General features: G+C 67.1%; 35 protein-coding genes. 9 read left to right on the forward strand and 26 right to left on the reverse strand.

Annotation, left to right across the window (positions count from 1 at the left end):
- The 3 genes from Q8O14_15055 to Q8O14_15065 form a co-directional block, all read left to right on the forward strand.
- The coding region (locus Q8O14_15055; protein ID MDP2362045.1) for a type II toxin-antitoxin system VapB family antitoxin at window positions 1-169 on the forward strand (169 nt) is incomplete at its 5' end.
- The gene (locus tag Q8O14_15060; protein MDP2362046.1) at window positions 166-522 is read left to right on the forward strand and encodes a PIN domain-containing protein; all 357 of its coding nucleotides are present in this window, start codon (window positions 166-168) and stop codon (window positions 520-522) included. The genes Q8O14_15055 and Q8O14_15060, both read left to right, overlap by 4 nt.
- A 184-nt stretch (window positions 523-706) precedes the next feature.
- A complete protein-coding gene (locus tag Q8O14_15065; protein ID MDP2362047.1) occupies window positions 707-1,297 on the forward strand; it encodes a hypothetical protein in 591 nt (196 codons plus the stop codon).
- A gap of 423 nt (window positions 1,298-1,720) precedes the next feature.
- Here Q8O14_15065 and pta read toward each other — a convergent pair whose 3' ends face one another.
- Genes pta through Q8O14_15085 form a run of 4 tightly spaced genes read right to left on the reverse strand, consistent with a single transcriptional unit; the run spans window position 1,721 to window position 5,008 of the window.
- Window positions 1,721-2,695, reverse strand: a complete 975-nt coding sequence (gene pta / locus Q8O14_15070; protein ID MDP2362048.1) for a phosphate acetyltransferase — start codon at window positions 2,693-2,695, stop codon at window positions 1,721-1,723.
- Window positions 2,692-3,177, reverse strand: a complete 486-nt coding sequence (gene coaD / locus Q8O14_15075; protein ID MDP2362049.1) for a pantetheine-phosphate adenylyltransferase — start codon at window positions 3,175-3,177, stop codon at window positions 2,692-2,694. Before coaD ends, pta begins: the two co-directional genes overlap by 4 nt.
- An 11-nt stretch (window positions 3,178-3,188) precedes the next feature.
- Window positions 3,189-4,673, reverse strand: a complete 1,485-nt coding sequence (locus Q8O14_15080; GenBank protein ID MDP2362050.1) for a SpoIIE family protein phosphatase — start codon at window positions 4,671-4,673, stop codon at window positions 3,189-3,191.
- Complete coding sequence (locus tag Q8O14_15085) at window positions 4,670-5,008, reverse strand: STAS domain-containing protein (protein MDP2362051.1); 339 nt, start codon at window positions 5,006-5,008, stop codon at window positions 4,670-4,672. Before Q8O14_15085 ends, Q8O14_15080 begins: the two co-directional genes overlap by 4 nt.
- Before the next feature lie 291 nt (window positions 5,009-5,299).
- Here Q8O14_15085 and Q8O14_15090 point away from each other — a divergent pair, with 291 nt between their 5' ends.
- The 4 genes from Q8O14_15090 to Q8O14_15105 all read left to right on the forward strand — a co-directional run bounded on the left by Q8O14_15090 (window position 5,300) and on the right by Q8O14_15105 (window position 8,562).
- On the forward strand, window positions 5,300-5,506 hold the full coding sequence (locus tag Q8O14_15090; GenBank protein MDP2362052.1) for an SAP domain-containing protein: 207 nt from the start codon (window positions 5,300-5,302) through the stop codon (window positions 5,504-5,506).
- A 9-nt stretch (window positions 5,507-5,515) separates the two neighbouring features.
- Window positions 5,516-6,550 (forward strand): DUF4931 domain-containing protein, encoded by a 1,035-nt coding sequence (locus Q8O14_15095; protein MDP2362053.1) that lies wholly within the window; start codon window positions 5,516-5,518, stop codon window positions 6,548-6,550.
- Window positions 6,547-8,043: a glycogen synthase GlgA gene (gene glgA / locus Q8O14_15100; GenBank protein ID MDP2362054.1), complete on the forward strand. Its 1,497-nt coding sequence runs from the start codon at window positions 6,547-6,549 to the stop codon at window positions 8,041-8,043. The genes Q8O14_15095 and glgA overlap by 4 nt, the downstream gene beginning before the upstream one ends.
- A 108-nt stretch (window positions 8,044-8,151) precedes the next feature.
- Window positions 8,152-8,562 (forward strand): bacteriohemerythrin, encoded by a 411-nt coding sequence (locus Q8O14_15105; GenBank protein MDP2362055.1) that lies wholly within the window; start codon window positions 8,152-8,154, stop codon window positions 8,560-8,562.
- 386 nt (window positions 8,563-8,948) lie between these two features.
- Here Q8O14_15105 and Q8O14_15110 read toward each other — a convergent pair whose 3' ends face one another.
- From Q8O14_15110 to Q8O14_15200, 19 genes are all read right to left on the reverse strand, one after another.
- Window positions 8,949-12,176 carry a PAS domain S-box protein gene (locus tag Q8O14_15110; GenBank protein ID MDP2362056.1) on the reverse strand — a complete coding sequence of 1,076 codons (3,228 nt, stop codon included), beginning with the start codon at window positions 12,174-12,176 and terminating at the stop codon, window positions 8,949-8,951.
- Window positions 12,177-12,559: 383 nt separating this feature from the next.
- The gene (locus Q8O14_15115) at window positions 12,560-13,765 is read right to left on the reverse strand and encodes a response regulator (protein MDP2362057.1); all 1,206 of its coding nucleotides are present in this window, start codon (window positions 13,763-13,765) and stop codon (window positions 12,560-12,562) included.
- Window positions 13,762-14,211 carry an ATP-binding protein gene (locus Q8O14_15120; protein MDP2362058.1) on the reverse strand — a complete coding sequence of 150 codons (450 nt, stop codon included), beginning with the start codon at window positions 14,209-14,211 and terminating at the stop codon, window positions 13,762-13,764. The genes Q8O14_15115 and Q8O14_15120 overlap by 4 nt, the downstream gene beginning before the upstream one ends.
- Window positions 14,212-14,486: 275 nt before the next feature.
- Window positions 14,487-15,407, reverse strand: coding sequence for an HDOD domain-containing protein (locus Q8O14_15125; GenBank protein ID MDP2362059.1), 921 nt, complete (start codon window positions 15,405-15,407; stop codon window positions 14,487-14,489).
- 2 nt (window positions 15,408-15,409) lie between these two features.
- Window positions 15,410-16,078, reverse strand: a complete 669-nt coding sequence (locus Q8O14_15130) for a response regulator (GenBank protein ID MDP2362060.1) — start codon at window positions 16,076-16,078, stop codon at window positions 15,410-15,412.
- A 245-nt stretch (window positions 16,079-16,323) separates the two neighbouring features.
- Window positions 16,324-17,352, reverse strand: coding sequence for an AmmeMemoRadiSam system radical SAM enzyme (gene amrS, locus Q8O14_15135; protein MDP2362061.1), 1,029 nt, complete (start codon window positions 17,350-17,352; stop codon window positions 16,324-16,326).
- A gap of 67 nt (window positions 17,353-17,419) precedes the next feature.
- Complete coding sequence (locus Q8O14_15140; protein MDP2362062.1) at window positions 17,420-17,890, reverse strand: hypothetical protein; 471 nt, start codon at window positions 17,888-17,890, stop codon at window positions 17,420-17,422.
- A 15-nt stretch (window positions 17,891-17,905) separates the two neighbouring features.
- Entirely contained in the window at window positions 17,906-18,757 is an 852-nt protein-coding gene (locus Q8O14_15145) for a hypothetical protein (protein MDP2362063.1), read from the reverse strand.
- A gap of 590 nt (window positions 18,758-19,347) precedes the next feature.
- On the reverse strand, window positions 19,348-20,373 hold the full coding sequence (locus Q8O14_15150) for an alpha/beta hydrolase-fold protein (protein ID MDP2362064.1): 1,026 nt from the start codon (window positions 20,371-20,373) through the stop codon (window positions 19,348-19,350).
- Entirely contained in the window at window positions 20,370-21,200 is an 831-nt protein-coding gene (locus Q8O14_15155; GenBank protein ID MDP2362065.1) for a sugar ABC transporter permease, read from the reverse strand. The genes Q8O14_15150 and Q8O14_15155 overlap by 4 nt, the downstream gene beginning before the upstream one ends.
- A 14-nt stretch (window positions 21,201-21,214) precedes the next feature.
- A complete protein-coding gene (locus Q8O14_15160) occupies window positions 21,215-23,467 on the reverse strand; it encodes an extracellular solute-binding protein (protein MDP2362066.1) in 2,253 nt (750 codons plus the stop codon).
- Between the two features lie 119 nt (window positions 23,468-23,586).
- A complete protein-coding gene (locus Q8O14_15165; protein ID MDP2362067.1) occupies window positions 23,587-24,408 on the reverse strand; it encodes a class I SAM-dependent methyltransferase in 822 nt (273 codons plus the stop codon).
- A gap of 343 nt (window positions 24,409-24,751) precedes the next feature.
- Entirely contained in the window at window positions 24,752-25,045 is a 294-nt protein-coding gene (locus tag Q8O14_15170) for a zinc ribbon domain-containing protein (protein MDP2362068.1), read from the reverse strand.
- 91 nt (window positions 25,046-25,136) lie between these two features.
- Window positions 25,137-26,093, reverse strand: a complete 957-nt coding sequence (locus Q8O14_15175; protein ID MDP2362069.1) for a hypothetical protein — start codon at window positions 26,091-26,093, stop codon at window positions 25,137-25,139.
- Entirely contained in the window at window positions 26,094-26,987 is an 894-nt protein-coding gene (locus tag Q8O14_15180; protein ID MDP2362070.1) for a 50S ribosomal protein L11 methyltransferase, read from the reverse strand. It abuts the gene before it with no gap.
- Between the two features lie 10 nt (window positions 26,988-26,997).
- Window positions 26,998-27,954, reverse strand: coding sequence for a M28 family peptidase (locus Q8O14_15185; GenBank protein ID MDP2362071.1), 957 nt, complete (start codon window positions 27,952-27,954; stop codon window positions 26,998-27,000).
- Window positions 27,951-34,925, reverse strand: coding sequence for a cell surface protein SprA (gene sprA, locus Q8O14_15190; GenBank protein MDP2362072.1), 6,975 nt, complete (start codon window positions 34,923-34,925; stop codon window positions 27,951-27,953). Before sprA ends, Q8O14_15185 begins: the two co-directional genes overlap by 4 nt.
- A 399-nt stretch (window positions 34,926-35,324) precedes the next feature.
- Window positions 35,325-36,509, reverse strand: coding sequence for a hypothetical protein (locus Q8O14_15195; GenBank protein ID MDP2362073.1), 1,185 nt, complete (start codon window positions 36,507-36,509; stop codon window positions 35,325-35,327).
- A 26-nt stretch (window positions 36,510-36,535) separates the two neighbouring features.
- Window positions 36,536-37,714, reverse strand: a complete 1,179-nt coding sequence (locus Q8O14_15200; protein ID MDP2362074.1) for a M24 family metallopeptidase — start codon at window positions 37,712-37,714, stop codon at window positions 36,536-36,538.
- A gap of 172 nt (window positions 37,715-37,886) precedes the next feature.
- Between Q8O14_15200 and Q8O14_15205 the strand changes: the two genes are divergently transcribed.
- On the forward strand, window positions 37,887-38,999 hold the full coding sequence (locus Q8O14_15205) for a cysteine desulfurase family protein (protein MDP2362075.1): 1,113 nt from the start codon (window positions 37,887-37,889) through the stop codon (window positions 38,997-38,999).
- A gap of 129 nt (window positions 39,000-39,128) precedes the next feature.
- Here Q8O14_15205 and Q8O14_15210 read toward each other — a convergent pair whose 3' ends face one another.
- The 3 genes from Q8O14_15210 to asnS all read right to left on the reverse strand — a co-directional run bounded on the left by Q8O14_15210 (window position 39,129) and on the right by asnS (window position 42,655).
- Complete coding sequence (locus Q8O14_15210) at window positions 39,129-40,040, reverse strand: Fic family protein (protein MDP2362076.1); 912 nt, start codon at window positions 40,038-40,040, stop codon at window positions 39,129-39,131.
- A gap of 180 nt (window positions 40,041-40,220) precedes the next feature.
- Window positions 40,221-41,177, reverse strand: a complete 957-nt coding sequence (locus Q8O14_15215) for a phosphoribosylaminoimidazolesuccinocarboxamide synthase (GenBank protein MDP2362077.1) — start codon at window positions 41,175-41,177, stop codon at window positions 40,221-40,223.
- Between the two features lie 83 nt (window positions 41,178-41,260).
- The gene (gene asnS / locus Q8O14_15220) at window positions 41,261-42,655 is read right to left on the reverse strand and encodes an asparagine--tRNA ligase (GenBank protein ID MDP2362078.1); all 1,395 of its coding nucleotides are present in this window, start codon (window positions 42,653-42,655) and stop codon (window positions 41,261-41,263) included.
- A gap of 140 nt (window positions 42,656-42,795) precedes the next feature.
- Between asnS and Q8O14_15225 the strand changes: the two genes are divergently transcribed.
- Entirely contained in the window at window positions 42,796-45,117 is a 2,322-nt protein-coding gene (locus tag Q8O14_15225) for an acetate--CoA ligase family protein (protein MDP2362079.1), read from the forward strand.
- The last annotated feature ends 200 nt before the right edge of the window (window positions 45,118-45,317 follow it).

Below are 45,317 nucleotides of genomic sequence, written 5' to 3' on the forward strand. Positions count from 1 at the left end.
TCTAAGCCAGGCCTCGAAGCTCACCGGCATTTCCGAAAAGACTTCGCTCATCAGGTTGGGTCTTGAAGCGCTCATCGCGCTTGAGAGCGCCCGTCGACTGGCCGTGCTTGGGGGATCTGAGAAGAATCTTCAGATCATTCCGCGCCGGCGCTCCGAAGCCGTTCAATGACGCTGGTCGATACATCTGTTTGGATTGATCACCTTCGTAGAGGGAATGATCAGCTTGTGCAGTTGCTCAATGCAGGGTTGGTTCTCCATCACCCTCTCGTCTTTGCTGAGCTTGCATGTGGCAACCTCAGCAATCGCTTAGAGATCCTGGGTCTTCTTTCCTCATTACCGCAGGCGCGCATTACTGAATACGATGAGACGATCCAGTTCATGGAATCAAGAAAGCTGTTTGGATTGAGGCTGGGATGGATCGACATCAATCTCCTTGCTTCAGCTCATTTGACAGGGTGTCGGCTGTGGACTTATGATAAAGCGCTTGTTCGCGCTGCTGAGGGTCTTGGATTAGTCAATTAATCGCTAAAGGCTTGCTAACTCCGCTTGCAGCCGACTTCGCGCCCGTCAAGGCGCATGCATTTTGAGTTCGAAAGCAAACGTCGGTAGGAGAAAGGCAAGCGCCGCGCCAGGCGCTCCGCGGCTGAAGCCAACGTTAAGCCAAGTTTTGTTGTGAGTAGCGAGGTATCCGATGAGTTCTAGTTTGATGAACATTTCAAAGTGCCTGATAATCGCATGGATTACCTTGCAAATCTTTCCGATTACCAGCAAGGCTGTAGAGATGGATGAGCTTACAGGTGCTTACGATACTGGCGTTCTTCCCCCCAATGATGGTGTGCAGACTAGAGGTGCATGGCTCAACATACCCTGGGAGGCAACTTACATCGAGAGTATTCAGCTAATTATCTCAGGGAGCTCGACGAGCGGCATTATGCGCCGATACAACATATATGATGGGAGTTATGAAGACATGCCCTTCATTGGCGAACTACTTCTTTGCTTGCAGGATGAAGATGAGGAGAGAATACTTTTCGTGGCAGATATCCTTCCTCCAGAAGGCGATTTCACGAACGTGGTTGCCAATTTTGTGCCATTTTCTTCGGGGTGGAATCCCGATTTTAGTCAGTTAATAGGTATAAATGTTTTAGCGACGCTAAATTTTCTTGCTCCCTACTGCATTGATGGTGAGCCGATTTTAGACGCGCTTGCGACCGTAACGTCTGTGCAAATCGTAATGACATATGGAAGTACTACGGTTAGAAAGACATGGGGAGACATCAAGGCGCAGTTCAAGTGATCTACCTGGTGGACTGATTCTCGTGAGATGACGGATGATGACGTGCATAGGCCGTCCAGCGCAGGGCGTCCGCGCCGCCGGCGCAGTGGGGCTGCGTCAAAGCGCGGCAACGCGGCGATGGGCGGCTTGGGCGCTTCCCGTAGGGTTTGCGAGGCTACCAAAGATCCATCCCCCATGCATTGTGTAGCAAACAGCATCCGGCAGATCACGGGAATTGGTCTACTAGCATGAGATCGCAGCCGTCGGCACCGACTGTCACGCCGCTTGCGCAGAGGACGCAAAGAGAAGACAAGGAAACACAGGCGAGCGCCACGTCTGGCGCGTCGCGGCTGACGACACCGAGACTGTGATTGATCCGTCCCGCACTAAGAGCGGGCGACGCTTGCGCCGCCCGCTGCCGTTTCATTCAGGATGGTGGATAAATCAGGCCATCAGCGCGGCAATGGCCGCCACGTTGGCGATGTCGCTCCAGGAGCAGCCCCGCGAGAGATCCATGAAGGGGGCGGCCAGTCCCTGCACCGTGGGGCCGATCGCCTCGGCGCCGGCCAGGCGCTGGGTCAGCTTGTAGCCGATGTTGCCGGCGTCCAGGTCGGGAAAGACCAGCACGTTGGCGCTCCCCGCCACCGGGCTGCCCGGGGCCTTCTTCTCCGCCACCTTGGGGACGATGGCCGCGTCCAGTTGCAGCTCCCCGTCCACCGAGAGTTCGGGATCCGCCTGGTGGATGAGGGCGAGCGCCGCCAGCACTTTGTCCACGTCGGCATGCTTGGCGCTGCCTTTGGTGGAGAAGCTGAGCATGGCCACGCGCGGCTCCGTCCCGGTCAGGGCGCGGTGGGTCTTGGCCGAGGCCAGGGCGATGCTGGCCAGCTGTTTGGCGTCCGGCTGCGGCACGATGGCGCAGTCGGCGAAGGTGAAGAGGCGGCCGTCGGGCATCACCATGAGGAAGCTGGAAGAGACCGTGTCGATGCCCGGGGCCATGCCCAGGGCGTGCAGGCCGGCGCGGATGACGTCGCCGGTGGTGTGGTTGGTGCCGCCCACGCTGGCGTCGGCGATCTTGCGCCGCACCATGAAGGCGGCGAAGTACATGACGGAGCGGGCGGCCTCCTGGGCCTGCTCGAGGGTCATGCCCTTGGCCTTGCGCAGGTTGAAGAGCTCATGGGCGAAGTCCGCCGTCCACTCGCTGGTGGCGGGATCCACGATTTCGCGGCTCATCAGCTGCAGGCCGTGCTCGGCGGCCAGGCTTTCCACCACGGCCCGCCGACCGAGCAGCGTGATCCGGCAAATCTCCTTTTCCTTCAAGAACTTCGCCGCCTGGATGGTGCGGACGTCCTCGCCCTCGGGGAGCACGACGTGCTTGCCGCGCTCTCGCGCCTTCTGCTGCAGGGTGTCCAGGATATTCATGGAGTGGTCCTTTGTATGTGGTCCATCGCCGCCCGCACCACCTCCGGCACGAAGCGGGAGTAGTCGCCGCCGAACCGCCACAGCTCCCGGACGATGGAGCTGTTGAGGTAGCTCCATTCCTCGCTGGGCATGAGGAAAACCGTCTCCACGCCGGGAGCCAGCTTCCGGTTGATGATGGCCATCTGGAACTCGTAATCGAAGTCGCTGATGGCCCGCAGGCCGCGCACAATGGCGGAGGCCCCGGTCCTTTGGGCGTACTCCGCCAGCAAGCCGTCGTGGCAGTCGACCCGCACGCCGGGCAGGCCGGCCGTGCAGGCCTTGACCAGGGCCAGGCGCTGCTCCAACGGGAAGAGCGGCGTCTTGTCGACGTTGACGGCCAGCAGCACCACCACCTCGTCGAAGGTCTGGCGGGCCCGGGCCACCATATCCAGATGGCCCAGGGTCATGGGATCGAAGGTGCCGGGATAGATGGCCGTGCGCATGGATCTCCCGCTCATTCCTGGTTCTCCTCGCGGCAGACCAGGGCCATCAAGGTCAGGTCGTCCTGGAAACGGACGGCCCGCTCCCCCGCCCCGGTGTGGCGGCGCAAGGAGGCCAGCTGGGCCTGGATCAGGCTGGCGGCGTCCAGCCAGCGGGACTCGCTCAGGGTGCGCCGCACATCGCCCATGCCGAATTCGTTGCCCTGCCGGTCCAGGGCCTCGTTGAGGCCGTCCGTGTAGAAGAGGAGTCGGTCGCCCGGCTCCAGATCGACAATGCCCATCTCATAGGTGACGCCGCGAAAGGCGCCCAGGATGAGGCCGCCGCTGTCCAGCGACTCGATGGCATGGCTGCGGGCGCGCATGAGCAAGGGCGGGTTGTGCCCGGCGTTGACGTAGCTGAGGCGCCGGCTGGGCCGATGATAGACGCCGTAGCAGACCGTGACGAAGCTGTCCGATTCCGTCACCTCGAGCAGGTGCTCGTTGAGGTGGCCCATGATGCCCGTCATGTCCAGGCGATGCTGGGCCAGGATGCGGATGCCCGTCCGCACGCTGGCCATGATCAGGCTGGCGGGGATGCCCTTGCCCGCCACGTCGGCGATGACGAGACCCACATCCTGGGGCGTGATCATGAAATGGTCGAAATAGTCGCCGCCCACCTCGGCGGAGGGCAGGTTGAGACCGGCCACCTCGATGTCATGGAGGAGCAGGCCCTGCTTGGGCAGAAGGGAGCGTTGGATGTTGCGCGCCACCTGAAGGTCGGCCACCACGCGGCGGCGCTCCAGCCGGTCGGCCCGCAGCAGCATGTATTCAACCGTTTGCGCCACCTGGCTGGCCAGCACCTCCATCAGGAGGCGCTCCTGCTCGCCATAGGTGCCCACCCGGTCGGATTCCAGATTGAAGAAGCCGATCATCCTGCCCTCGTGGAGGATGGGGACGACCAGCTCGCTCAAGGTGCGGTCGCGGGCATTGAAGTAGCGGGGATCCTCCCGCACGTCCGGCACGATGACCGACCGGCCGTGCTTGAGGATCCAGGCCATGATGCCGCGGTCCAGCTTCTGCCGGACGAGATGGAGTTTGTCCGTGTCGTAGCCGCGCAGGGATTCCCAGCGGATGGTGCCGTCCCGCGGATCCATGAAATAGATGCCGGCGGCGTCGAAATCCACCACCCCGCCCAGGGTGTCCATGATGAGCAGGGCGAGGCCTTCCGTGGACAGCTCCTGCCCCAACCGGCGGCCCACCTCCCGCAGGAGGCGGTTCTCACGCAGGGTGCGGGCCGGCTCGAGCAGGTCCCGCACGTTGCTGGTCTGGAGGGAAAGCTCTTCCAGGAGCGCTTTGACCTGCAGGTGCCAGGACTTGTCGGGCGCTGTGGCGGGGGCGTGCGGGGAAGAGATCAACCGCTCAAGGCGCTCCACCAGGACGCGCAAGGGGTCCAGGACATCTTCGCCGGAGTGGGCGCCCGGGATGGAGGAATGGACCGGTTCCGGTCCGGGGACGGTCATGCGAAGTCTCGGACCGCCTGTTCCACGTCGGGGAAGCTCTTGAAGACTTGATACAGCTTCGTGATCATGAAGAGGGAGTCGATCTTCTCCGTGACGCAGGCCAGGTGGAAGTCGCCACCCGCCTCCCGCACCGGCTTCAGGGCCTTGATGAGGATGCCCAGCCCCGAGGAGTTCATCAGCTTGACGTTGGACAGGTCCAGGACGAAGTTGCGGCTGCCCTGGTCCAGGTAGGACTTGACCTCGTTGTAGAAGGTGTCCGCGTCGGGCCCTCCCAACAGGTTTCCCTTGAGGGTGAGAACCACCACGCCGCCCTGCGTGGCTGCCGAGATCTTCATGGTATGCCTCCTTGGTCCGGTCGAATCTATCATTCACCCTGTGGGCAAACAATCAGGGGGGAGGGTGAAGCGCCCTCCCCGCCACATGCCAAGCTCACCGGCGGGCAGGGGCGATATGCTACTTTGACCATTGCGAGGGGGCAAGTGACTGTTGATCAACAGACTTGTCCCTGCATGGCCGACTTCGGACAGAATTCGTGTCCGCCACTGGCCGATAGTGGAAAGGCCAGGCTTCTTGCAGAGCCAAGCCCGGTGCGACAGGTGGGGTCCGTCGCAGGAAAGGAGAGACACTTGCCCAACTTCAATGAGATCCGGGCCATGGTGAAGGCCCGCGGGATCAAACAACCGCCGGGCGCCAGCCGCGTCGAACTGGTCCGGCTCCTGCAGCTTTCCGAAGGGAATTTCGACTGCTTCGCCACGGCCGTGGACGGGGTCTGCGATCAAATCGACTGCGTCTGGCGGGAGGACTGTTTCAAGTCCGTCGGCGTGCTCAAGTAGGAACGCTCCATGCCCGAACTGCGTCACGATCCCATCCAGCGCCGCTGGGTGATCATCGCCAAGGAGCGGGGCGCCCGTCCGCTTCAGTTCCGGGGGGAGCTGCGTTTTCCGCGAAACCCCGCCTGCCCCTTCTGCGAAGGGATGGAAGGCGCCACCCCGCCCGAGATCATGGCGGACGGACCGGCCGGCCGCCCGCCCAACACGCCGGGCTGGGAGCTGCGCGTGGTGCCCAACAAGTTCCCCGCCCTGCAGATCGAGGGGGAGCCCGACCGGCACGGCGTGGGCCTTTACGACGCCATGAACGGGATCGGCGCCCACGAGGTGCTCATCGAGACGCCCCGCCACATGCTCCACATGGCGGAGATGGGGACGGGGCAGATGGAGCGCATCTTCCTGGCCTACCAGGCTCGCCTGGTGGATCTCAAGAAGGATCCGCGCTTCAAGTATGTCATCATCTTCAAGAACTACGGCGCCGATGCGGGAGCCACCATCGCCCACCCGCACACCCAGATCATCGCCACGCCGATCACGCCGCGCACCGTCGCCAACGAGCTGGAAAGCGCCCGCGAGCATTTCCGCCTGAAGGAGCGCTGCCTCTTCTGCGACATCCTGGCCCAGGAGATGGACGTGGGCTCCCGCCTGGTGGCCCTCACCGACCACTTCGTGGCCATCTGTCCCTACGCCTCGCGCTTCCCCTACGAGGTGATGGTCCTGCCCCGGCGCCACTCCTACGATTTCGGCGTGGAGGCGCCGGAGCGGGTGGCCGAGCTGTCGCGCATCATGCACATCGTGCTCAAGCGGCTGCGCCTCGCCCTGGGCGATCCGCCCTTCAACTTCGTCTTCCACACCGCGCCCAACACGCACCACCACATGCGGCGGAGCAACTACTGGGACACCATTGTCCACGACTGGCACTGGCACGTGGAGATCCTCCCGCGCATGACCCAGCCGGCGGGCTTCGAGTGGGGCACGGGCTTCTACATCAATCCCGTGGCGCCGGAAGTGGCCGCCGACCAGTTGCGCAAGGCACAGGTGGAGGCATGAAGGCTCCCCGGCGGGGCGTGTTGCGCATCTTGTTCACCGGGGCGGAGGCGGTGCCCTGGATCAAAAGCGGCGGATTGGGGGATGTGCTGGGCGCCCTCCCCCGCGAGCTCTTCGCCCTGGGGCACGAAGTGGCCACCATCCTGCCGCTCTACGCCTCGGTGGAGCGCGAGGAGGCGGGGCTGGAGCACCTCGCCACCATCCAGGTGCGCTTCCAGGGAGTGGATTTCCCCACCCGCATCTACGCCGCCTCCTACCCGCGCAGCGAGTGCCGCGCCATCTTCATCGAGAACCAGTACTACTTCGAGCGCTCCGGCATCTACGACGATCCGGCGACGGGCCGGCCCTGGCCGGATGACGACGAGCGCTGGTTCTTCTTCCAGACGGCTGTGCTGGAGTTGATCCGGCAGACGGACATGCAGCCCGACCTGCTGGTCTGCGCGGACTGGCACACGGCCCTGCTGCCCGCCCTGCTGCGCATCCGGCACCAGGAGGACCGCCGCCTGCAGCACACCCGCAGCGTGCTCAGCCTCCACAACCTGGGCTACCAGGGCGTCTTCCCGGCCGAGTCCATCACCAAGCTGGGTCTGCCGCGGGAGCTGCTCTTCCCGCTCTCGCCCTTCGAATTCTACGGCCAACTCAATTGCCTGAAGGCCGGCATCTCCTTCGCCGACGAGGTGGTGACCGTGTCGCCCACCTACGCCCGGGAGATCTGCCAACCGGAGCTGGGACACGGCCTGGACGGCGTCCTGCGCCAGCATGGCGACCGTGTGCGCGGCATCCTCAACGGCATCGACATGGATAATTGGAATCCAGCCACCGACCCGCTGCTGGCCGAACCCTACGCCTCATCCCGCCTGACACGCAAGGCGGGCAACCGGCCGCGCCTGCTGCGCGAATTCGGGCTGGATCCGGACTACCGGGGCCCGGTCCTGGCCATGGTGACGCGGCTGACCGGGCAAAAGGGGATGAACATCCTGGCCGGCTGCCTGGACCGGCTGCTGGCCCGCGATCTGCGCCTGGTCATCCTGGGCACGGGCGAAGCCCAGTTCGAGCATTTCCTTTCCGATGTGGCGGCCGGGCACGCCGATCACATGGCCGTGCGCATCGGCTACAGCGAGGCCCTGGCGCACCAGATCTACGGCGGGGCTGATTTCTTCCTCATGCCCAGCCGCTACGAGCCCTGCGGGCTGAGCCAGATGTACGCCATGCGTTACGGCACCCTGCCCATCGTCCACGCCACGGGCGGACTGAAGGACACGGTGATCCCCTTCCTGGATGACGCCGATCACGGCACCGGCTTCTCCTTCACCGACTACAACGCCGAGGCCCTGCTCGAGGCGGTGGACACGGCCCTCAGCGCCTGGCGCAATCCGCGCGCCATGCGCCGGCTGCAGAAGAACGCCATGAAGCAGGACTTCTCCTGGGAGCAGAGCGCCCGCCTCTATGAAGAACTCTTCTTCCTGGTGCGCGAACGGTCGCGCTGGGGGGAATGACCACAAGGGACAAGCCGACGGATAGCCTGCCAACCCGCTCCCCCTCAAGTTGCCCATGCGCCCGGCCGATGCACGGAGCAATGGGTGATTCCCGGGAGGCGACGGCACATGGCCCAAGCGGGTTGGAAAGCAGAGTATGCGACCGGTATTCAGCAGATCGATGAACAGCACCAGCGCCTGTTCGAACTGCTGGAGCAGCTTTATGACGCCATCCACCAGGGCCAAGGCCGGGCTGAATCGCAGGAGAGGTCGGTGCTGGAGGCCCTCGTGCTTTACGCCCGCACCCATTTCCGCTGCGAGGAGGATCTCATGCGCCGTCATTTCTACCCCGGAGTGACGGCGCACGTGGAGGAGCATGGCAAGCTTGTGATCAGTCTGGCGGAGCAGGTGGACCTCTACAAGCGCGGCCGCCTGGCGCCCCTGAAGCTCGCCCTCTTCATCCGTGACTGGATCGTCAACCACATGCTGGATGATGATCAGCGGGCCGGCGCCCACCTTCGCTCCCGCGGCCTGCGCTGAATTCACCTCGCGCCTTGGCGCTTCCCCCTTCCCACAACCCGCGGATGGCCATGCCACTACAGAGGCAGGTCCACGGCGACAAGACCTGCCATCCCCCCTCTGGTCTGGACATGAGCCTAGTGGACCGAATCACGTAATCTGACGGATGCTGTTTGCTGAATCCATTGTACATCAATGAACTCAGTCCAAAACGCAAACCCTGCGGGAAGCGCCCACGTCACCCATTGCTGCGTTGCAGCCCCTTGACGTAGCACCGCTACGCCTGCGGGTCTGCGCCTTGCACTGGGCAACCTGGACGCGTCATCATCCGTCATTTCACGTGATTCGGTCCACTAACCCCCGGCAGGCGGGGCGGCAGGTGTCGCGGGCGGGGATGGGGCCGCCGATCAGGAATCCAGGATGGACCGGAGCTTCAAGGCCAGCTCCTTTCTCGTGAAGGGCTTGGCCAGGAAGTGCACGCCTTCCTCCAGGATGCCCCGGTGCGCGATGACGTTGCTGGTGTAGCCGGACATGTAGAGGCATTTCAATTCGCCCTGCTTCTCCCGCAGCGCGGCGTGAAGGTCGCGGCCGCTCATTTGCGGCATCACCACGTCCGTCAACAGCAAATGGATGGGGACCCCGCAGGACCGGGCCAACTCCAAGGCCCGCATGGGGCTGCCCGCGGCCAGGACCGTGTAGCCCATGCTTGTGAGCAGGTGCTCGGCAAAGCGCAACAGGGGCATCTCGTCCTCCACCAGCAGGATGGTCTCACTGCCTCCCCGCAGGGCCTTGCCCGCCTCCGCCACGTCCCGCACCACAACCCCGTCCGCTACCTCCGGCAAGTAGATGCGGAAGGTGGCGCCACGGCCCACTTCGCTGTAAACATTGATGTAGCCATTGTTCTGCTTCACGATGCCGTAGACCGTGGCCAGCCCCAAGCCCGTTCCTTTGCCCAGTTCCTTGGTCGTGAAGAAGGGCTCGAAGATCTTGACGCGGACCTCGTCGTCCATGCCGCACCCCGTGTCGCTCACCGCCAGCAGGACGTAGTTCCCGGGAATGGCCCCGTCATGATGGGCGCAATACTCGTCGTCGAAGACAGCCGCTGCCGTCTCGATGGTGACAGTGCCCGCCCCGTCAATGGCATCTCGGGAATTGACCACCAGGTTGACCAGGATCTGGTTGATTTGCTCCGGATCCATCAAGACCGGATGCAGGTCGTGGCCCGGGTGCCATTGGAGGTCGATGTCCTCGGTGATGAGGCGGCCCAGCAGTCTCAGCATGCCCACGATCGTGTCGTTGAGATTCAACACGCGCGGCTGGATGTTCTGCTTGCGGCTGAAGGCCAGAAGTTGCCGCGTGAGGGCCGCGGCGCGTTCGGCGCCATTGACGATCTCATCCACGAACTCGGCCTCCTCGCTGCCGGCCGGGAGGGTCGCCTGCAGCATGTTGCCATAGCCCAGCATGGCCTGCAGGATGTTGTTGAAATCGTGGGCCACGCCGCCGGCCAGGCGCCCCACCGCCTCCATTTTCTGGGATTGGCGCAGTTGTTGTTCCAGCTCGATCTCCAGCGTGATGTCCCGCTTCACGGACACGTAGTGCGTGACATCGCCCATGGGGCCGCGCACGGGCGCGATGGTCGCATGCTCTGTGAACAGGCTTCCATCCTTGCGTTTGTTGACCATTTGGCATTTGAAGACCTCGCCCCTGGTCAGGACCTCCCACATCTCCTGATAGAACTCGGGACCATGCCGACCGCTCTTCAGCATGCGCGGATTCCTTCCCAAGACCTCGTCTCGCGTGTAACCCGTGGTCTGTTCAAAGGCCGGATTCACGAATACGATGGTGGCGGCCGCGTCCGTCAGCAAGACGGTCTCGCCCACCTGCTCAACGGCGGACTGCAGCAGAAGGCGCCGGGACTCCTCCGCCTTGCGTCGTGTGATGTCTTGCAGGACGGAGAAGAAGTAGGCCGGGGTGCCGTCCTCGCTGCGCACCAGGGAGACGGTCACCTCGACCCACAAAAGACTGCCGTCCTTGCGCACCAGACGCTTCTCGCGCGTGTAGGAGGACTCGGAGCCGGTCAGGAGCCTGCCGCGCGTGGCCAGATCCTCGGCCAGCTCCTCCGGATGGCTGACCTGCTGATAGGTCATGGCGGCCAGCTCCGCGAAACTGTAGCCCAGCATGTGGCAGGCCGCCTGGTTCACCCGCAGGACGCGACCCTCCGGATCGGTGTGCGCCATGCCCACGGCCGCCTGTTCGAAGGTGGCGCGGAAGCGGGCCTCGCTCTCGGTCAGGATCCGTTGCGCTGCGCGCTCTCCAGTCTGGTCCCTGAAAACCAGCACCACGCCGGACAAGGAGCCGTCGTCCTCTTCGATGGGTGCTCCGCTGTCGGCGATGGGGTGCCCCGCACCCGAGCGTGTCACCAACTTGGTGTGGTTGGCCAGGCCCACCACCTTGCGCTCGCGGATGACCTTGGTCACCGGGCTTTCAACAACCTTGCCCGTATCCTCGTTGACAATGTGGAAGACCTCCTCCAGTGGCCGGCCCCGCGCCTCGGACAAGGTCCAGCCGGTCTGCCACTCCGCCTCGGGATTCATCAGCTCCACCCGGCCCTGGGCGTCGGTGGAAATCACCGCATCGCCGATGGAATGCAGAACAACCTGGTGGCGGCGGGCCGCGCGGCCCAGCTCCCACTCCTTCTCCAATTGGTCCTGCAGGTGGCGTCGTGCTTCGCGCTGGCGCAGCAAGGCGAGGGTGCCGCCGGCCGCCAACAGCAGGGCGGCGATCATCAGGAGGATAAGGGTTGATTCGTGCCGCATGACGGACATGGCCTCGGCCGCGTCCTCCTTGGCGATGATGGCCCAGGGGGTGCCGGCCACGGGTGCGGCGGCGGCCAGCACATCCACGCCGCGGTAGTCGACGCCCCGCATCACGCCCATCTCCCCCGCCAGCGCCCGGGCGGCGGGCAGGCCCGGCGTGGTCAATGGCAAGCGCATTGACAGCGCGGGCTGGGGCGGGTGGCGCAAATCATTGAGGAACAGGATGCTGTCCCCTTCCTGCCGAACGAGCAGGGTCTCACCTGTCCGGCTGGGCCGGGGCCAGGCCTGGATCAAGGGATGGAGGACGTCGCCCGCCCGCGACATGAGAACAACCACACCAGCGGGCGGATCCCCCGGGGCATGCAGGGCCCGCACGGGCGCCATCAGACTCAAGTGCGGCCTGGCCTCGTTGGCGCAGGTGTGCAGGTCCACAAGGCGGACATCGCCGCCCTTCATCGCCTCCACCACGACATCCAGCATGAGCGGATCCACATCCGAAGGCTCCCCGGTGGCGCTGGCCACAACCCGCCCATGGCCGTCAACCAATTGCACCTGGGAATAGCCGTAGGCCTCGCAGTAGCTGGTGAACAGCCGCTGGAGGACAGCGGCGGCCAAGTGACGGTCCGCCCCGGTGGCGCCGCCGACCGCCGGTCGATCCAGCAGCAGGGAGACGTCCTTGGACAAGGAGAGGCTCTGGCTCAGGATGGAGGCGTCGGCCTGGCGCTCATGGAACCAGTTGGCGATCTCCTTCGCCTTGAAGTCCGCCAGGATGAGCAGATCGTGTTCGACCTCCCGCCGCAGGTCCGCACGCTTACTCATGTGGTACAGGCCGCCGCCGACCACAGCCCCAATCAGGGCGGTAACCGCCACCCAATTCCATGCATTTGGCTTGCCCATGCCGCGCCCTCTTCACTTTGGTCTCCTGGATCCCGCCACTGACACACCCGTGTCCCACCGGATGTCCTTTGCCGCTTGGGTTGATCCCTGGTCAGTCGATCATGCTCAGATGGATACGGACAACAACCTAGAAATCGGGGACCTGTTCAGGAGGGGGCCGTTGAGCAGATTTTGAGCTTTTCTCTGCTCGCAGGAATTGGCGGTGGGCGACTTGACCCGATACGATTTGCGGGTCCTGGCTCTTTGCCTGCGCGAAGGTCCTGTGACAGCAAGACGCAAGCTGAAAAGGACGGCTGGTGGGTTCCTCAGTCCCGTTTGGCGCCGGGGCCTGCGTCGGCGGGCAGGTCGCCGGTCTGCTCATCTGCCAAAGGCACCATGATGAGAAAGGGCTCGCGCAGACCCACCCCACGATCGAAGGCGCGGATGCGCTCCAGCATCAAATCCGAAATGATCTGGCCCTTGACCGCGAGTGTGATTCCATTGCTGGCCTGGATGTCGTCGGCCAACAACTGCCCGATGCGCAGGTCCCTCATGCGGACCGGCTTGCTCTCCAAGACGACGGACTCCAGACCTAAGCCATGCAGCGCGGACAGCACATCCTGGCGCACGCCGGCGGCCCTCCCCTTCAACGTCTCCAAGGCCGCCTTGTAGGAACTGCCACGCCGCATGGCCTGGTCGACACGCACGGCCACTTGAAGGATGTGCCCGCCGATTTCGGCCGGACTCAGGTCAGCCAGCGGCTTGTCGAGTTTCTCACCAAGGGGGGTGAACTGCAGGGCGATCATCGCCGCCGCCGTGTCCAGGCGGGGCAGGTGCCGGATGAGGCGGGCCCCCACCTCGGGATGGGCCTGGAAGAGCCCTTCGTCCTCCTTGCCAAGTTCGTAGCCGGCGTTGACCCGGGCCAGCAGGTCCGCATCAAGCGCGATGCACCCGATCTGGGAGAGCATGGCGGCGATATCATACTGCCAGCCATTGGACAAATGAAGGGTCTTGACCACGTGGCGCATCATGCGCAGCATGCGCTGGTTCTGGTCGGCCGTGGCCGGATGGATGGTGGCCAGGACCTCCGTCATGACGCGCAGGCTGCCGGCCAGCGTTTGCTCCAGCAGCTCGCGCTCCGTTTGCTGCCGGGTCCAGATGCGCAGACCCTCCTGGACAGCGTTGAGAATGGTGGCCGGCGGACAGGGCTTGGTCAGGAAGCGGTGGATGTGCCCGTTGTTGACCGCCTCGATGGCCGTCTGCTGGTCGGCGTTGCCGGTGAGCATGATGCGCACGATGTCCGGGAAGGCCTTGTGCACTTCACGCAGCAGCGCGATGCCGGTCATTTGCGGCATGCGTTGATCGCTGACGACGACGGCGTAGGGACCCTGCTCACGCAGCATCACAAGGGCGGTCTGGCCGCAATCCGCGGTGTCGAAGTCCAAGTGTGCGCGGAAGGTGCGGCGGAAGCTGTCGAGGATGTTCGGGTCGTCATCCACGAAGAGCACGCGGGCCTTGATGTCCTCACTCATCGAAGGTCTCCTGGAGAAGGGCCGTCAACGGTATCAAGGGAAAACAACCCGGAAGATGGATCCCGCCTCGGCTTCGCACGCCACGTCGACACGTCCTCCATGTTTTCCACGACCACGTTGCGCGTGACGGCCAGACCCTGGCCCGTGCCCTTGCCCACGTCCCTGGTCGTGTAGTAGGGCTCGAAGATGTGGAGAGGCACCATGGCCGGAATGCCGGCCCTGTCATCCTCCACCTCGATCACAGGTTCAGTCGGCGTGGTCATTGTGCGGATGCGGATGAGCCCCAGCTCCGGATGCTCCTGGCTGGCGCGCTTCTCCTTGATGGCCTGCACGATGCCGGTGGCACGTTGCACGCCCTCCTGGCTCGGGGCCAGGGCTCGTGGAGTCACGTCCGGCAGGTGGTCCAGGTCGAGCGAGCTTGTCCCCTCCAGGATCTCGCTGGCCAAGGAGGCGGCCTTCCTCGCACACGGACAAACTGACCGCGCCATGCAAGTGGACGGGCGGTGGTCATGCTCTTCCAACCGCCTGGTCGGGGGGCGGGGCGATCGACGCTCCGCCGGTCATGCCTCCTTATCGTCCCGGCGGGCGGGCAGGTTCAGCCCAGGGCCGGGACAGACACCACCGCGGTACGTGAACGAGCAGGGCTGCGCCAAGCGCTGGGCGACGTGGACGCATCATCAGCCGACATTCCACGAGATCCGGTCCACCAGCCCATCAGCTTCTATGCCGACAGTTCGCCCACCATGGCCCGCACTTGCCCGCGGACGTCCAGGACGCTGGCGCGCACCTTGGCCAGGATCTCCTCGTGCGCATCCCTCCCCTGCTGGCCCGCCGTCCGGCAGAGCAGGCCCCAGGCGGGATCGAGGACCGCATCCCAGGGGCTGCGCTCACCCAGGCAGGCCATGTCCCCCTCCTTGACGAGGACGTCGGCCAGGCGCACGCAGGAGGTCAGGACGGCGTTGGGATGATCCGGCATGAACGCGTGGTGGTCGCGCATGACGGCGCGCAGGTTCTCGGGCAAACCCCAGCGGGTGGCCAGGAAGTAGCCCGCCTCGGCATGGTCGATGCCCAGCACCTTGCGCTCGGCCTCGAATAGAGGGAGCCCCTGGTGTTCCACCACCTCCAGGCATTCGCGGAACTCCGGGTGGAAGTACTGATCGAGCACGACTTTGCCCACGTCGTGCAACAGGCCTGCTGTGAAATCCGCTCCCCGGAACTGCAGGCGAAAGGCGCTCGCGATCCCGCGGGCCAGCTCCGCCGTCCCCAGGGAATGGGACCAGAAGTCGATCTGGTCCAGGACCCGGTCGGCGCCGAAGCCGCCGGACAGGCTCCTCATGATGGAGGCGGTAGTCACCAGGCGGTGGATCTCGGACCCGCCCAGCAGGATGAGGGCCTCCTGCAGGGAGTCGATCTCCTTCTGCCTGCCGTAATGGGCGCTGTTGGCCAGGCGCAACACGCGCGCCGTCAGCGTTGGATCCTGCTGCACCAGGCTCTTCAGGTCTTCCATGGCGTAGTCCTCATCGGCGATGAGGCGCAGCATGTCCGTGACCACGTGGGGCAGGGAGGGCAAGGTGTCCAGCACGTCGATGCAGTCCAGCACGGCTTGGCGCGTCCGACGAAGGTGGGCGGCTTGCTCGGCCATGGCTATTCCTCCAGCAGGGTGCGGATGTTTCTTCCCAGCTCGGTCAGACGGAAGGGCTTGGGCATGAGGGAGACCCGCGAGTATCGGGTCATGCCCACGGCTTGTGCCGCCGAGCTGTACCCCGTCATCATCAGCAGGGGCATGGCGGGCGTGCGGTTCTTCACCTCCATGAGCAGCTTGAAGCCGTTCATGCGCGGCATGTAGAGGTCGCTCAGGATCAGATCCGGCTGGTGCGCCTCAAAGATGGTCATCGCTTCCTGCCCGTCCTCCGCCTGGAAAACGGCATAGCCTTGCAGGAGCAGGTAGTAGGCGGCCAGATCCCGCAGGTTCTGCTCGTCCTCCACCAGCAGGACGGTGGCCGCCCTGCCCGGTTGGTCCGCGAGGTGGCTCTGGATCTGTTTGGCCAGCTCGCCCATATCCTGCGCCTGCGGAACAATGGGAAGCAGGGCACCGATCTCCCGGGGCACGCGTTGAAGCTCCGACGAACCTCGTTCATGGAGCAGCATGATGAGCAGTCCGGGCGAGATGTGGCGCAGCCGGGTGAGCAGCGGGAGATGCTGGGTGGCGCTGGTCTTGTCCACGATGAGGAGATCGGGCAGGCGTGGCACGCCGGTGTCCAGGGCTTGGTGATCGAAGGTCGCCACCTCCAAATCGGGAAGGCCTCGGCTCAAGGCGATCTCGTCCTCCGTCCTGCTCAGGAGCAGGCCGATCTGGCGGACGCCTGGTGGACAATCAACCTTGGCTGGGTCGGTCATCACCGGGAAGGCCGAAGCAGCCCGCATGAGGGGGTGAAACTGGGAGCCGGTGCAAGCGGGATGGACGGATTCACCTGTTCCTCCTCGGTTGTATGATGGAAACAGCCAGTGCGAAGCCACTCTATCGGCGGCGCGTGGCAGGCAATCCACTCTTGAGGTGGTCAGGATGGCCAGAGGCCGGGCAGGACCTTCCCGCACGAAGGGCAGCGCCCCCCCCGGAGGTGGCAGCACGCCGCGCCCCCCAAGGGCCGCTTCACCACTGTTTCCTGGCAGGCGGGGCAGCAGGAGTCGCGACCCTCGGCCAGGGGCAGGTTGCCCAGGTAGACATGCTGGAGGCCGGCTCGCCGGGCGATGGCCCGGGCCCGCCGCAGCGTCTCCACCGGCGTGCGCGGCAGGTCCGTCAGCTTGTGGTCCGGGTGGAAGGCGCTCAGGTGGAGGGGCGTGGGCGGGCCCAGCTCGCCGGCCACCCAGCGGCACAGCTCGCCCAGCTCCTCGTCGCCGTCGTTTTTACCGGGAATGAGCAGGGTGGTCAGCTCGAGCCACACGTTTGTCTCGCGGCGCAGCCAGCGCAGCGTCTCCAGCACGGGGGCGAGGCGGCCCCGGGCCAGGTTGCGGTAGAAGGAATCGCGGAAGCTCTTGAGGTCGATGTTGACGGCGTCGATGGGGGCGAAGATCTCCCGCGCCGCCGGCAGGCGCACATAGCCGTTGCTCACCATCACCGTGTAAAGGCCCGCCTCCTGGGCGGCCTCGGCGCAGGCGATGAGGAACTCCCCGAAGATGACGGGCTCGTTGTAAGTGAAGGCCAGTCCGCGACAGCCCTGGCTGGCGGCGGCGCGCAGGATCATGGCCGGCGTGGCGCGCTCCATGCGGCCCAGGGCCTCGCGCGCCTGGCTCATGGTCCAGTTCTGGCAGAAGACGCAGCCCAGGTTGCAGCCCGCCGTGCCGAAGGAGAGGACGCGGCTGCCGGGATGGACGTGGTGGAGGGGCTTCTTCTCGATGGGATCGGCCGCGAAACCGATGCCGGCGTTCCAGCCGTCGGTGACGAGGGCGCCTCCCTCGTTGCGGCGGATGAGGCAGAAGCCGGGCTGGCCGGGGCCGGGGCGGCAGTCCCGCGGGCACAGCTCGCAGAGGACGCGGCCCTGGTCGAGGGGGCGCCACCAACGGGCGGGATGGGCGGCAGGCGAGATCATGGGTCCAAGATAGGGCCGCCCCTGGTTAGGACACTGGACGTGGCACTCATCAGCAGGCCAGGATGGATCAATCCTGCGCCCGCGGCAGGCGGCTCAGGTTCCAGGCCAAGCCGATCAGGCCCGCGGCCGTGACCGCGCCACTGGCGATCCAGGCTTGGCGCAGGTCCTCGCCGGAGGCCCCTGCCAGGATCTTTCCCACGAGGGCGATGACCACGGCGATGGCCACGGCCCAAACCATGACAAGCCGGAGATGCCTGCGATCCGGGGCGCGTCGCGGCGTGGCGCCGGGGAGGCTCAGGCGCCGGAAATAGGCTTGGCGGCACCAGATCAGCGAAATCACGAACAGAGGGATGCCCACACCGAATCCCGTCTCGCCGCCCGGCGGTCGCACAAGGAAGGGCACCAGACCAAGCATGGACAACATCATGCAGGCATTGAGCGCCCGGGCCTGGCTCCTGCGGCGGACGATCGTGGGCAGCTCGCCGGCATCCCCATGCAGTACGGCGCATCCAAGATCACGGCGATGAAGCAGCAGCATGACTCCTTCTCCTTGTCAGGTGCAGGGGTCCTGGGCGGACAGATGGAGGCGGAAGCGCTCCACCACAGACTCGGGCATGCCCGCCCGGCGCAGCAGGTTCTCGGTGTCCCATGTGGGGGGGGCGACCTGGCGAAGGTGGCGACCGCCGCCCGCCTCCGGGGGATCCACCACCAAATGGAAGCGTTCCGCGCCCGCCACTTCGAGGCCATCATCATGGGTGACGATGAGGAAGCGGATCCGCCGATGGGCGGAGACCTCCAGGACGGCCCGCGTCAAGGCATGTCGGATGGCCCGACGCGTGCCCGAGAAGGGCTCGTCCAGCAGGAGCCATCCGCCTTCAAGCGCAAGGCGGTCCAGGGCCTCACGCGTGGCGCACAGCTCCCGGAAGAAGAGGCTCTCGCCGGCTGCGCGGTTGTCGGTCTTGGCGATGACGCTTTCCATCCTGGCCGTGGGCAGGCCCAGGGATTGGGAGCAGCCATGGCCCAGCGACTGGCGCAGAAGGATGTCCAGGCCCAGCGCGCGCAAGAGGGTGGACTTGCCCGACATGTTGTCGCCCATGATGATCACAACCTGCGCTCTACTCGACAAGGAGAGCGGCTGGCAGGAATCCACCAGAGGATGGCGCAGCCCCTCCACCACGAGGTGAGCATCAGCCGTCCAGGTCCCCTCCACCAACAAGTTCCCCACCCGTGAACAGGACTCCAGCTCCCGCTCCCCCACTTCCAACAAGCATCGTCCGATCTCATGCGGGTGGTTCCGCAGGAGGTCGTTCGCCTGGGCGTAGCCCGCCGCCTCCAGACCCAGGGCGATGCGCAAGTACTCGACAAGACCGGTGGGATCCCAACGAACCGCGTCATCCAGCCACATCCAAAGGGAGCCAAGTGTGGCCCCCGGACCCCTGCGCGCAGCCAAGAAGCGCACGGTGATAATCTCACGCCAGCAGGATGCCTCGACGCGTCGCTTGAGCCAGTAAGCCACAGCCAGGTTGGCCAAGCCTGACAGGACCAGCAAAAGACGGACTTGGCTGAAGAGGACGGACAGGAACAGGAGTCCCAGGGCTGGCCATGGAAGCAGCGGCAATACCCATTCAACCCAGCGGGGCAGGTCGTCGTGGCGTGATCGCAGAACCATTTGGCAGTCCAACCGGCGCAGACGGGCGAGAGTCGACCTGCCGAAGCGGAAACCCGGACGATGGCCCTTGGAGGGTGGCACCGCACCACCCGGGTTGGTGATGCGGGCCAGGAGGGCCAGTTGAGCACACGGGGATCCCCCGGGGGCCAGATGACGGGCCAGCGCGGGCAACTCAAGATCTTGGAAGCTCTGCCTGCTCACGCCTGGCGGGGACAACCCCAGCCATCCTGCCAGGACCACCAGATCCTGATGCTCGAAGCTGCTGACGGTAGACCTTGCGGTCTCTGGCTTACCGGCGGCCAAGGTACCCGGCGACCTCACGGGACTCACGCCATCCGCTCCAGGAGCAGGGGCAGCATCTCCCCCCAGCGCCAGGTGGCGCCGAAGTGGCCGCCCTCGTACTCGCGGTGGATGAGGTCGATGCCCTGGGCGCGGCAGCGGTGGGCGAAGACGCGGGCGCCCAGCTCGGCGTGGAACTCGTCGCGGTCGCCGGCCTCCAGGTAGAGGGTGCGCAGGGCGGCGAGGGCGTCGCGTTCGGCCCGATGGGCCGAAAGCCGCTCGGCAGGATCCTGGGCCCGCCAGAGGGCGAAGACCTCCTCGTCCAGCTCGCCGCTCGCCGGATCGATGGGCAGGCGGAAGCCGGGGGGCTCCCTGGTCGGCGAATAGGCGCTGGCCAGGGCCAGCAGGTTGAGGGCGCAGGCCTCGTCGGCGCCCAGCTTGCGCAGGGCGGGCAGGCGCTCGAGGAAGGCGGCGAGGCCGCCCAAGCGGGCCAGCGCCGCGGGCAGACGGGCGATCTCGGGGCGCAGGGTCATGTCGAAGTGGAGGTCGCCCGCGCTGCAGGCGCAGTGGGCGAAAAGTCCCGGCCGGGCCATGGCCAGGCGCAAGGCGCCGAAACCACCGCTGGACTTGCCGGCCACGGCCCGTCCCGCGGCATCGCCGCGCAAGCGGAAGTGGGCGTCCAGCAGCGGCAGCAGCTCGTCGGCAAGATGGCTCTGGTAGGGACCGGTGCCCGCGGAATCCAAGTATTGGCCGCCACCGTAGCGGGTGAAGCAGTCGGGGAAGGCCAGCACGGCAGGGGACATCGCCCCCTGCGCCATGAGACGGTCGGCCAGCTGGAAGATGTTCTCGTCGAAGGCGCGGAAGCCCAGCCACCCCGCGCTGTTGCCGAACTGCCCGGCAAGGATCAGCACCAGGGGGTATCGCCGCGTCGCGGCGTGATATCCCGGCGGCAGGTAGACCGGGCAATGGCGGATGGGGGGATCGCCCAGCGGATTGCCGCGCAGGAGCCGGCTGTCCACCCGCTCGACGACCATGTTGCCGTGGAGCAGCTCATTGAGGAAGCCCAGGCTCATTCCTTGACCGCCCCCAGCGTCAATCCGCTGACGAGATAGCGCGACAGGGCGATGAAGATGACCATCACCGGCACGCTCACCAGCACGCTGGCCGCCGCGTAGTAGCCCCACTGCGTGCTCATGCTGGCCTGGAAGCTCTTCAGGCCCAGGGGCAAGGTGAACAAATCGCTCTCCTGCAGCACCTGCGCCGCCACGATGTATTCCGACCACGAGGCCATGAAGGAGAAGAGGGCGGTGATGACGAGGGCCGGGCTGGCCAGGGGCAGGACCACCTTGCGGAAGGCCTGGAAAGGGGTGCAGCCGTCGATGCGCGCCGCCTCCTCCAAGGAGACGGGGATGGTGTCGTAGAAACCCTTCATCTGCCAGAGGCAGAAGGGCAGCGCCGTTGCCGTGTAGAGCACCATCAGGCCAAGGAAGGTGTTCACCAGATGCAGCTTGGCGATCATGATGTAGAGGGGCAGCAGGAGCATGGTGGCGGGGAACATCTGCGTCGTCATGAGGGCGAGCATGCCGGCGTCCCGCCCCACGAACTTGAAGCGGCTGAACGCGTAGCCGCCGATGGCGGCCAGGGCCACGCCCGTGGCCGTCACCACCGCCGAGACAAGCAGGCTGTTCCACAACCAGGTGAGGAACTCGTGCTCGGTGAAGAGGGCCGCGTAGCTGCGCAGGCTGGCGCCTTCCGGAATGAGCGCCAGGCTGGTGGAGCGCAGCTTGTCTCCCGGCCGCAGCGAGATGGTGATCACATTGAGCAGCGGATAGACGGCGATGAGACTGAAGACGACCAGCACCAGGTGGCGGGCCAGGGTCAGGATGCGGGCTTCTTTCATGGTTCGCTCCCGGCTCAGTACACGGCCTTGGTGGCGCTGGTGCGCTTCAGGAAGGAGATGGAGAAGGCGAGCAGGATGAAGAAGATCACCATGGAGAGCGCCGCCCCGTAGCCGTACTGGTAGAGGTTGAAGACCGCCTTGTAGACGTAGGAGACGAGGATGTGCGTCTTGTCGCTGGGCTCGCCGCCATTGGAGACCAGCCACATGACGTTGAGCTGGTTGAAGGTCCACACCGTGCCCAGGGTCACCGCGGGCAGCATGACCGGCTTGAGCAGCGGCAGCGTGATGCGGCGGAACTGCGTCCAGCGGCTGGCGCCGTCCACCCGCGCCGCCTCGTAGAGCTCCTGGGGAATGGCCTGCAGCCCGCCCAGGGCGATCACCATCATGAAGGGGAAGCCCAGCCAGACGTTGGTGGTGATGCAGGCGATGAAGGCGGCGGTCGGATCCTTCATCCAGTCGATCATGGGCAGGTTGAAGAGCTGGCTGCCGATGAGGTTGACGGCGCCGTATTCCGGGTTGAACATGCCCCGCCAGGTGAGCGCCGTGATGTAGCTGGGCACCGCCCAGGGGATGATGAGCAGCACGCGGTAGAGGCTCTTGCCCGCCACCGGGCCGTTGATCACCACGGCCAGGAAGACGCCCAGCACCACGTGGAAACCCACGTTGACCACGGTCCAGATCACCGTCTTGAGCAGCACGCTCCAGAAGACGTTCTCACGGAAGACCTGGACGTAGTTGTGCAGGCCGATCATCTGCCAGTCCTGGAAGTGGCGCAGGCTCATGTTGGAGAGGGAGAGCACCACGTTGTAGAAGAAGGGGTAGACGATGGTGGCGGCGATGACCACGAAACTGGGCAGGACGAAGAGGTAGGCCAGCTTGTGGCGGCGCCAATCCCGCAGGAAGAGGCCCAGGCTGCTCCGTTGCCACCAGACAAGGGCGGCCAGGGCGGCGAAGAGCAGGGCTTTGAAAACAGCCACGAAGGCGGTGGGCTCCAGCTCCTGGTTCATGGTGCGGATGCGCGTCTCGGCATCGGCCTGCATGCCGCGGGCGGCCTGCTCCGGCGTCTCGGAGCCCCCCAGCAGGGCCTGGTAGCGCGGCTTCATGGCGTCCCAGACGGCGCGCAGCTCCGCCACGACGGGCATGGCGTGCCCGTTCCGCATTTGGATGGCGCTGGCGCGCAGGGTGGGATCGCTGGCGAGGAGGGGGTGATCGAGCAGTTCGCGGCGCGAGGGCAGGGTCTTCAGCTCCGTCATGAAGCGTTCCTGCACCGGGGCGGAGGTGAGGAAGCGCACCAGGGCCATCGCCTCGTCGGCCTGCGCCCCCTGGGCGTTGACATTGAGGGAATAGCCCTTGGTCGCCACCATGGGTCCCATGGGCAAGCCGGTGGAGAGGACGGTGGGCAGGGGCGCCACGTAGGCCTTCAGCTCGGGCCGGGCCAGGTAGTCCCCCCAGCTCCAGTCCCCGTTGATGATCATGGCCGAGCGCCCCTCCTTGAAGAGGCCGTCGGCATCCTCGTAATCACAGCTGACCGGCATCACCTTGTGCTCGTCGCGCAGGGCGAGGATGTAGCGGAAGGCCGCCACGGACTGCGGCGTGTCCAGGTCGGGCGTGGTCTGGGTGGGATCGCCGCGGTCGAAGAGCCAGCCGCCGAAGCCGGTGATGAAGGGAATCACGAAGAAGGGCTCGGTGTAATTCCAGGCGACGCCGTAGCGGTCGATGCGGCCGTCCCCGTCCAGATCCCGCGTCTGCTCGCGGGCCAGACGGATGAATTCCTCGTCGGTGGCGGGCGGTTGGGGCAGATAGTTGCCATTCACCACCAGCGCCAGGTGGTTGCCGATGCGGTCCCCCACCTGCAGCAGCTCGAGGGCGCCGGCCCGCCCTTCCTCGCGGCTGGGGAGCCAGGTGAGCGCCCCATCGATGAAGTCGTCCTGCTCACGGGCGTGCAGCCAGGGGGTCATGTCGCGGATGATGCCCATCGTCTGGAAGGGGCCGATCACGTCGGAGGGGCCGTAGACCAGTTCCGGCCCGCTGCCGGCCAGGGCCGAGGCCTGGAAGCCGCTGCGCAGCTCCTCCGTTTCCTTGTAGAGGGCCCGCACCCGGACGCCGCGGTGCTGGTCCTCGTAGTGGGCGATGAGCTCGTCGAGGATGGCCCGCTCGGCCGGCACCATCTGGTGCCAGAGGGTGATGGTCACCCGATGGTCGACCTCACGGCAGCCCGGCAGGACCAGGGAGAGGGCCAGCAGCCCCGGGAGGAGAAGTCGCTTCATGGGTGCCCCTTGCTTACGGCGACGGCTGGAAGGTAACGCTCAAAGGACGGACCCTTGGTCGCCTTCCCGGCGCGGGTTGACATGTGCTGCCAACCCGGCGAAAGCTGGGTGGACGGCCTTCAGTCCTTCACCAGCACGTGGTAGAGATTGTCCAACCCGCCATGGGGAAGAGGCTCGTCCGGCAGGTGGCGGTAGGCCGCGTCGTAGATGGCCTCCAGGCGGAAGCCGTTCTCCTCGACCATGGCGCGGAACTCCCCCGGCCGCCAGAGACGGGTCGTGTGCCGCGTCTCGATCGCGCGCACCGGCGGCCCCTGGACCTCCAGCGTGCAGGTCTCCAGGGAGCGGCGGGCGGCGCGGTCCTCTTTCGTGCGCCAGCAGACCTTGATCCGCGTGTCGCCGCGGCGGGCACTCCAGCGGATGACCCGCGGCCGCACCCGGGGCGGCATGGCGTAGCTCAGGTCGATCACATAGACGCCGCGCGGTTCCAGCATGGCCGCCGTGGCCTGCAGGTGGGCGGCCACCTCCTCGTCGGTGAGCAGGTAGCGGAAGGAGTTGATCGCCGTGTAGGCGCCCTGGAAGCGCTCCGATGAGCGGAAGTCCGCCATGCCACCGGGCTGGACCCGGCAGCGCTCGCCCAGGTTCTCCTCCCGCAGTCGATCCTGCGCGAAGGCAAGGGCGGCGGGGTTCACATCATAGCCCAGGGCCTCCAGTCCCATCCGTCCCAGGCAGACGAGATTGCGGCCGGTGCCGCAGGCGGGCTCGAGCAGACGGGAGGGCTCGCCCGCGCCATAGAATTCCATGCAGGCCAGCACGAATTGGAGTTCGCGGGCGACATCCCAGTCGTAGGCAATGTCGTAGAGTTCGGCCAGATCGTAGAGTTCGCGGCCGTGCCGTCCGGGATCGGTCGGGTCGTGGTCTGCGTGGCGCTTATGGGTTCCCATCGGACCGCAATCTACCAACCGGCGCCGGGGGTGGTGCCCTCCGAGTGTGTCACCCATCGTGGGGCAAATCCGCGCCAACGGCGCGATCCATACCAGCCTGGGGCAACGCCCCGGGTTGGTGATCAACATGACGGAGCGCAGGGATGGGTGCGGATGGGGAATGCCATTCACCGAGGGCGATGCCCGCGACCCATCACTGGACACCGGACACCGCTCACCGTGGGCGATGCCCGCGACCCAACGCCGGACGCCGATCACTGGGCATTGGACACCGAACACTGGACACCGTGGGTGAAGCCGGCGACCCATCACTGATCACTGATCACCGGTCACCGGTCACTATTCACTGCCCCCCATGGCAGGCGCAGCCCCCGCCGCACCCGGCCGGCTTGGCCTCAGGCTTGCCATCGGCCACCGGGCACTCGCCCCCCTCCTTGCCTCCCGCCGGTCCGCCCTTGCGGTAATCAGTGGCGTGGAAACCGGTGCCCTTGAAGATCATACCCGCGCCCCGTGAGATGAGGCGACGCAGGGAGGGTGCCCCGCAGACCGGGCAGTCGTGCAGCGGCTCGGCGGTCATGGGTTGGAAGGCCTCCAGCGCATGGCCACAGGCCTGGCAGCTGTACTCGTAGGTGGGCATGGCGTTCTTCCTGTTTGATTGACGCCCAAAATAGGGCACGCGGCTTGGACTTGCCCGGTGGCGCCGGAACAAGCCGGGCGGAGGAGACCGGTCATGCCGGGCGCGCACGGCCCTCGTAGAGGAGGTGGGAGGCCAGCCCGTGGGCCAGTCCCCGGCTGCAAACCTGCAGGCGCGTGGCCCCGCTCTCGGCCAGCAACTGGCGCAGCAACCGCAGGGCTTCAGGCAGGCAGTCGCCTTGGCCGCCCACCATGGGGATCAGATTGCGCTCCTCGATGCTGAGGCCGCCCAACAGCCCATCCAGCCCGCGCAGGTCTTTGTCGTCAAGGATGGTATCGTCCAGCAGGTCCATGTTGTGGAAGGTGAGGCCGATGTGCAGGGCGGCGCACTGCCAGACATGCTCGCCCGCCACATAGAGCGGCTGTCCGGTCGGTGATCGCAGGCCAGGGAAGGCGGCGCCACCGGCGGCCGGATCGGCGGGCCGGCTGCAGCCGCAGGCCCAATTCTGCAGTTGCGGCAGGCGGCCGGGAATCTCCCAGGCGCCCACCGTCCGCCAATGTCCGGTCTGCACGCAGGCCAGCTCACCGGTGGGGTAGATGCCGCGCACGCCGCGCAGCAGCCAGAGGGCCTCGTCGGCGGGCGTGAGGACGCGCAGCTCCATGTCAAGCTGGCGCTGGAATTCGGCGACAAGGGGGTCCTGCGTCGGTTGGGCGGGCTCGACCAGCAGGTCGGCACTGGCCGCCACCATCACCCTGCCGGCCAAACCGCGGAAACGGTGGACGGCCTCGGCCGCCTGGCGCAGCAAGGTTTCGCGCAGGGCGGGTTCGAGGGCCTGCCGGTAGCGCAACGAGAGGTCGGCGCCGTTGCGCAGCAACTGGTCGTGCAAAATGAAGAGCCGGTTGTGGCGCTCTTCGTCCTCACTGCCCGCCGGGGGTCCATCCAGGATGGTGCGGCGACGCGGGCCGGCCTGTTCCGCCACATCCTCCCGCCGGTTGCTGGCCAGGAGGACATGGGTGCAGCCCTCCCCGATGTGGACGACCAGGGCGACCATTCACACCTCGCAGTGGTCCGGCCGGATCAGGCCCATGGCAATCCACTCGCCTTTGCGGCGCAGGTCGGGCGCCGGGAGTCCCCATTCGTCGGCCAGGACGCGGATCGCCTGCTCCTCGTCCGCCAGCAGGCCGGCCAGCCACAAGCGCCCGCCCGCCGCCGTCACGCGCAGCAGATCGTGGAAGTATTCCTCGATCACGCTGCGCTGGATGTTGGCCAGCACCAGGTCGAAGCGGTACTCGGGGCCAAGCTGGCGCGGGTCGGAGGTCAGGAAGTGGCTGTTGAGCCGGCAACCGTTGGCGTGGGCGTTTTGCCGGGCCACGGCCACGGCGGCGGGGTCGTGGTCGATGCCCAGGGCGAAGGCGGCGCCCAGTTTGAGGGCGGCCAGGGCCAGGATGCCTGTGCCACAGCCGGCGTCCAGGACGGTGAGGGTGGCCAGGCCCTGCGGTCCGCGCTCGTCGGCCAGGTCGTCCAGCCATTCCAGCAGCAGGAGCGTGCTCTCATGGGTGCCGGTGCCGAAAGCGCTGCCGGGATCAAGGCGCAGCACCCGGCGCTGATCGGCGCCCTGCGGCTCCAGCCAGCTGGGGCAGACGGCCAGACGCCGGCCGATGTCCTGCTGGCGCCAGTGGGACTTCCAGCCGGCCAGCCAGTCCTCGTCCTCCACCGGCTCCAGCCGCAAGCGCCACAAGCCGGGCGCGGTGGCCGGGGATTCAGCCAGCGAGGCGAGGAAATCCTCCACGGCGCGGCGCAGGGCGTCCGGCTCGGCGGTGTCGGCGAACCAACCGTGGAGGCCCTCGTCGCGCTCCTCGACACCCAGGGCGCCCAACTCGAATAGCAGGTTGGCCGCGGCGTCGCGGGCGGTCGGCTCCAGTTCGAGCGCCAATCTCCAGCTCATGCCCTGCCCCCTACCATTCCCGGATGAAGGCTTCCACCACCAACCCCACCGCCTCCAGGCTGGCGGCGCGGCAGACGGCCGGCGTATCCTTGGTCGTGTGCCACTCGGGGAAGTCGAAGTCGATGATGTCGATCATGGGCACGCCGCGCTGGATGAGCATGAGGTGGTCGTCCTGGATGGCCGGTCCCATCTCCCGGACGAAGATGTGGCCGAAGCCCATCCGCTCGGCCAGGCTCCAGACCTGCTCGACCAGGTGCGGCGCCGCCTGCGCGCTGTAGGCCTCCATGGGCAGGCGCAGGTCGCGCTGGCCCACCATGTCGAGGAGGATGCCGGCCTCCGGCAGCGGGCGCGTCAGGGCGCGGGCATGGACCCGGGATCCCAGGAAGTACTCGTCCAGGTGGCCGTGCTCGCCCCAGTCCTCGCCGTCGAAGAGGACGATGTCCACCCCACAGGCGGGCGGCCGTTCCTTCAGGCAGCGGGCCAGCTCGAGGAGGATGGCCACGCCGCTGGCCGCGTCGTTGGCTCCCAGCACGGGTTGGTTGCGCTTGTTCTTGTCGGGGTCCAGGTCGGCGAAGGGGCGGCTGTCCCAGTGGGCGGCCAGCAGCAGGCGCCGCGTGTCGGCGGGCTTGAAGCGGCAGACCAGGTTGCGCATGGCCAGGCCCTTGGCGGCCAGCTCCGGGTTCCGCTTGGCCAAGGGATGTCCCGCCCGCACGGCGGCTTGGAAGGGCTGCTCCCAGGCCTCGTCGCCCAGGGCTTTCATGCGCGCCAGCAGCCAGTCGCCGGATTTGCGCGCGGCCGGGCTGCCCGGCACGCGTGGTCCGAACTCGCACAACTCCACGAGCAGGGCGAAGGCGCGGTCCCCGTCGAAACAGGGCTGGTCCGCGGCCACGGCGGCCGGTCCGGCGTGTCGGACCGGAGCGGCGGCCAGGGCCACCAGGGCAAGGAGGAGGGGCAGCAGGTGTCTCATCGGCTGCGCACCTCGATCCGGCAGTTCAGCTGGAACTCCATGTAGCTCTTCTTGTCGTTGGCCGTGCCCGAGCGCTCCACGCCATACTTCCAGCTGCCGCCGCCCGTCACGTTGCGGGAGAACTTGTAGTCGGTGGAGAGGGCCAGGCTCCACGTGCTCTTGTTGATGGGCGTGTTCCAGACCAGCCGCCGCTCCTCGCCGCCCGTCTCCGCCGTGGAATTCAGCTGCAGCGTCTTCGAGTTGTCATAGGTCAGGCGCAGGGTCGTGTCGTTCTTGAAGCGGGACTTGAAGCCCGGCAGCTGGAAACCGCCCTTGAGCAGCTTCTGCGCGGACAGGGTGACGCCCCGCGTGCGGTCGAAACTCATGCTGCGGTTGCCGCCGTCCGGGTCGTTGACTTTCAGGCGGCGGCCGACCTTGTAGGAGGCGGAGCCGCCCCAGCCCTTGTCCAGTTGGAAGTCGAAGCCGGCCAGGGGATTGAAGTCCCGGCTGTAGTTCAGCTGGCTGCGGTACATGCCTTCGGCGCCCGGGCTGTAGGCCACATCCAGCTTGCCCTTGTAGTCGTGGTTGAGGTTGAGGTCCTTGAAGGTCTTGCCCAGGAAGGGCACCCGGTTCAGCCGACGGAGGGAAAGGTTGTAGTTGGGAATGGTCTTGAGCGAGGGATTGCCGCCCACCTCGTCGCCTTTCTCCAGGGTTCCCTTGCCCAGGACCGGGTCGTTGTCGAAGTCATACCAGCCAGCCATCGCCTCGCGGCGGGAGTTCTCCCGTTCGTTGGCGAACTGCTGGGAGAAGGTGTAGTCGTAGCCAAGGCGCACGGGCAGCTCCTTGTGGAGGTTGACCCGCGTGCCCAGCGTGTAGTTGTATCCGAAGCTGCGGCTGTTGTTGAAGGTCATGCCCAAGATGCGCAACGTGTCAAGATCGGGGTCGCGATCCAGGGCCAGCTGATAGCCCAGGCCGGCATGGCGGCGGCTGACCGGCGTCCAGGGGTAGACAGCGAGGCCCGGGTCGGTGCGGCTTCCGTCCCGGCCGAAGCGGATGTCCACCGGCTCGACCTTGGAGGCGGCCAGGCCCATGCGCTTCCACACACCGGTGAGGAAGCGGCCGGTGGAGAGCAGGAGGCGGCTGGGCGGGCGCGGGGTCTTGACCTTGAGGGTGTCCTTCGGCTCGCCGGGCGTGCCCGGCCCGTTCAGGCCGTTGCCCCGCGTGGTGGACTTGATCAAGCTGTCGGCGGCGGCCAACTGGCCGAGCAGGCTGTCCGGGAGCATCGTGAAGAGGGAATCCCCGGCCAGCGGGGTGGGCGTCAGGATGGGGGTGCGCAATCCATCATCCAGCACGGCGAGGGAATCCACCAGAGCCTCGCCGGACACCGGAAAGAGTCCCTCCTCGAGGGCGCGCCGCAGGCTGTCCAGCTCGGAGGGCCGGGCTGGCGGCTCGAGGTCCATCCGTTCCGGTACTGGCCGCAGGGAGGGATCCGGGCTCTCCGGGGCCGGAGGGGACGGTTCGGCGGGGTACTCCGCGGGAGACTCCTCGGCGCCCGCCTCAAGGTCCTCGCCCGCTTCCGCCTCGACCGGCTCTGGCGGTGCCTTGGCCGCCTCGCGGGCCGCCCGCTTCTGCTCCGCCTTCGCCTCGCGCTCCTTCTTCGCCGCCTGCTGTTTCTTGAGCCGGGCCGCGGCGCGGTCATCCGCCTCCTTCTTGGCCGCGTTGAGGGTGGCGTCGCTCATCCACAGGAACTTGCGCAGCAGCTTGTCCGGCTCCAGCTTGAGGTCCGCCGTGAACTTGCCGCTGTTGCCCAGGCTGACGCCCCGGCCCGGCTCCACCAGGTCGCGGCTCCAGTTGTAGGTCGTGTTGTAGCCGAAGTTGGTCGTGGTCCAGCTCACCAGTTTGGGCGTCCAGTTGAAGCCCGCCGTCTGGCTGATGGCGTGGTCTCCGTCAAAGAGGCTGGCCTCTTGTTCGCGCCACTGCTCCAGGCGCTGCCGGAAGTCCTGGGCCAGCGGGTAGTTGGGGTTGTCCAGGGAGATGGTTTGCGGGTCCCGCGCCTGGTGGCGCCGGAACTTCAGGTTGTTGTTGTAGCTGCGCTGCGCGTTCATGGTGAGAGTCTTCAGCGGCTTGAAGGCGGTGCTCCAGTTGCGCGACAGGGTGTAGGTCTCCACGTGGGTCTGGGTCAGGTCCCGCCGCCAGGTGTGGGAGATGCGCCGCGCCGTGTTGGCGCCCAGGCTCAGGTTCTGCGGGAAGTAGCCGATCTCGAGGCCGGCCGTCTTCTTCAGCAGCGGCCACTCCTTGGCGAAAGCGAGGGGCTTGAGGGTGTGGGTCCAGCGGAACTGGTTGCTGTAGGAGATCCGTGCGTTTTGGGTCGTGGCCGTGTCGGCGGCCGTGTTGACGTTGCGGCTGATCGTCTGCGAGATGTCCGTGCCCAGTTGCGCCTTGTCCACCGTCTGCTGCATCCACCAGCCCTTGGCCGTCGTCTTCTTCAGGCTGAGGCTGGCGCTGCGGCTGCGCGAGTAGGTCTCCACCCACTGCGGACGGTTGTCCAGGTCCACCAGCTGGTCGTCGTTGGGGTAGTACTTGGGCACCTGGAGGTTGTTGGAGGCGTTGATGCTGAGCGCCGCGTTGAGGCCAAGGGAGGGCGGGAAGAGGCGCCCGAGGTTGGTGCTCAGGCTGCCGCTGGCGTTCCGCTTGGTGCTGCTGCCCTCGCGGGCGGCCCGCTCCTTCACCGTGTGGTAGTCGGCGTCCTTCTGCTCGAAGTTGGAACTCAGGGTGAGCACGTCGGAGAACTTGGCCGTCGCCTCGGCCCGCATGGCCCGGCTGATCTCCTTGATCACGTTGGAGACGCGCAACTCGTTGAACCAGACCTGCGTCCAGGCCGGCTGGGCGCCATGGTTGGTCACGCCCAGCAGCATGGAGCGGACCCGCGTGATGGAGGGGTTGCCCACCACCAGCATCTGGCCGCCATCGGAGAGCAGCACGGGCTTGTCCGGCTCCTCGCGGCCGCGGCGCGCCCCGCTGAACTGGTCGATGCCGGTGATCTCCGAGAAGAAGATGTGCAGGTCGTTGGCGGGGGACCAGCCCGGGCCGATCGTCTTGGTGTACTCGTAGTAGTCGTTCTCGGTCGAGACGAGGCGCAGGTGGTACTGCAGCTGGCCGTTGCCGTAGTGCAGGCGGAAGGCGGTGGTGTCCAGGTCGCCGCCGTGGGCGAACATCTTCAGCTCGCGGTACTCGGCCAGGTTGATCGTCGTCACCAGCTGCTTGCGCACCCAGGCCGTGGCGCCGTAGGGCAGCCCTTGCAGCTCCAGCACCAGGCTTTGCTCGCGGGCCTCCACGCCCGTCACCAGATCCTTCTGCCCGGCCACGCCGGGCGGGCTGCGGTAGAAGTCGCTGTTGTCGTAGTTGTTGAGCACGGAGACGTCGTAGCCGGAGGTGTCGCTGTCGGCCACCACCGCCTTGCGCCATTCGTTGCCCACGATGTTGAGTTCGGCCAGGGTGACGCGCACGGGGCTGTTGAAACCCGTCAGCCAGAGCCGGATGCCGTTGACCAGGGTGAGTTGGGGGGTGCCCTGGGTGACGGCCCGCTCGTCCTTGAGCGGTATGCGCACGAAGACCCAGCTTGTGCGGCTGTTCTCGAAGACGTAGTCGGAATAGAGCGGATGGGCGGGGTTGAGCGGCACCTGGTATGAAAAATAGTTGTTGGCCGTGTCCAGGGTCAGGTTGCCGTTGCGGTCCTCCGTGTCCGGATAGATCTGGTCCGAATCCTGGCTGTTGCCCTCCCAGCCGTGGGACTTGTCCACCGGGCCGCCGCCCGTCTCGGCGCGGATCCAGTCGTCGTAGGACCAGGGCTCGTGGGGGTCGCGCACGCCATCGCCGTCCAGGTCCCACCAGTCGAAGATCGTCTCCAGGCTGGTGACGCCCCAGGCTCCCAACTGCGCCACCTGGTCCTCCACGGTGCCGCTCCAGGCAAAAAGCTCGTCGGGCAACGGCCAGGGTGGATCCCGTCCCTTCATGCGATCCAGGCCCAGGTCCTCGGAGCTTTGCAGCAGGAAGTCGTCGTCCGTGTCCTCCGTGTCCAGGGCGTTGTTGGGCAGCACGTCCTCGGAGATGACACCCAGATCCAGGTTGAGCGTGCCGCCGCGGTCGCCCTCCACCAGCAAGGTCAGCTCGATGAACTTCTTGTCGGAGAAGTCGTCGTAGGCGTTGCGGAAATCATAGGTGAGGCCGGCCCAGCTGTGGCGTCGGAACAAGGGCTCGCCGGCCAGGGTGGTGTCGGCCCCGCTGGCGTCCTGGCTGGCCAGGCGGAAGGGCTCGTACTCCAGGCGCAGGACACGCACCTCGTTGCTCACGCCCTCGCGGTTGCTCTCCTGATACTCGGGCCAGATCTCGCGGCTGGGCACCTTGACGCGGGGGTTGTACCAGCCCATCCAGCCGCGCAGGCCCAGCAGCTCGTGCTCGGGGCGGGCGGACATGAACCACTGGGTGTGGCCCATGGAGAGCGGGATCTCCTGCTTGCTGCTCTCGAAGTCGTCCACGTAGGCCACGCCCTTGTCGTCCCCCGTGGCCGGGTTGTTGGAGGGGTTGGGGTCGGGGATGACCATGGCGTACTCCGCCTCCAGGTTGAGCTGGCTGGGCTCGTCGGCCTCGATGAGGGGGAGGGCGTCCATCCATTGGGTCATGAAGCGGGGCTGGAAGACGAGGCGGGCGTTGAGATCAAGCACGACGTTCTTGATGGGCTCGTTGCCCAGGCGCACCTTGCGCTCGGCCGTCTCCTCGTTGAAGTAGATCCAGGCCGCGCCCAGCTTGCTCTTCTCGCGGCCCGTCTCCCACAGGTCCAGCTCCGCCGTCAGGCCGGCGAAGGTCTTCTTGCGCAGTTGGAAGAGCTGGGGTGTCTCGTAGTTCACCTGGATCTTCTGGTCCGCCGTGGTGTAGGCCGGGTTGATGATGCGGATGAGGCCGGCCTGCTCGTCCAGGGTGTAGTCCGTGTCCTTGAGCAGGCGCCGGTTGTTGGCGGTCACCGTCACGTTGGTGACGTTCCAGCCCAGGCTGATCACCTCCGTCCCCACCTTGGCCGTGGACTTCAGCCGGTAGCGTTGGTTGAGATCCAGCCAGCGGGCGTCCGGATTCTGGCGGAAGTACTGCCCGCGCAGATTGTAGAGCGTGTCCATCGCCGCGTCGTTGAAGGTCACCGCCTCGTCCAGCATGCCGCTGCCGGACTGGCTCTTGTTGGGGGCGATGCGGTAGCCGTTGTAGAGGGGGCCGTAGAGGGCGCCCAGCTCCGTGTTGCCCGGGTCGGCCTGCAGGACCAGACCCTCCGGCCGGTCGCCGAAGGGGTAGGGGCTGGGGAACCAGACATTGCCCGTCTTGCGGTCCACCCAGCGCTCGTCCACGCGGCGGTCGTTGCCGGGGGCGTTGCGCGACACGTCCAGCACGTCCAGATAGAGGACGGAGAGGTAGTCGGTGCCGTCCTGGGAAGTCTGGTCGCGGCCGCCCGAGACCACTCTGCCGATCTCGAGGGTGAACTGGGCGGGGTCCATCTCGGGTGTGCCCAGGCGGAAGACGTTGCGCAGCTGGAGGTCCCACCAGGGTTGGGCCTCCGGGTTGAAATGGTTGGGGAAGACGACGACCACGCTTTGGCCTTCCTCGGCGTTGAGGCGGCCCATGGCCAGGGTCTTGCCCTGGCTGGTGAACCATTGCTGCAACACGGCGGAGTTGTCCACCGTGTAGCCGATGGCGATGTAGCGGCCCTCCTGGATGCGGTTGAGGCGCAGGATGCCCAGGTCGGGGTCCAGGGTGAAAGGCTGGTTCGCGTCGGATGGATCCCAGGAAGTCTTCTTCATGCGGTAGAGGGAGCCGTCGTTGAGCACGTTGCCCGCCGGATCCACCAGGCGCAGGGGGATGCCCAGGGTGACGGTGGGCTCGAACTCGTAAAGGTCCAGGCTCCGGATTTGGGTGCCGGTGATGGTCACATGGTCCCAGCTCGCGTTGTAGACGCGGTACTGGTGGCGGTAGAACTCGTTGATGAAGAAGAGGCCGGTCACATGTTCGCCGGGGCCGGTCTCCAGCTCCTTTTCGGAGGCGGTGCCGGTGAAGGTTTGCTGCTTGCTCTCGTTCTTCTCCGTCGAGGCGATGCCCGTCACCCGCAGGGGGCCGAAGCGGTTGACCATCTTCAGTCCGAACAAGCCGCTGGACTGGTCGGAGAAACTGACGTACTTGGTCGAGGGCAGGCTGAGGCTGATATTGCCCGCCGAGATGCTCTCGATCACCTCCTCCGGCTCGCCCGTGTAGATGATGGAGAGGCTGTTCTCGAAGTCGAAGCTGCGTTCCGTGTTCTGGTCGATGTGCACGTCGACCTTTTCGCCGATCTTGCCCACCACCGTGAACTGCTGCTGCTGCTCCAGCCGGAAGTCGTTCTGGTTGTTGTTGAAGGCGCTGGCCGACTCCGATTCCCGCTTCTCGGCGCGGTAGGTGCCGCGCAGGCTGATGTTGCCGTGCACGTTGAGGCCGATGCGGCCGCTGCCGAAGATGCGGCGGAAGGTCTTGCTCTTGACCTTGAAGGGGATGTCGATTTCGATGTGGTCCTTGCCCGCCGCCTTGCCCTTCAAGGCGTTGTCCCCCAGACCCTTGCCCAGGGCTTGGGCGTTGGCGGCGGCGGTGCGGGCCAGCAGGTCGTCCTCCCCGTCGACCATGGCCATGCCCAGCCGCGAGCCGTCCCGGCCCACCGCCTGGTAGACGAGGCGTCCGTCCAGGGTGTCCACTTCCACCACGATCTGGGCTTCCCTGGGATAGAGGGAGAGGCGGAAATCCTCCTCCAGCTGTCGTCGGTAGGATGGCCGGTAGGGATCGAAGCGGGCCAGGCTGAGATCGGGACGAAGCCCGAAGGCGGGGGGAGTGGACGGATCGGCCCCCGCCGTCCGCGACGGCGGACTGCCAAGCAGGAAGATCACGACCAGGAGGGCCCGCGCCAGGGGCATGTGTCGTTGCAGCTTCAAGGGTCCCGCTTTGTTGCCGCCTGGCCGCCTGTCGGCGGGCTGGCCCGTTGACTGAATCACTCCACTGCAGATCCAGGTGCGATCGCCATCCTCCCGATTATCGACTGCGCGGGGGAATGTACTAAGCCACTGTGGGCAATGAGGCCGGCTCCCTGCCGGGGGGAGGACGACGGACCGGGGTTGGGCCGGGATGGAGATCGTCCGGGGTGGGGATCGTCCGACAGGCTGCTAGCAGCCTGTCGGGCTTGGGCCTTGGATGGGATTCGCGCCTAAATTGAGGCCGGTTTTTCGGAATTTTCGCAGGGCATACTGGTGGTCTGTTCAAGAAAATTGCGGAACATCCGGACCGATTGGGGCGATGAAGACCGCCAAGTGGCCAAGTCCGACAGGCTGCTAGGCTCAGGCCCCGACCCAGGCCTGGCTCTCCACCAGGCCGAGGCGCTCGTAGAGGTTGCCCAGCATGGACATGAACTCATCGCGGAAGCTGGGCATGCCGTCCAGGTCCCACAGCTCGAATTCGAAGTGGCCCAGGGCCTGGTACTCGAAATCACGCAGGAGGGCGGAGTCGGTCATGGGCAGGGCGCCCTGGCGGGACCCGCGCAGCCAGGCCAGCACCTTGCGCCGGTGCTCGCCGCGGAACTCCGGATGCATGACAATGCGCTCCGCCCACTCGAATTCCGGCCTCACCTCAAGCACGGGGCGGGCCAGGGCGCCGGAGAGGAAGCCGGAGGGGAGGACGCCGCTGAGGGCGAGGCCGCGGGCGCCGGCGGCCGTCATCCAGGACTCGGCCAAGCCGGCGGACCAGCCCTCGCTGTCACCGGAGACGGTGAGGAGGGTGATCGCCCCCTCGGCGCCCAGGCGGCGCAGGGCCTGCACGACAGCGGCGGGGTCGTCCCCCGTCTCGGCGGCCGGCTCGTCCACGCGCAGGCTGATGGCCATGCGCCCCTCGCGGGCGGCCTTGAGCAGCTGGCGCAGCTCGCCATGGCTGCGGCTGCGCAACAGGCCGGCGGGGGAGATGCGCAGGGTCAGGTTGAGGAAGCCGGCGCCCAGGGCGGTGGCCAGCTGGTCGTCCAGGGCCTCGCTGTCCATGCCGCCGGGGAGCAGGTCGCTGGCCAGGGGCGGCAGGCAGCAGCGCAGGAAGAGGGGCGCCTGCCAGTGCTCGCGCAGGGCGGCGGCGCACATCAGGGCGGAGAACTCCCAGGGGCTCTGGCCCGCCCAGCCCTGCTCGAAGACGAGGCCGGCCACGCCCCGCGCCTTGGCGGAGCGCAGCACCAAGCGCGCCAGGTCATAGCAATGGCCGCCCAGCCGCACGGCCAGCAGCACGCCCTGGGGCCGGCGGCCCAGCTCGGCCAGGGTGCCGTCCAGGCTGCTGCTGCGGATGCCGCGCCAGGCGGCGGCCGAGCGCAGCATCTGCCGCATCTGGGTGCGGACGGTGGGGTCGGGGTTGAAGATGGCGTTGCGGGCAAAGGCGTCCACGGCCCCGGGGGCCAGCTCCTCCTGGCGGAAGCCCGACACGCGGCCGCGCTCGTCGAAGAGCAGGTGCTGGTCCAGGGAGCGCCTCATGTCGTCCAGGTCGCGATACATGCCGTCCTCCTTTCACCCCGGCCCTCTCAGCGAACCAGGATCAGATCCTCCTGATCGGTGCCGGCGGCCACCTGCACCTCGCCCGCGAGGTCGATCAGCAGGTCATATTCGCTGCGGATGCCGAATTCGTCCAGGTAGACGCCGGGCTCCACTGACATGACGGTGCCCGGGATGAGGCGCCGCTCCTCCCGCGTCTCCAGGTTGTCCAGGTTGGCGCCGCGCCCATGGACCTCCTCGTCGATGCTGTGCCCCGTGCGGTGGAGGAAGCGCTCGCCCAGCCCCGCCGCGCGGATGGGCCGCCGCGCCGCCTCGTCCGCCTCCCAGCCCTGGACGGGCCGGCTTTCCCCCTGGCGGTCCGCCACCAGCCGGCGCACCGCCCGGCGGGCGTCGCGCACCAGGGTCCAGACCTCGCCCACGCGGTCGGGGACGGTGCCGCCCGTGAAGCCCATCCAGGTCTGGTCGGCGTAGACGGCGCCGGGACGGTCCAGCTTGGCCCACAGGTCGATGAGGAGGACCCGCTCCCGCTCGATGGGGGAGCGGCCGGCCGGCTCGTGGTGGGGATCGGCGCTGTGGCGGCCGCCGGCCACGATGGGGTCGTGGTCCCAGACCAGCCCGGCGGCCAGGAAGCGCTCCTTGATGAAGGCCTGCAGGCCGCATTCGTCCAGGGGGTGTCCCTCGCGCAGGGAGCGGCCGGCCAGGGCGAAGGCGTCGGCCGCGATGTCACGCAGCATGGCGGCGGCCTCCAGGTGGCTGTGCAGCTGGTCGGGCGCCAGGCGGGCGCCCACCGCCTGCGCCAGGTCGCCGCTGGAGACCACCTCCGGCCCCAGGCTGCGCACCAGGTCCACCGTGCCCGCATCCACCAGGGAGAGGGTGGGGATGGCGCCCAGGGGGCTGGTCTCCATCGCCACGCGGCGCGCGCCCGCCAGCAGGCGGGCCAGCTCCTCGCGCAGGGACTGGTGGGAGAGGTAGTGGCGGCTGAGGCCGGGCAGGCTGGCCAGGGTGCGGGATTCGATGCGGTGCTCGAGCCGGACGGGCTGGCCCGCGGCGGGGATCCAGTACCAGGCGCGGCGGGTGCGGATCTGGCCGGGGGGCAGGCCCAGGAGGCGTTCCGCCACGGGATTGCGATCCTTCAACACGAAGAAGAGCCAGCCGTCCAGGCCCTCGCGGCGCAGCAGTTCCTGGATTTGCTCCAGCGAGCAGGTCATGTTTCCTCCGCGCCATGTACCGGACGGCTTGTCCGCCAGCTGGCGCGGGCATTCTGGCAAATTGTGGACGGAAACCGAAGGTGGCGGCGGGGGGGCCTTCGATCCGATCCCGATAGCGATATCGATAGCGATCCCGATAGCGATAGCGATAGCGATGCAAAGGGGAATGGGCATGATCTATCTCGACCACAATGCGTCCACGCCCCTGGCCCCCGAGGTCAAGGCGGCCATGCTGCCCTGGCTGGATGGCGCCACGGGCAATCCCTCCAGCGGCCACGCCTTCGGCCAGGCCTGCCGGGCGGCCGTGGAGCGAGCCCGCCGCCAGGTGGCCGCCCTGCTGGGCTGCCATCCCATCGAGATCCTCTTTACCAGCGGCGGCACCGAGGCCAACAACTGGGTCCTCCAGGGCCTGGCCCGCCGTTTCGGCCCCTGCCACATGGTGGTCGGCGCCGTGGAGCACCCGGCCATCCTCGAAGTGTGCCGCTTCCTCGAGACACAGGGCGTGGAGACGACCCTGCTGCCGGTCGACGGCCAGTGCCGCGTCAGCGTCGCGGCGGCGGCGCGCGCCCTGCGGCCGGAGACACGCCTGCTCAGCGTCATGCTGGCCAACAACGAGACGGGCGCCCTGCAGCCGGTGGCGGAGCTGGCCGCCCTCTGCCGGGAGCGCGGCATTCTCTCCCACTCGGACGCCGCCCAGGCGGTGGGCAAGATCCCGGTGCATGTGGAGGAGCTGGGCGTGGACCTGCTCAGCGTGGCCGGGCACAAGCTGAACGCGCCAAAGGGGGTGGGCGCCCTCTACCTGCGCCACGGCGTGGAGCTGCCGCCCCTCATGTTCGGGGCCGGCCACGAGCGCGGCCTGCGTCCGGGCACGGAGAACGTGCTGGAAATCGTGGGCCTGGGCGCGGCGGCGGATCGCTTCAGCGCGGACAGCGATCGCCTCGTGGCGGACTGCTCCCGCCTGCGGGACCGGCTGGAGCAGGAACTCCAACAGCGCATCCCCGGCCTGCGCATCAACAGCGGCGGCGTGGAGCGCCTGCCCAACACCTGCAGCGCCCTCTTCCCCGGCCGCCGGCGGGTGGACGAACTGATCGCCCGCTGCCCGGAGCTGGCGGCCAGCGCCGGCGCCGCCTGCCATGCCGACAGCGCCACGCCCAGCCATGTGCTGCGGGCGATGGGCCTCTCCGACGAGGAGGCGGCGCGCACCCTGCGCCTTTCCTGTGGCCTGGGCACCACGGAGGAGGAGATGGTCGCCGCGGCGGAGATGCTGGAGCGGGCCAGCCGGTGAACCGCGGCGAGGGAAGCCCGTCAGGCGGGCTGGACGGCGTGGCGGTGGTGGTCGATCCTTATCCACCAATGCTCTGGCATGATGCCTGACACCGCCAGTGGATGTGTCCTGCCCGCTGGACAGCCCGGCTCACAAGGCGGCCGCCAACTCCCGCGAGGCCAGCCCCTCCAGCGGCAGGGCCTCCATCCGCTCGCCCAGGGCATGGCGCTTGCTTCCCGGATAGATGACGTAGAGCCGGGCCAGCGCATGGTCTGCGCGGTGCTGGAAATCGCCGGACCCGGGGGCGGCCACCAGCATGGTATCACGCAGCGCGTGATGGATCGCCTCCAGCATGAACTCGATGAAGCCGGTGGATTGCCCGGCATGATCCGCTTCGGCCAGGGCATGGTGATAGACCTCCTGGTGCTGCCGGACGACCTCCTCCACAGGCACGAACTCGAAGATTGGATCCACCCTCATCAGCAAACGCGTCCGCCAGAGGCGGCCCATCCGCCCGTTGCCGTCTTCGAAGGGATGGATGAACTCCGCCTCGTAGTGGAAGACACAGCTCTTGATCAGGTCCAGGTCCGTGTCCTGCCGGAGGTAGGTGAACAGGTCCTCCATCAAGCCCGGCACCCGCTCGGGGGCGGGCGCCAGATGCTGCAGCTCCGCTCCCTGCCAGACGCCCACCGACTGGCTGCGCCACTTGCCGGCCGAGGCGACCAGTCCATTCATCAGCACGTGGTGGGCCTTGAGAAAGTCCACGGGGGACAAGGGATCGAGGTCGGCAAGTTGATTGTAGGCGTGAATGGCGTTCTGGACCTCGAGAATGTCCTTGGCGGGCCCCGCCACCCGGTGTTGCTCCAGCAGCGCCGTCACCTGGTCGGGCGTGAGGGCGTTGCCTTCGATGGCCAGCGAGGAGTGGATCGTCTTGATGCGATTGCGCTTGCGCAGTGTCGCATCGGGTCTGGACAGCCGCAGGCTGCGGCAGATGCCCAGGCTCCCGCCGATCTCACCGTACAACTGCAGGATGCGCTGGCTGATCTCGTAGGGCGGTTTCATGATGTGGTCATGATAGCATCAACTGATACGATCAATAAGTGAACTTGGGACTTGTCGGCACGGCTCTGGCATCGTGCCTGCCACTGGATGGGGGGAGTCGATCTGTTCGTCCAGCCATGGCGCTGCCACGCCTGGGCGGACGTCCATTTCCTTTCACCAGCGCTGGACGGGCAAAGCCGGTCAGTAATCGGTCACGGTGCGGCGCAGCCGCTCCAGCACCGGACCCGGCTCGGCGCGGAAGACCTGGCCCGTGATCGCCTCACAGGCCTCGATGTACTTCTGGGCGGTGGAGACGCGCACCTCGTCGGTGATCTCCGGCGGCGGCCCATCCCCCGTGAAGCCGCGGTCGGCCAGCCAGGTGCGCAGGTGGTCCTTGTCGATGCGGCGCTGCTCGGCGCCCTGCTCGAAGAGGGCCTGGTAGCTGTCGGCGTACCAGAAGCGGCTGGAGTCGGGGGTGTGGATCTCGTCCATCAGGGTGACGCGCCCATCCTTCAGCCCGAACTCGTACTTGGTGTCGACAAGAATGATGCCCTGGCGCGCCGCCACCTCCACGCCGCGGCGGTAGAGGGCCAGGCTCAGCTCCACCAGCTCGTCCATCACGCGCCGGGGCAGGATGCCGCGCGCCACGATCTCGGCGGGGGAGACGCTCTCGTCGTGCTCGCCCTGGGCCGCCTTGGTGGAGGGCGTGACGATGGGCGCGGGGAGGCGCTCGTCCTTGCGCAGGCCCTCGGGCAGGTGGTTGCCGCAGAAGTCGCGCACGCCTTTTTGGTAGTGCGTCCAGGCGCTGGTGGAGGTGTTGCCCGTGATGTGGCCGCGCACCACCATCTCCACGAGCAGGGGCTGCAGGTCCTGCACGACGATGGCGTTGGGGTCGGGCACGGCCAGGATGTGGTTGGGCACGAGATCCCGTGTCGACTCGAACCAGAAGTTGGCCAGCTGGGTGAGCACCTGGCCCTTGAAGGGGATGGTGGCCAGCACGCGGTCGAAGGCGCTGACGCGGTCCGTGGTGACGATGAGGCGGCGGCCCTCCCGCGCCCAGGATTCGCGCACCTTGCCGTGGTGCCGCTCGCCGGGGAGGTCCAGGTCCACGGCGTCCAGGGTGTGGGCCAGCTGCGTGCGAATGGCGCTCAATTCCATGGTGCCCTCCCTGAAGCAAGCTCTGGTCAACACGCAATCGATATCGATATCGATATCGATATCGAAAGAGATCCCGATCGCGATCAAAAATCGCAGTTGCCCGGTGTGCGCGGGAAAGGCACCACGTCGCGGATGTTCTCCATTCCCGTGACGTACATGATGGCCCGCTCGAAGCCCAGACCGAAGCCGGCGTGGGGCGCGCTGCCGAAGCGCCGGCTCTCCAGGTACCACCAGTAGTCCGCCTCGGGCAGGCCCATCTCGCGGATGCGGGCCAGCAGCAGGTCGTGGCGCTCCTCGCGCTGGCTGCCGCCGATGATCTCGCCCACGCCCGGCACCAGCAGGTCCATGGCGGCGACGGTGCGCCCGTCGTCGTTCTGCCGCATGTAGAAGGCCTTGATCTCCTTCGGGTAATCGATGACGAAGACGGGGCGCCCCACATGCGTCTCCGTCAGCCAGCGCTCGTGCTCGGTCTGCAGGTCCATGCCCCAGCTCACGGGGAACTGGAAGGCCTGGCCGGAGCGCTCCAGCAGGCGCACGGCCTCCGTGTAAGGGATCGTCTCGAAGGAGGTGCGGGTCAGCTCCTCCAGGCGCGCCACGATGCCGGGCTTCACCCACTGGTCGAAGAAGGCCATGTCCTCCGGGCAGTGCTCCAGCACCTGGGCGATGATGAACTGGAGGAAGTCCTGGGCCAGGCGCGCGTCGTCCGCCAGGTCGTGGAAGGCCATCTCCGGCTCGATCATCCAAAACTCGCTGGCGTGGCGGGTGGTGTTGCTGTTCTCGGCGCGGAAGGTGGGGCCGAAGGTGTAGATGTTGCCCAGGGCCAGGGCGAACATCTCGCCCGAGAGCTGGCCGCTCACCGTCAGGTTGGTCTGGCGGCCGAAGAAGTCCTGGGCCCAGTCCACCTCCCCGCTCTCCGTGCGCGGTGGATCGGTGGGGCTGAGCGTGCTGACGCGGAACATCTCGCCGGCGCCCTCGCAGTCGCTGCCCGTGATGATGGGCGTGTGCACCCAGATGAAGCCCCGCTCGTGGAAGAAGCGGTGGATGGCGAAGGCCAGCTGGTGGCGCACGCGGAAGACGGCGCCGAAGGTGTTGGTGCGCGGCCGCAGGTGGGCGATGGTGCGCAGGTACTCGAAGGAGTGGCGCTTCTTCTGCAGCGGGAAGCTGCCGTCGCAGGGGCCGATCAGCTCCGCCTCCTCCGCCTTCAGCTCCACCGTCTGGCCCTTGCCCTCGCTGGGCGCCAGGGTGCCGCGCACCCGCAGGCAGGCGCCGGTGAGCACGCGGCCGATCTCCTCGAAGTTGGGCAGCGCCTCCCCGCTGTAGACCACCTGGAGGCCCTTGAGGCAGGAGCCGTCGTTCAGCTCGATGAAGGAGACGGCCTTGCCCGGGCGGTTGGTGCGCACCCAGCCCATCACCGTGATGGTCCGTCCGACATGCTCCGGGCGCTGCAGCGCCTCCTTGATGGGGGTCCGGTCCTGCATGGTCTGTCCTTCCAGCTGTCCGCCGCGAAGGTACCAACTCCGAGCCGCCGGCGCGGCATGGCCGACGGGGTGGCCGCCCGGCCGTCGCCCCGGGTGGCCGCTTTGTTATCATGTCAACAAGTCAAGCGGGAGAACAGGGCATGGATCGGCAGGGCATCGCGGCGATCGTGGGAGAGGCCTTGGCGCAGGGGCACGACACCCTGCTCGAGTCGGAAGTCTACCGTCTGCTGGAACTGGCCGGGCTGCCCGTGCCGGCCTGGCGCGCCCTGCCGCCCGGCGGGGAGCTGGACGAGACCTGGCTGGCCGCCCTGCCCGGCCGCCGCGTGGCGCTCAAGGTCCTCTCCCGGCGCATCCTCCACAAGAGCGACGTGGGAGGCGTGCGGCTGCTGCCCAAGGATCCGGCTGCCGTGCGCGAAGCCATGGCCGCCATGCTGGAAGGCGTCCCCGCCGCCTGGCAGGACTACGAGCGCCGGCGCGGGCGCTCCTCCGACCGCGACCCGGCGGTGGAGGGCCTGCTGCTGGTCGAGGGCGTCGACTACCCCGCCGAGCTGGGGCGCGAGCTGCTGCTGGGGGCGCGGCATTCCCGCGAGTTCGGCCCGGTGGTGACGGTGGGGATCGGCGGGACGGACGCCGAGTTCCTCTCAGCGCGGCTGGAGCCGGGGCGTGGGCATGCCATCCGCAGCGCCCTGCTGCTGGATCGCGCCGGCATCCGCCGCATGCTGGAGCAGACCCTGGTGGTGGAGCGCCTCACCGGCCGTGCCCGCGGCCGCGACCGCGTGATGGAGCTGGCGGCGCTGGAGGAGGCGGTGGCGGCCTTCCTTCGCCTCGTCACGCTCTTCTCGCCGCTGGACGAGGAGGCGCCCGCCCACCTCGAGGAGCTGGAGATCAACCCGCTGGTGGTGGCGGCGGACGGCCGCCTACTGCCCCTGGACGGCCTCATGCGCATCGCCCCGCGCCGTCCCCTGCCGCCCGCCCGGCCGGTGGAGAAAGTGGAGCGGCTCCTCCACCCGGCCAGCGTGGCCCTGGTGGGGGTCTCGCAGAAGATGAACGTGGGGCGGATCATCCTCCAGAACCTGCTGGACGCCGATTTCCCCACCGAGCGCCTCCACATCATCAAGCCCGATGCGGACGAGATTGCCGGGGTGCGGTGCTGGCCGCGGCCCACCGACCTGCCGGAGAAGGTGGACCTGCTGGTCCTGGCCGTCAGCGCGGAGCAGGTCCCCGCCGAACTGGAGGCCATCTGCGCGGCGGATTGCGCCGAGACGATCATCGTCATCCCGGGCGGCATCGCGGAGAAGGAGGGCGGCCAGGCCATCCAGGCGCGCATCGACGCTGTCATCGCCCGCGCCCGCACCCTGCCCGGCGGCGGGCCGGTCATCAATGGCAGCAATTGCCTGGGCGTCTACGACCGGGAGGCGGGGGTCAACACCCTCTTCATCCCCGAGTACAAGCTGCCCCGCCCCGTCCGCGCCAAGGGCGCCACCCCCGGCCGCGTCGCCCTGCTTTCCCAGTCGGGCGCCTTCATGATCTGCCGCATGTCCCGCCTGGCCGACCTGGATCCGGTCTACGCCGTCTCCTACGGCAACCAGATGGACCTCACCCTGGGCGACTACCTTGAGGCGCTGGTGGGTGACGAGGCGGTGGACACGGTGGCCTGCTACGTGGAGGGCTTCGCCGACCTGGACGGCCTGAAGACGGCCCGCCTGGCCCATGCCCTGACCCTGGCCGGCCGTCGCGTCATTCTCTACAAGGCCGGCCGCAGCGCGGAGGGACAGAGCGCCAGCGCCGGCCACACGGCCTCCATCGCCGGCGATTATGAGACCTGCCGCCAATTGCTGCCCGAGGTGGGGGTCGAACTGGCCGAGACCTTCGACGACTTCGAGCATCGGGCCCGGCTGGCCCGCGCCCTGGGACCGTGGCGTGGACCGCGGGGGCGGGCGGCGCGGGTGGCGGTGGTTTCCAACGCGGGCTTCGAATGCGTGGGAATCGCCGACAACCTGGCCGCCGCCGATGGGCGGCTGGAATTGGCCGTCCTGGCCGAGCGGACGCGCGACCGGCTGCGCCGGGCCTTTGTCACGGCGCGGCTGGACAGCCTGGTGGACGTGCGCAATCCCCTCGACCTGACGCCCATGGCCACGGACGCCGCCTGGGGCGAGTGCGTGAGCGCCCTGCTCGAGGATCCGGGGGTGGACGCCGCCATCATTTCCATTGTGCCGCTCACGGCGGCCATGCAAACCCTGCCCGTCGGCGCGGGGCACCGCGAGGACCTCGCCTCACCCGACGCCATTGCGGCGCGCCTGGCGCAGCTCAAGCATGAGATGGACACGCCCTTTGTTTGCGCCGTGGACTCAGGCGTGCTCTTCGATCCACTGGTGCGGCAGTTGGAGGGAGCGGGCATCCCGGTCTTCCGCCACGCCGACGAGGCGACGCGCTGCCTGCGGCGGCATCTGACCGGTCAATAGGGCCGGTCCGGGCCGACCGGCGGAGGCCTTGGAGACCGCATCAGTAGCCCGGCCGTCGACCGCCAATTCCTTGCGGCGCAAGCGCCGCCTCTTCCCGCTTTCTTTTCGCGAAAAGAAAGCGGGGCAAAGAAAAGGCTCGCAGACCCTGACCTGCGGTGGGTGTGACACGCGCGGGGTCGCGCGTATGAGGACTTTGTGGG

It is taken from the genome of bacterium (assembly GCA_030685015.1).
GTDB lineage: Bacteria > CAIWAD01 > CAIWAD01 > CAIWAD01 > CAIWAD01 > CAIWAD01.

Excerpts from the sequence above, each read along its gene's own strand:
- Q8O14_15145 (MDP2362063.1), bottom strand. The coding sequence starts at position 18,757 with ATGTGGCTGGATGACGCGGTTCGTTGGGATCCCACCGGTCTTGTCGAG.
- amrS (MDP2362061.1), bottom strand. The coding sequence starts at position 17,352 with ATGATCTCGCCTGCCGCCCATCCCGCCCGTTGGTGGCGCCCCCTCGAC.
- Q8O14_15195 (MDP2362073.1), bottom strand. The coding sequence starts at position 36,509 with ATGTATCGCGACCTGGACGACATGAGGCGCTCCCTGGACCAGCACCTG.
- Q8O14_15105 (MDP2362055.1), top strand. The coding sequence starts at position 8,152 with ATGGCCCAAGCGGGTTGGAAAGCAGAGTATGCGACCGGTATTCAGCAG.
- Q8O14_15210 (MDP2362076.1), bottom strand. The coding sequence starts at position 40,040 with ATGAAACCGCCCTACGAGATCAGCCAGCGCATCCTGCAGTTGTACGGT.
- Q8O14_15205 (MDP2362075.1), top strand. The coding sequence starts at position 37,887 with ATGATCTATCTCGACCACAATGCGTCCACGCCCCTGGCCCCCGAGGTC.
- Q8O14_15085 (MDP2362051.1), bottom strand. The coding sequence starts at position 5,008 with ATGAAGATCTCGGCAGCCACGCAGGGCGGCGTGGTGGTTCTCACCCTC.
- Q8O14_15165 (MDP2362067.1), bottom strand. The coding sequence starts at position 24,408 with ATGGGAACCCATAAGCGCCACGCAGACCACGACCCGACCGATCCCGGA.
- Q8O14_15065 (MDP2362047.1), top strand. The coding sequence starts at position 707 with ATGAACATTTCAAAGTGCCTGATAATCGCATGGATTACCTTGCAAATC.
- Q8O14_15180 (MDP2362070.1), bottom strand. The coding sequence starts at position 26,987 with ATGAGCTGGAGATTGGCGCTCGAACTGGAGCCGACCGCCCGCGACGCC.
- Q8O14_15080 (MDP2362050.1), bottom strand. The coding sequence starts at position 4,673 with ATGACCGTCCCCGGACCGGAACCGGTCCATTCCTCCATCCCGGGCGCC.
- Q8O14_15115 (MDP2362057.1), bottom strand. The coding sequence starts at position 13,765 with ATGAGTGAGGACATCAAGGCCCGCGTGCTCTTCGTGGATGACGACCCG.
- Q8O14_15155 (MDP2362065.1), bottom strand. The coding sequence starts at position 21,200 with ATGAAAGAAGCCCGCATCCTGACCCTGGCCCGCCACCTGGTGCTGGTC.
- Q8O14_15160 (MDP2362066.1), bottom strand. The coding sequence starts at position 23,467 with ATGAAGCGACTTCTCCTCCCGGGGCTGCTGGCCCTCTCCCTGGTCCTG.
- asnS (MDP2362078.1), bottom strand. The coding sequence starts at position 42,655 with ATGCAGGACCGGACCCCCATCAAGGAGGCGCTGCAGCGCCCGGAGCAT.
- glgA (MDP2362054.1), top strand. The coding sequence starts at position 6,547 with ATGAAGGCTCCCCGGCGGGGCGTGTTGCGCATCTTGTTCACCGGGGCG.
- pta (MDP2362048.1), bottom strand. The coding sequence starts at position 2,695 with ATGAATATCCTGGACACCCTGCAGCAGAAGGCGCGAGAGCGCGGCAAG.
- Q8O14_15150 (MDP2362064.1), bottom strand. The coding sequence starts at position 20,373 with ATGAGCCTGGGCTTCCTCAATGAGCTGCTCCACGGCAACATGGTCGTC.
- Q8O14_15175 (MDP2362069.1), bottom strand. The coding sequence starts at position 26,093 with ATGGTCGCCCTGGTCGTCCACATCGGGGAGGGCTGCACCCATGTCCTC.
- Q8O14_15140 (MDP2362062.1), bottom strand. The coding sequence starts at position 17,890 with ATGCTGCTGCTTCATCGCCGTGATCTTGGATGCGCCGTACTGCATGGG.
- Q8O14_15110 (MDP2362056.1), bottom strand. The coding sequence starts at position 12,176 with ATGAGTAAGCGTGCGGACCTGCGGCGGGAGGTCGAACACGATCTGCTC.
- Q8O14_15225 (MDP2362079.1), top strand. The coding sequence starts at position 42,796 with ATGGATCGGCAGGGCATCGCGGCGATCGTGGGAGAGGCCTTGGCGCAG.
- Q8O14_15215 (MDP2362077.1), bottom strand. The coding sequence starts at position 41,177 with ATGGAATTGAGCGCCATTCGCACGCAGCTGGCCCACACCCTGGACGCC.
- Q8O14_15200 (MDP2362074.1), bottom strand. The coding sequence starts at position 37,714 with ATGACCTGCTCGCTGGAGCAAATCCAGGAACTGCTGCGCCGCGAGGGC.
- Q8O14_15095 (MDP2362053.1), top strand. The coding sequence starts at position 5,516 with ATGCCCGAACTGCGTCACGATCCCATCCAGCGCCGCTGGGTGATCATC.
- Q8O14_15170 (MDP2362068.1), bottom strand. The coding sequence starts at position 25,045 with ATGCCCACCTACGAGTACAGCTGCCAGGCCTGTGGCCATGCGCTGGAG.
- coaD (MDP2362049.1), bottom strand. The coding sequence starts at position 3,177 with ATGCGCACGGCCATCTATCCCGGCACCTTCGATCCCATGACCCTGGGC.
- Q8O14_15185 (MDP2362071.1), bottom strand. The coding sequence starts at position 27,954 with ATGAGACACCTGCTGCCCCTCCTCCTTGCCCTGGTGGCCCTGGCCGCC.
- Q8O14_15060 (MDP2362046.1), top strand. The coding sequence starts at position 166 with ATGACGCTGGTCGATACATCTGTTTGGATTGATCACCTTCGTAGAGGG.
- Q8O14_15125 (MDP2362059.1), bottom strand. The coding sequence starts at position 15,407 with ATGGCCGAGCAAGCCGCCCACCTTCGTCGGACGCGCCAAGCCGTGCTG.